The 57671-nt window shown below is 42.3% G+C and carries 42 protein-coding genes and 3 pseudogenes (1 of these 45 running past the window's edge); 25 read left to right on the top strand and 20 right to left on the bottom strand.

Annotated elements, in window-relative coordinates:
- Positions 1 to 333, bottom strand: the start of a protein-coding gene (locus V7L31_RS03365; protein WP_334694940.1) for an eCIS core domain-containing protein. It extends 483 nt beyond the left edge of the window; 333 of the gene's 816 nt are visible here — the first part of the coding sequence; it begins with the start codon at positions 331 to 333; its stop codon lies off the left edge, out of view.
- A gap of 342 nt (positions 334 to 675) precedes the next feature.
- Between V7L31_RS03365 and V7L31_RS03360 the strand changes: the two are divergent.
- Positions 676 to 1093: pseudogene (locus tag V7L31_RS03360) on the top strand (XisH family protein).
- The gene (locus tag V7L31_RS03355) at positions 1081 to 1416 is read left to right on the top strand and encodes a XisI protein (protein ID WP_334694939.1); all 336 of its coding nucleotides are present in this window, start codon (positions 1081 to 1083) and stop codon (positions 1414 to 1416) included. The pseudogene V7L31_RS03360 and the gene V7L31_RS03355 overlap by 13 nt, the downstream one beginning before the upstream one ends.
- 122 nt (positions 1417 to 1538) lie before the next feature.
- On the opposite strand, the gene V7L31_RS03350 is transcribed toward V7L31_RS03355, so the two are convergent.
- Complete coding sequence (locus V7L31_RS03350) at positions 1539 to 2798, bottom strand: hypothetical protein (protein WP_334694938.1); 1260 nt, start codon at positions 2796 to 2798, stop codon at positions 1539 to 1541.
- Between the two features lie 193 nt (positions 2799 to 2991).
- Between V7L31_RS03350 and V7L31_RS03345 the strand changes: the two genes are divergently transcribed.
- The 11 genes from V7L31_RS03345 (at position 2992) to V7L31_RS03295 (ending at position 17357) form a co-directional block, all read left to right on the top strand.
- Positions 2992 to 3222, top strand: a complete 231-nt coding sequence (locus tag V7L31_RS03345; protein ID WP_334694937.1) for a hypothetical protein — start codon at positions 2992 to 2994, stop codon at positions 3220 to 3222.
- Positions 3222 to 3746 carry a phage tail protein gene (locus V7L31_RS03340; RefSeq protein ID WP_179065051.1) on the top strand — a complete coding sequence of 175 codons (525 nt, stop codon included), beginning with the start codon at positions 3222 to 3224 and terminating at the stop codon, positions 3744 to 3746. Before V7L31_RS03345 ends, V7L31_RS03340 begins: the two co-directional genes overlap by 1 nt.
- Positions 3747 to 3769: 23 nt before the next feature.
- On the top strand, positions 3770 to 6928 hold the full coding sequence (locus V7L31_RS03335; RefSeq protein ID WP_334694936.1) for a hypothetical protein: 3159 nt from the start codon (positions 3770 to 3772) through the stop codon (positions 6926 to 6928).
- Positions 6929 to 6966: 38 nt separating this feature from the next.
- A complete protein-coding gene (locus V7L31_RS03330; RefSeq protein ID WP_334694935.1) occupies positions 6967 to 7521 on the top strand; it encodes a CIS tube protein in 555 nt (184 codons plus the stop codon).
- Positions 7522 to 7576: 55 nt separating this feature from the next.
- Positions 7577 to 9307 (top strand): VgrG-related protein, encoded by a 1731-nt coding sequence (locus V7L31_RS03325; RefSeq protein ID WP_334694934.1) that lies wholly within the window; start codon positions 7577 to 7579, stop codon positions 9305 to 9307.
- Between the two features lie 162 nt (positions 9308 to 9469).
- Complete coding sequence (locus V7L31_RS03320; protein ID WP_334694933.1) at positions 9470 to 9967, top strand: PAAR domain-containing protein; 498 nt, start codon at positions 9470 to 9472, stop codon at positions 9965 to 9967.
- Positions 9968 to 10280: 313 nt separating this feature from the next.
- Positions 10281 to 10694, top strand: coding sequence for a GPW/gp25 family protein (locus tag V7L31_RS03315; RefSeq protein WP_179069090.1), 414 nt, complete (start codon positions 10281 to 10283; stop codon positions 10692 to 10694).
- A gap of 100 nt (positions 10695 to 10794) precedes the next feature.
- The gene (locus tag V7L31_RS03310) at positions 10795 to 12990 is read left to right on the top strand and encodes a putative baseplate assembly protein (RefSeq protein ID WP_334694932.1); all 2196 of its coding nucleotides are present in this window, start codon (positions 10795 to 10797) and stop codon (positions 12988 to 12990) included.
- Between the two features lie 112 nt (positions 12991 to 13102).
- The gene (locus tag V7L31_RS03305; protein ID WP_334694931.1) at positions 13103 to 14134 is read left to right on the top strand and encodes a phage tail protein; all 1032 of its coding nucleotides are present in this window, start codon (positions 13103 to 13105) and stop codon (positions 14132 to 14134) included.
- A gap of 70 nt (positions 14135 to 14204) precedes the next feature.
- The gene (locus V7L31_RS03300) at positions 14205 to 15404 is read left to right on the top strand and encodes a DUF4159 domain-containing protein (RefSeq protein ID WP_334694930.1); all 1200 of its coding nucleotides are present in this window, start codon (positions 14205 to 14207) and stop codon (positions 15402 to 15404) included.
- 606 nt (positions 15405 to 16010) lie between these two features.
- Positions 16011 to 17357, top strand: coding sequence for an NAD(P)/FAD-dependent oxidoreductase (locus V7L31_RS03295; protein WP_334694929.1), 1347 nt, complete (start codon positions 16011 to 16013; stop codon positions 17355 to 17357).
- Between the two features lie 482 nt (positions 17358 to 17839).
- Here the strand turns inward: V7L31_RS03295 and V7L31_RS03290 are convergent, their stop codons facing one another.
- The 3 genes from V7L31_RS03290 to serA all read right to left on the bottom strand — a co-directional run bounded on the left by V7L31_RS03290 (position 17840) and on the right by serA (position 22018).
- Entirely contained in the window at positions 17840 to 19129 is a 1290-nt protein-coding gene (locus tag V7L31_RS03290) for a hypothetical protein (RefSeq protein ID WP_334694928.1), read from the bottom strand.
- Positions 19130 to 19259: 130 nt separating this feature from the next.
- Positions 19260 to 20180, bottom strand: coding sequence for a 50S ribosomal protein L11 methyltransferase (gene prmA / locus V7L31_RS03285; protein ID WP_334694927.1), 921 nt, complete (start codon positions 20178 to 20180; stop codon positions 19260 to 19262).
- A 257-nt stretch (positions 20181 to 20437) separates the two neighbouring features.
- Positions 20438 to 22018 (bottom strand): phosphoglycerate dehydrogenase, encoded by a 1581-nt coding sequence (gene serA, locus V7L31_RS03280; protein ID WP_334694926.1) that lies wholly within the window; start codon positions 22016 to 22018, stop codon positions 20438 to 20440.
- A gap of 282 nt (positions 22019 to 22300) precedes the next feature.
- On the opposite strand from serA, the gene V7L31_RS03275 reads away from it, so the two are divergent.
- A complete protein-coding gene (locus V7L31_RS03275) occupies positions 22301 to 23020 on the top strand; it encodes a Uma2 family endonuclease (RefSeq protein ID WP_334694925.1) in 720 nt (239 codons plus the stop codon).
- A 105-nt stretch (positions 23021 to 23125) separates the two neighbouring features.
- On the opposite strand, the gene V7L31_RS03270 is transcribed toward V7L31_RS03275, so the two are convergent.
- The 4 genes and pseudogenes from V7L31_RS03270 to V7L31_RS03255 form a co-directional block, all read right to left on the bottom strand.
- Positions 23126 to 23980: an HIT family protein gene (locus tag V7L31_RS03270; protein WP_334694924.1), complete on the bottom strand. Its 855-nt coding sequence runs from the start codon at positions 23978 to 23980 to the stop codon at positions 23126 to 23128.
- 149 nt (positions 23981 to 24129) lie between these two features.
- A pseudogene (locus V7L31_RS03265) lies at positions 24130 to 24425 on the bottom strand (BrnA antitoxin family protein).
- Positions 24426 to 24469: 44 nt separating this feature from the next.
- Positions 24470 to 24748: a LapA family protein gene (locus tag V7L31_RS03260; RefSeq protein ID WP_334694923.1), complete on the bottom strand. Its 279-nt coding sequence runs from the start codon at positions 24746 to 24748 to the stop codon at positions 24470 to 24472.
- Positions 24749 to 24820: 72 nt separating this feature from the next.
- A complete protein-coding gene (locus tag V7L31_RS03255) occupies positions 24821 to 26236 on the bottom strand; it encodes a phosphoglucomutase/phosphomannomutase family protein (RefSeq protein ID WP_334694922.1) in 1416 nt (471 codons plus the stop codon).
- A gap of 146 nt (positions 26237 to 26382) precedes the next feature.
- Between V7L31_RS03255 and V7L31_RS03250 the strand changes: the two genes are divergently transcribed.
- Both V7L31_RS03250 and V7L31_RS03245 read left to right on the top strand, forming a co-directional pair.
- Entirely contained in the window at positions 26383 to 27237 is an 855-nt protein-coding gene (locus V7L31_RS03250) for a PD-(D/E)XK nuclease family protein (protein ID WP_334694921.1), read from the top strand.
- 145 nt (positions 27238 to 27382) lie between these two features.
- Positions 27383 to 28048 carry a hypothetical protein gene (locus tag V7L31_RS03245; RefSeq protein ID WP_334694920.1) on the top strand — a complete coding sequence of 222 codons (666 nt, stop codon included), beginning with the start codon at positions 27383 to 27385 and terminating at the stop codon, positions 28046 to 28048.
- A 304-nt stretch (positions 28049 to 28352) separates the two neighbouring features.
- On the opposite strand, the gene V7L31_RS03240 is transcribed toward V7L31_RS03245, so the two are convergent.
- On the bottom strand, positions 28353 to 30023 hold the full coding sequence (locus V7L31_RS03240) for a transglutaminase family protein (protein ID WP_334694919.1): 1671 nt from the start codon (positions 30021 to 30023) through the stop codon (positions 28353 to 28355).
- A gap of 148 nt (positions 30024 to 30171) precedes the next feature.
- Complete coding sequence (locus tag V7L31_RS03235) at positions 30172 to 30300, bottom strand: hypothetical protein (protein ID WP_334694918.1); 129 nt, start codon at positions 30298 to 30300, stop codon at positions 30172 to 30174.
- Positions 30301 to 30317: 17 nt separating this feature from the next.
- On the opposite strand from V7L31_RS03235, the gene V7L31_RS03230 reads away from it, so the two are divergent.
- Both V7L31_RS03230 and recF read left to right on the top strand, forming a co-directional pair.
- A complete protein-coding gene (locus tag V7L31_RS03230) occupies positions 30318 to 33176 on the top strand; it encodes a cation-translocating P-type ATPase (protein WP_334694975.1) in 2859 nt (952 codons plus the stop codon).
- A 120-nt stretch (positions 33177 to 33296) separates the two neighbouring features.
- Entirely contained in the window at positions 33297 to 34424 is a 1128-nt protein-coding gene (recF, locus tag V7L31_RS03225; protein ID WP_334694917.1) for a DNA replication/repair protein RecF, read from the top strand.
- A 182-nt stretch (positions 34425 to 34606) separates the two neighbouring features.
- Here the strand turns inward: recF and V7L31_RS03220 are convergent, their stop codons facing one another.
- Positions 34607 to 35065 (bottom strand): MgtC/SapB family protein, encoded by a 459-nt coding sequence (locus V7L31_RS03220; RefSeq protein WP_334694916.1) that lies wholly within the window; start codon positions 35063 to 35065, stop codon positions 34607 to 34609.
- A gap of 478 nt (positions 35066 to 35543) precedes the next feature.
- Between V7L31_RS03220 and V7L31_RS03215 the strand changes: the two genes are divergently transcribed.
- On the top strand, positions 35544 to 37892 hold the full coding sequence (locus V7L31_RS03215; protein WP_334694915.1) for a putative PEP-binding protein: 2349 nt from the start codon (positions 35544 to 35546) through the stop codon (positions 37890 to 37892).
- 237 nt (positions 37893 to 38129) lie between these two features.
- Here the strand turns inward: V7L31_RS03215 and V7L31_RS03210 are convergent, their stop codons facing one another.
- From V7L31_RS03210 to V7L31_RS03200, 3 genes are all read right to left on the bottom strand, one after another.
- Positions 38130 to 38795, bottom strand: coding sequence for a DUF1361 domain-containing protein (locus V7L31_RS03210; RefSeq protein ID WP_334694914.1), 666 nt, complete (start codon positions 38793 to 38795; stop codon positions 38130 to 38132).
- A gap of 535 nt (positions 38796 to 39330) precedes the next feature.
- Positions 39331 to 40566, bottom strand: a complete 1236-nt coding sequence (locus V7L31_RS03205) for a hypothetical protein (protein ID WP_334694913.1) — start codon at positions 40564 to 40566, stop codon at positions 39331 to 39333.
- A gap of 148 nt (positions 40567 to 40714) precedes the next feature.
- On the bottom strand, positions 40715 to 42607 hold the full coding sequence (locus V7L31_RS03200; RefSeq protein WP_334694912.1) for an iron uptake porin: 1893 nt from the start codon (positions 42605 to 42607) through the stop codon (positions 40715 to 40717).
- Between the two features lie 629 nt (positions 42608 to 43236).
- Between V7L31_RS03200 and V7L31_RS03195 the strand changes: the two are divergent.
- Positions 43237 to 43467, top strand: a pseudogene (locus V7L31_RS03195) (Uma2 family endonuclease); the annotation flags it as partial.
- A gap of 148 nt (positions 43468 to 43615) precedes the next feature.
- On the opposite strand, the gene V7L31_RS03190 reads toward V7L31_RS03195, so the two are convergent.
- From V7L31_RS03190 to V7L31_RS03180, 3 genes are all read right to left on the bottom strand, one after another.
- Positions 43616 to 44968 (bottom strand): pentapeptide repeat-containing protein, encoded by a 1353-nt coding sequence (locus tag V7L31_RS03190; protein ID WP_334694911.1) that lies wholly within the window; start codon positions 44966 to 44968, stop codon positions 43616 to 43618.
- Positions 44969 to 45249: 281 nt separating this feature from the next.
- Positions 45250 to 45585 carry a hypothetical protein gene (locus tag V7L31_RS03185; RefSeq protein ID WP_334694910.1) on the bottom strand — a complete coding sequence of 112 codons (336 nt, stop codon included), beginning with the start codon at positions 45583 to 45585 and terminating at the stop codon, positions 45250 to 45252.
- 85 nt (positions 45586 to 45670) lie between these two features.
- Positions 45671 to 47032 carry a DUF3370 domain-containing protein gene (locus tag V7L31_RS03180; protein WP_334694909.1) on the bottom strand — a complete coding sequence of 454 codons (1362 nt, stop codon included), beginning with the start codon at positions 47030 to 47032 and terminating at the stop codon, positions 45671 to 45673.
- Positions 47033 to 47525: 493 nt separating this feature from the next.
- Here V7L31_RS03180 and efeU point away from each other — a divergent pair, with 493 nt between their 5' ends.
- The 4 genes from efeU (at position 47526) to V7L31_RS03160 (ending at position 52107) form a co-directional block, all read left to right on the top strand.
- On the top strand, positions 47526 to 48359 hold the full coding sequence (efeU, locus tag V7L31_RS03175; protein ID WP_334694908.1) for an iron uptake transporter permease EfeU: 834 nt from the start codon (positions 47526 to 47528) through the stop codon (positions 48357 to 48359).
- Between the two features lie 31 nt (positions 48360 to 48390).
- On the top strand, positions 48391 to 49581 hold the full coding sequence (gene efeO / locus V7L31_RS03170) for an iron uptake system protein EfeO (protein WP_334694907.1): 1191 nt from the start codon (positions 48391 to 48393) through the stop codon (positions 49579 to 49581).
- Positions 49582 to 49903: 322 nt separating this feature from the next.
- Positions 49904 to 51163: an iron uptake transporter deferrochelatase/peroxidase subunit gene (gene efeB / locus V7L31_RS03165; RefSeq protein WP_334694906.1), complete on the top strand. Its 1260-nt coding sequence runs from the start codon at positions 49904 to 49906 to the stop codon at positions 51161 to 51163.
- A 326-nt stretch (positions 51164 to 51489) separates the two neighbouring features.
- The gene (locus tag V7L31_RS03160; protein ID WP_334694905.1) at positions 51490 to 52107 is read left to right on the top strand and encodes a VOC family protein; all 618 of its coding nucleotides are present in this window, start codon (positions 51490 to 51492) and stop codon (positions 52105 to 52107) included.
- Positions 52108 to 52192: 85 nt separating this feature from the next.
- Here the strand turns inward: V7L31_RS03160 and recN are convergent, their stop codons facing one another.
- A complete protein-coding gene (recN, locus tag V7L31_RS03155; RefSeq protein WP_334694904.1) occupies positions 52193 to 53944 on the bottom strand; it encodes a DNA repair protein RecN in 1752 nt (583 codons plus the stop codon).
- Between the two features lie 260 nt (positions 53945 to 54204).
- On the opposite strand from recN, the gene V7L31_RS03150 reads away from it, so the two are divergent.
- The gene (locus tag V7L31_RS03150; RefSeq protein ID WP_334694903.1) at positions 54205 to 56217 is read left to right on the top strand and encodes an ABC1 kinase family protein; all 2013 of its coding nucleotides are present in this window, start codon (positions 54205 to 54207) and stop codon (positions 56215 to 56217) included.
- 402 nt (positions 56218 to 56619) lie between these two features.
- Here V7L31_RS03150 and cysC read toward each other — a convergent pair whose 3' ends face one another.
- Positions 56620 to 57162 (bottom strand): adenylyl-sulfate kinase, encoded by a 543-nt coding sequence (gene cysC, locus V7L31_RS03145; RefSeq protein WP_334694902.1) that lies wholly within the window; start codon positions 57160 to 57162, stop codon positions 56620 to 56622.
- Positions 57163 to 57671 lie beyond the last annotated feature (509 nt).

The following is a 57671-nucleotide window of genomic DNA, read 5'->3' as shown; positions in this document are numbered from 1 at the left end:
TTGTAATTCTTCTTCTTCCTCTGGCAATGCTTCTCGTTGCACAGACTGCTTACTTACAGACTCGCCCATCGTCTGCATTACCTGCTGTGCTACTCTATCAGCTTCCTGCTCGTAAACATCTCCTGGCTGGTTAATAGTGAGTTTTGTTTGGGGACGTAATGATATACGACTAATGTCGTGCATTAGTGGTTTGTTGAAGGGTTGCACCGATGGAACTGCTTGGGATGAAGCACCAGAGGAGTCTAAACCAAAACCACGCGTCGGTTGTTTGAGTGCAGGTATTGAGAAGGAAGCAGTGGTTGCTTTTTTGGGCTGACTTACGCGTTCTCTCATGTACTTCTCCTGATGCCCGATCAGTCGGTGGATAAATATCTATACTAGTTGATCATCTTTAACTAGAGTACAGCGATCGCACTTTTAATACAATTCATTGAAAGTCTAAATTTTCGGCAACCCAATTTTTATAGTATCGGGCGATGTCTACGACGGGCTACGCCTACGCACTTCAAGAGGTGTAGGGTGGGCAAATCTTGATAATTTGACAATTTCATGTCCATTTACTCAACTAAAAAAAAGAGATGCGATCGCACGTTTTCGCACTCTACAATAGTGGCGATGCCTGCGGTGGGCTGCGCCTACGCACTAAAATGTTAAGTAAATCAGAAAACGTTAACAATGGCAGCTAAAGATAAATTTCACACTGTAGTTAGAATTGCTTTAGAAAAGGAGCAGTGGAAGATAACCGATCGATCCTCTGCGACTAGAAGTTGGCGGAACTAAGTTTGAAATAGATTTAGGTGCAGAGCAACTGTTAGGAGCAGAGCGGGGTGAAGAAAAAATTGCAGTTGAAATTAAAACGTTCCTGAGTGATTCACCATTAACAGATTATCATGCTGCGTTAGGACAGTTTTTGAATTATCGGCTTGCCTTAGAAATCAGCGATCCAAATCGCATTCTCTATTTGGCAGTGCCCATAAGTGTTTATGGAGCTTTTTTCAAGCGGGAATTTGCCCAAATATCTGTAGAGAGATATCAGATTAAACAAATTATTTATGACCCAATTCAAGAGGTAATTGTACAATGGATACCCTAGAGTCTAATCGCCATATCATTCAGTCGTTGTTGACGACTTATGCTGCTATCCCAATAGCGAATGGTCAGATTGATTGTTACACTGTTTTTGATACAAAACAAGACCATTACATGGTTATGAATGTGGGATGGGATGGTCATCGGCGAGTCTATGGTTGTGTTTTACATTTGGATATTAAACAGGGAAAAATTTCGATTGAGCAGAATATGACGGAAATGAAAGTGGCTCAAGAACTTGTAGAGAGAGGGATTCCAAAAGATGATATTGTTTTAGGATTTCAATCTCCTGAAATGCGGGAATATACGGGTTATGGAGTTTTTTAACGACAACATCGCGATCGCACTTCACACTCTACAAGATCAGGCGATCGCACTTTTAATACAATTCATCGAAAGTCTAAATTTTCGGCAACCCAATTTTTATAGTATCGGGCGATCGCACATATTCAAGTTGAAGCTTCAGCAGGCGCATTATCTATCAGCCATGCCTCACCTGCTTTTTCACTGCTGCTATATCCCGTTGTATAGCCCCAAGGTACTGCCGATACGCCCATAGCAATTAAGATACTTGGTACCAGCTTTTCATCTAATTCAGCAACCTGGAATTCGTTCTTTAGTTTCTCCAAGATAAATTGTCGTGGATATTCTGGCATCATACTTAAGGTCTCCCGACTCTTCTGCATTTCTTTCCAAATCTTATTGAAAGCAAATTTTTGACCAAGCTCCTTCCATTGCTCTTTACGTTTTCCATACTCTGCCTGAGCAGCAGCCAATCTTGTTTTGAGATCCGCTTCGCTGATTCCGCCCTGATTGTCTTTATTTTGTTGCATGAAGGCTAAAGTGCCAAGATCAAGAGAAGGATAGGTAACTTCTGCAAAATTGCTAACTTTTAAAGACCAATTATCCTTCGTATAAATATGGTCAACACTATCTGAGGCTGTTAAATCTAGCCATGCAATATAGTTGCTTCCTTTTTTTAACCGCAAAACTAAATCAGGACGGGTTCCACCCACTGTTACCTGTGTATCCACTGAATACTCTCCAGATATGTTGGGGTGAAACTCCGAGTTTGAGTCACTCACCAAGGATTCGATTACATATCCAAAGGCTGCTGCCATCAACTTCGGGCGCTTTTGCGATAAATGTTCATTCCACTTTTGAACCCAAAGTTTGGTATAACCGTTCAATTCCCCATAAGCTCCTAAACTAGGTACGGTAATTGCATAGTTATATGCCTTTTGAACAGTTTCATTATAGGCTGTGAAGAAAGCCTTAGAAGCCTCGGCACTTGTTGGATCGGATTTGTCATAGGTAGCATTTTCGATATCTCGCTGGATTATAGGTTCACTTTTTTCGCTACCTATCATTAACATCGGCGATCGCTGCACCATCGGCTTCATCTGTAATTCTTCCTCATTCTCTGGCGCTTGTTGTCGTTGTATGTCCAGAGATTTCATCTGCTGTGCGACGCTATCAGCTTCCTGTTCGTAAATGTCTCCAGGCTGGCTAATTGAAAGTTTTGCTTGGGTACGCAGTGGTATACGACTGATATCGTGAGTAACTGGTTTATGGAGTGGTTGTATTTTTGGAACCGCTTGGCGTGAAATTGCCGACGACTCCAAACCAAAGCCGCGTGTTGGGTGTTTCAGGGATGGAATTGAGAAGCCTGTAGTAGTTTTTTTCTCTTGGCTGACGTGTTCTCTCATTTTCTTTTCCTGGTTGCCCAAGCAGTAGCTAGATGAATATTTTGCTGTTACTCACAATTTAGAGTACTGCGATCGCATTTCCAACACAATTCCTCAAAAATCTAAATCTAGGGAAAAACTAAGTTCGACTTTTGGCTACTTTTGATTCTGATGCAGTACCTTTAGCCTTGATTTAGGGAGAGTTTTTTTATTTATGGACTCAAATCAGCAACAGAGTTTTTTCACATTCGATGGAGATGTTGGCGGTACTGCTGGCTACGCAGGGGTTTCGGCGGCTAACAAGACGGCGAATGCTGCGAGTAAATACCTCAATGACTCGCGGCTCTTGAACCAACTTACAGAACACGTGTATAAACTGCTGCTAGAAGACTTGCGATCGCAGCGCGAAAGGGTAGGTAATTATGATTCTCAAAGGTGGTTGTGATGGCTACAGGCGCTAATAACGGCAACATTACTCACGAATTAAATTATGTCACTACTAATCGTTTCTACGTTGAGATAGACAGTTCTATTGCTGCATCTTTCGCCGAATGTTCAGGATTAAGTATTCAAATTAAGAAAAATGTTTTTCAAGAAGGTGGTGTCAACGATCAGCAAAGAATTTATTTAGGTCATACAGAATTTACAGACATAACTCTTAAACGTGGAGTTACCGATCATCCAGGTTTTTGGAACTGGATGAATGCAGTTTTTGATGAACAAAAGAAAACATCCCGGCGCAATGTCAATATTCTGATTTTCAATCAAGCCGGTGAAACAATGATGAGTTGGACTTTAATTGGTGCTATCCCGATAACCTGGAAAACACCGACACTTCAAGCAGATGGCAAAGCCGTTGCCATTGAAGAATTAACTTTAGCTTATGAAGGTTTACAAGTTGCCAGAGCTACAGGAGGAGGTAGTTCTGTACAACGAAATCAAAAAACCGGATATTTTGTTTCTAGTTAATCGGCTATTTTTCAACTATAACTATGCAAATTATTCAACCTACACTAGGAAACAATATTCACCCCTTGGGGATTAGAACATCTTTATCTAATTCTCACAGAATGTTATTGAGAAAAGAGTCTCACTCTCTACATTCACAAAGTAATTTTATTAGTTCCATCCAGAATAAACCACCATTAGTCGCATCCTCAAAGTTTTTATTATCTCGTGAATATGAGCCATCGATACAACCACTAATAGGCTGGGATAGTTGGGATACTCAGGATATAAATAATGACTTTCCATTACTTGAGTTCGATTCTGTTGATTTTATAAATCCACTAGAAGATAGTAATATTATTAATAGTAGCGAACCAGTAAAAGCTAGTATTCCAGAGAACATACAAACTCGCATTGAGGACAATACGAATAATAATACGTCATCAGAAATCAATATTAGTGCTAAAAGTAAATCTAAATCTAAATCAAAAAAAACAAATAAATCTCAACAGCCCCTAGAAAAAAAGTCAGCCACTAAATCTAAGACTAAAAAATCGGTCAAATCATCTACAACTAAGTTGATTGACCAAAGCAACATTCCTATTAATTCAAATGAAGATAGCTTATTAGCTTCAGATAAACCTCTACTTTTTGAGGCTAACTTAGAACTTCCCACTTTACAGCTTGATATTGCTTCAAATAATATTACAAATGATGATAATTCAATTGGTATTATAACAACACCAGATTTGCATAACGTTAATATTACTAACGACGAACTGCAAGTAAATACTGAATTATCATCTAATTTACCTAGTAAAGAATCGTCTGATATAGAAAGTCTTTTGCAATTGCAACAAGAAAATAAATTAGATGATAATACAAGTGATTTAGTAGAATCTTCACTTGTAGAACTTCCTTTTTATCAACAAAATGTAGATCAAACATTTGTTCCCCATAGTTTATTGGGTAATGATGAACAGCAGATAATCCCTAAAACATTAGAATTAGTTAATATTTCAGATATTCCAGTCAGTCCAACGCTACCACAACAGGATATTGAAACAGATCAACTTCCTTCCATAATTGATAATCAAACCATCGCTTCTCCAACAAATTTAATACAGAAGAATGAGGTGTTGCCAACCTTTATATCTCCATCATCCGAAGAGAAATCATCATATATAAATAGAAATAGTGATTTTGAGGCGATTACAGACATTGAAGCAGACTTAATTTTAGAAAATAATCCAAATAATTTTGTCGCTGATAATTTTGTGGCTGATAATTCTCTAGAAAATTCAGCTTTATCATCAACATTGACATCACCTGATATTAATGACACACTTCATGTTTTTGCGAATGATGAAAATATAGTAGGGACGCACAGCTATACACCACTACATGATGTTGGTGTACCTAATTCTCAGTCTTCATTTGCAAAAAGCCCGATTACAATACAGCCAGAGATTGTCTCTAGTTTTACGAGTCAGTCTCCAGCTAGTATACCTATTCAGTTAACACCAACCTCAGCCGATATTGAAGACACACCCAGTTTATTCACAAACTCTGATAATCATGAACAGTTAGTAACTTTAGAATCACAATCTGCTATTGCAGATAATCTTTTAGATGTCTCAACAAATGTAACTTCACTGGAAAATGACAGCAGTATTGAGAATACTATCAACGAGTATACAGAAAGTTATCCTATCTTAGCGCTACCTGAGATTGTGGAAACATCAGAAATTATTGCCACATCGCCTGAGATTGTGGAAACATCAGAAATTATTGCCACATCGCCTGAGATTGTGGAAACACCAGAAATTATCGCCACATCACCTGAGATTGTTGAAACACCAACAGTTATCGCCACACAGCCTGAAATTAGTGAAACACCAGCAGTTACCGCCATATCGCCTGAGATTGCTGAAGCACCAACAGCTACCGCCACATCACATGAGATTGGTGAAGCACCAGCAATTATTGCCACATCGCCTGAGATTGTTGAAACTGTGATGTCTCACGAGGACGTTAACACACCAACAATTCCCGCCACATTACCTGAAATCGTTATAACTGAGAGTATTTTCAGGAAAACTATTGACAATGAACAACCAATAGAATTAGAACTTCTTTTCGCGGTAACAAATCCTGAGATATCAACCTTTGTTGATATTTCAGATAATCCAGATAATCCAGATATAGATATCACAGAAGAAGCAACTTCCGCACAAAATGAGGTAACTATACCATCTGAAGTTGAGCAAAACGCGACGATTAAAAATTTGCCCGCACCTAAAGGTTATGCTACTGGTGGTCATGTAACAGACTCCCACGTTGAAAATCGTCAGCAAATAGCACCCTCGGATACAGTACCAGCAATGCTTACACCTGGAGAGTTTGTGATTAATACCAGGGATGCACAGAAGAATTTACCTCTACTACATCACATCAACACTGGTGGAACACCGCAAGATATTATCCTTCCAAGTTTACAGACACCCAATCCCACAGAACCAGAAGAAACAACTTTTCCAGAGACTCCGACTAAAGTCGATTCTTTTCCAGACACTTCATTACAGCTAAAAAGCACTGAAACTTACTCACCTCAGATATCCAATTCTGTAATTCCTTCTTCTTTGGGGTTGAATATTAGTAAACAGAAGCTTTCAATTCTCAATTCTCCACAGCTTAATCCTCTTCAAAACGAAACAATTGATGTGGATGAACCTTCACCTCAATACTCTTCACCTCCCCTAATTTTCCGAAAAGCAAATCCCAATCCCCGCACTAATACACCTTCCCAATGGTCAAATACACCTTCTCAATGGTCAAGTGTGGAAGATTTACTCAATGCAAATAATGATGAATTCACTAACTTTAATTTTAGTGATGTGGAATCTAATAGCCAAAATTATGATTTTTCTCATGTTTCAGAGTCGCCACAAGTTTTTGCTAAACACTTTCCTACACCTAGAGGCTTTGCTGATGGTGGAGAAGTGACTCCACCCGACATATCTAGAGAAATACAACCGATAACTGAGACAATAGAGAATACCTCTTTAGCTTCTCAAGAAGATGATAAAGATGATACGACTAATCTTGAAGCTCTAGCTCGTGAAATTTATCACAGATTACGACAACGGATAGAAATTGAACGAGAACGTCATGGCGGTTACTCTGGTCGATTACCTTGGTAATTTTCTATTCAATAATTAACTTTTGGAGAACTATTCAAATGGCAAGTCCGGCAATTATTGTTATTCAAAAGCGCCAACCGCAACTTGAGAAAGCCAAACTTGTAGCTTATAACGGTGAAGCACCAGATATTGAATTAATGTTTAATCCTACAGATATTAGTTTCGCTCGAACTGTGAAGTGGGAAAGTAAACAAGGTAACAGGGGAACTACTCTACTTCCAAAGGTCAACTTTTCTGGGGTTGAGCCTTATAAGTTTACACTGAAACAATTATTATATGATACTTATGAAACGAAAGAGTCGGTGATGAAAAAGCATATTGATAATATTAAGAAAGGTGTGGAAACTATCAATAGAGCAACTGATAAGCGTCCACCTGTTTATATATTTACATGGGGATCAGAGTATTTTTATTGTGTAATTACGAGTTTAACTTACTCTTTAAATATGTTTCTGAGTGATGGTACACCAGTTAGGGCACTGGTAGATATAGCCTTGCAAGAAGTAGATAAAAATAACCTTCCTGGAGGACGCGAATCTGATTCTAAAGGTGCTAGTCGCCAGCCAAATCCCAAACTGGGGAAAAATACTTAAAATTTAGGATTGTTGGAACATTTTAAATAGATTAGTATTAAATAGATTACTACTTATGCCTAAAAAAAGTCTTTATTTAAGCGAACCTAAAATTCAGATAGACGGAAAACCCGCTTCGCCTGAATTAATGAAGGATTTGTTGCAAATAACAATCGAAGAAAGCCTTCATTTGCCAGCAATGTTTACGTTAGTAATACATAATAGCTATATTCCTACATCTGACCGACCAGAAAATAAGGCTTGGCGACATGAGCCGTTGTTTAAAATTGGCAAGAAAGTAAAATTGGGTTTTACTTCGAGTACTACTCTAGATAATAATTTTCAAGATGAAGTAGAAAAAATCCTAATTGAAGGCGAAATTACTGGGATGGAAGTTCACTTCAATGAAAAATCTGAAGCTGATATCATTGTTCGTGGTTATGATATTTCTCATCGTCTTCACAGAGGTCGTTATAATCGTTCTTTTTTGAATGAAACTGATAGTGATATAGTCAAAAAAATAGTTCAAGAAGTAGGCATAAGACCTGGTAATATCGATTCAACAGGCGAAGTTAATAAGTATGTTTTCCAAGAAAACCAAACTAATATGGAGTTTCTGCGAGAAAGGGCAGCCCGTAACGGTTTTGAACTATTTATTACAGAAGATAAGCTCAATTTTTGCAAACCAAAAATCCAGGAATCTCTAGCATTAGAATGGCTAGATGATATTAGTAAATTTAGTACCCGCGTCACCAGTGCTGAACAGGTGAGTTCTGTAGAAGTACGTGCCTGGGACTATACTAAGAAAAAATTGATTAGCCAAATAGCTAATAAAGAAAAGCAAGTAACTGAGACAGGCAATCAGCTAGGAAGTAGTACCAGTAGTGCATTTTCTAATCTTAAGTCTCCCAAAATGATTGTTGTAGATAAGCCTGTCGCCAGTCAAAATCAAGCAAAAGCTATGGCTCAGGCTTTATGTGATGAATTGGGAGGAGAATTTGTTTATGCAGATGCGAAAGCAGCAGGGAATCCTGATATTCGTCCTGGACGAGTTGTTAAGCTTAAGGGTATGGGCGATCGCTATAGTGGTAAGTATTATGTTACAGAAACCCGCCATTTCTACAGTCAGCGCGTTTATGAAACTGATTTCAGCGTGCGGGGGCTACGTTCTGGTAACTTATTCACAACTCTATCTCCACAAAAACGTCTACAGCCATCTGAGACTCTATTAGTGGGAATTGTGACTGATAACAAAGACCCACAGTCATGGGGTAGAGTGAAGGTAATGTTTCCCACTCTCACAGAAGAACATACAAGTGACTGGGCGAGAGTTGTAGCTTTGGGAGCAGGCCCAAATCGAGGTTTTGACTGCTTACCAGAGGTCGGCGATGAAGTTTTAGTAGGTTTTGAACATGGCGATATCCACCGTCCCTACGTCATTGGCGGAGTATGGAACGGTCAGGATGCACCACCGGAAAAGGTGGATGACTCGGTTACAAGTGGTGTGAGATTACGCACCATTAAGACTCGTGTAGGTCATGTTCTACAGTTTGTTGAAGAAGATAAAGGAAGTAGTAAAAAAGGTATTCGTGTAGAAACCACAGGTGGTCACAAAATATATCTCAATGATAGCGATCGCTGTATAGAGATTGAAACCACAGGTGGTCATAAAATCAAAATGGACGACATGGCTAAATCTGTTTCAGTGAAATCAACAGGTAATATGTCATTAGATGCTGCTGGAAATATAGACATTTCAGCCAACGGCGTGATTACAGTTAAAGGTGCATTGATTCGCCTTAATTAATTTTCAGGAGGCAGGAGGTAGTGTTTCGACTACACTCAACAACCAGGCAGAAGGCAGAAGGCAGGAGAATGCTTGTTTGCCCTTGGGAGAAGACTCGCTGGTACTAACGTAATTTGTAATTTTCGGTGAAATAGTTAATGAAAAACACTATAGGAGGTTGTGATGGGTAAACCAGCAGCAAGAATTACCGACAATGTGGCGCACCCTTTACCCCCAGTCTTGACAGGAGGGCCGGGTAGTCCCAATGTGTTGATTGGGTCTTTACCTGCGTGGCGAGGTGTGCTTGCAGCAGCAGTACCAGCTTTGCAGTCCGCCAAAACCGCTTCTGATACAGCTATTCAAGTGGCTGAGGCTGCTACTTTAGCGGCGGCTGGTACACCAGGGGCACCTGCTGCCTTAGCTGCCGAACAAACTACAAAGGCAACATCTGCTGCTACTATGGGTAGTGCGATCGCTGCTGCTGCTGTCGGTGCTGATATTCATAATTGCGCCACACCTTTACCCTTGCCTCCTCATGGCCCTGGGGTTGTGATTGACGGTAGTCAGACTGTGCTGATTAACAATCTGCCAGCCTCTCGGATGGGCGACACCGTTTTAGAAGCATTGGGGCCACCGAATAAAATTGTCAAAGGTGATTTTACTGTTTTGATTGGTGGCTGATTGGAGAGGCGGAGGGGCGGAGGGGCAGAGGGGCAGAGGAATACTGCGCCTACGAGTATCAAAGACTCTTTCGCGAGTATTCAAAGACTTGTCCGCGAGTATCAAAGACTCGTCCACGAGTATCAAAGACTCGTCTATGAATCTTAATATATACCAAATTACAGTTACATATAATTCTCCCTCCGCCCCTCTGCCCCCTGCCCCCTGCCCCTCTGCCCCCGCCTCTTCATCCTCGACCTTTGGCGAATAGGCTTAAAGCCCTTGTGCCGATATCTTTGAAGATATCCATGTAACAGCTGTCTAAGTGCCAGATATGGTTTATGGTCGCGATCGAGCCTATTTGGGAACAGGTTGGGCTTATCCACTGCATTTAAATGTGCAAGGTGGGATACAACTTAGCCGTGAAGATCAAAAAGTTAAAGAATCTATTTGGATTATCCTCCGCACGGGAGTAGGTGAACGGGTTTATCGACCTACATTTGGTTCGCGCTTGTCGGAACTGGCGTTTGCACCTTTGAATAGCGATACCCTACTGCGAATCCGTCTTTATGTTTTGGAAGCTTTAGAAGTTTGGGAACCACGCATTACTATCGATGAAGTTGTCACCGATCCTGACCCTATGCGTGGCAGAGTGGACATTATCATCAATTATCGACTTAAAGACAGTCCCGATATTTATAGTTTTGTTTATCCTTATTATTTGGTTTCAGCTGGGGAGGAATCGTGATACGAATTAAAAATTAAAAATTGAAAATTAAAAATCAAGAAAGCTAAATTTTATCTGGGTTTCTAGGCTTGTATCTGTCACATTCTTTTTTTAAATTGGTATGAACTTTGACTTTTTACCGAAATTACCTTCTTCCAATTTAGACGATCGCGCCTTCGATGATTTGGTGGAAGAATGTATTATGCGTATTCCTCGCTACTGTCCAGAATGGACTGACCACAATCTCAGTGACCCAGGAATTACGCTAATTGAGTTATTTGCTTGGTTAACTGACCAAATGTTGCTCAGATTTAACCAAGTACCCCGAAAAAATTATGTTGCGTTCCTAGAATTACTGGGTATTCGTCTTCAGCCTCCCGCCCCAGCCCGCACAGAATTAACTTTTTATTTAAGCGCTGCACTACCTGAAGCCTACACGATTCCCGCCGGATTAGAAGCCTCAACTATCCGCACTGAAACTACAGAAGCGATTACCTTCAGTACAGATTCGCCTCTAATTATCGGCAAACCCCGCATCCAACATTTCTTAACTGCCCAAACTACCGAAGATATTCCCCAATCTCTGCGCGAAAGAGTCACAACTTCCTGGACTCGTCAATCTAACGGTTACTGGACAGGTAATGAACAACCGATTTTTGAAGAGGAACCCCAGCCTGGTAACTGCTTTTATTTAGCAATTAATTCTGACGATCCTTTAGACGCTAATGTTTTAGAAATTATTTTCCAAGGGGCTGCGGCTACCCCGGCTGGGATTAACCCCAATCAACCACCCCGGAGGTGGGAAGCCTGGGACGGGGAAAATTGGCAACCCGTTTTATTGCAAGAGTCAGATGATAAAACTCGCGGTTTCAGTTTTTATGAAATGGCCCAACAGGGTGGAAACCCATCTCAAGGTGCAGAGGTACGTTTGCATCTACCGCAGATTTGGCCTGTGGCTAATTTTACCTCATACCGAGGTCGCTGGTTGCGCTGTAGCTTTGTTTCTACAGAAGCAAATGAAACTGGTTACAATCGCCCACCACGAATTATTGGTTTAGCAGTGCAGTCAATTGGCGGTACTGTTAGGGCTAGTCACAGTACGCTAATTCAAGATGAGCGATTGGGAATTAGTGATGGTACACCTGGTCAGAGTTTCCAATTACAAACAGCACCAATTTTAGAACGTCGAGAAAATGAATATATTTTAGTTACTCCTGCTGGTGGTTTGCCGCAAAAGTGGACTGAGGTGAGAGATTTTGCTGATTCTGGACCGCATAACTTTCATTACACCATCGATTCCATCACTGGTACAATCCAATTCGGGCCGCTGATTCGAGAACCTAGCCAACTGAAACAGCAAACCCAGGTACGAACGCGAATTCAGCAACCATCACTAGATGACACATCTGTACAAGTTCTGGAAAATAACCAATCCGAACACCAGTATGGGGCGATTCCTCCCCGTGGATCAGAAATTAGGATGGTTACTTATCGTACAGGCGGTGGCAGAGAAGGCAATGTGCAAACTGGGGCAATCCAGTTTTTGAAGTCTGCGTATCCATATATTGCTAGTGTGGTCAATCGTGTACCTGCAATCAATGGGGCTAATGCCGAATCACTGGAACAGGCTGTAATAAAGGCTCCCCGCATCCTCCGCACGCGCGATCGCGCCGTCACTGCTGAAGATTTTGAAGTTTTAACTCAACAGGCGGGTGCAGGTGCGATCGCGCGTGTCCGGTGTTTGCCAGCAAATTCTCGTAGACAAGCTGGTATAGTTAGTTTACTGGTAGTTCCTTATGCAAACACAGATGCGATCGCACAAGGCAATGGCATGACACCAGAAGAGTTTACTCTTAGTAATGCCCTGCAAGAGCAAATTTTGAGTTACTTAGATGAAAGACGCTTATTAGGGGTACAAATAGAATTACAAGAGCCGAATTACGTAGGTGTTTCGGTACAGACAGAAGTTGCTTTAGAGCCAGCATACAACAACACCTTTGCCAGCGAAGAAATTCGCCGGAATTTAAGGCGATCGCTATATAAATATCTAAATCCCTTAACTGGAGGAATCGACGGCAAAGGTTGGCCATTTGGGCGACCAGTTTATACATCAGATATTGTCGCATTACTGCAACAAACCCCAGGCGTGCGTCATTTAGGCCCCGTCTTGCTGTTTCCCATCCGCAAGCAAGGAGAAAATTGGCGACGACAACCATCCCCAGAACAATTGATCGATCCAGGATCGGAAGGTTTGATATGTTCTTGGGCTGATACAAATCTGCGTTCAAATCACGACATCCAAATAATTAATCGCTGATTTGTCATTTGTCATTGGTCATTGGTCATTAATTAATTATCTATCCTCCTCTGCTCCCCTGCTCCACTGCTCCCCTGCCTCTTCTTATCCCCAATCCCCAATCCCCAATCCTATGGTTCAAAGTCGCTCTAGTCCAGCTGTAAGCATTCAATTAACGCCAATGCAAATTCCCGAAGCTTTACCTGTGGCAGGTTTAGCATTTGCAAATGCAGAAAACATCGATGTTGCTGGGCGTAGTTTACTCTTGCATCCTGGACATCCCAGCGAGATGATTGTCCAAGTACAAAACTTAGAACAACGTCCTTTGCGGGTAAGCTTAAGTATTGAGGGTAACTTCCCATCCCAGTGGTGTCAAATTGGCACAGAAGGCAGTGAAATACCGCCTCATGGACAAATGGATGCTGTTCTCTACTTCTCAATTCCCGACACATTTTTTGAAGACCAAGAAGCAATTTCACCTGGTAAAAAAGATAAACTAACGCTCAATTTTCGCAGCTTAATTACCCTACATATAGACCCAGGCACGGACAACGAACAAATCGAGAGAAGCGAGTATTTCGATTTATACATCCGCCCCTACACTGCCTACATGGAATTCTTGCCAATTTTGTATCGAGAAGTGGACTTTATTGGTCGCTTCATGAAGATATTTGAGCAAGCTTTTCAACCAATAGTTAATAGCTACAATGTCATGTGGGCAAACCTCGATCCCTTGACAGCGCCGCAGGCACTATTACCCTTTATGGCTCATTGGGTTGCTTGGCAAGTAGATTCTATTTGGGATCTCCAGCAACAGCGGCGTTTAATTCGCCGTGCCGTAGAACTTTATCGCTGGCGAGGAACTCGTAAAGGATTGCGTCTTTACTTGCATCTTTATACTGGTTTACCACTAGACGAACATTTAACTAATGAAGCTGATAAACATATTAGTATTACCGAACCTTTTGGCCCAAGTTTTATTATTGGAGATGCACAACTAGGAAATGCAGTTTTAGCAGGTGGACAACCATATCATTTTATAGTATGTTTGCGTTCAAATATTTCAAGTGGCATCATCAACGAAGAACTTATCCAAAGAATCATAGAACAAGAAAAACCTGCTTTTTGCACTTATGAATTATCTATCGAGAATCCCACTAATTAAATAATTCGTAATTAAGTAAAATTAAACAGACTTTTAATCTAAAATCTAAAATCCAAAATCTAAAATTCCTATGTCCCATCCTTTCCCACCCCCACCAATAAAATCTTTTGAGCGCCTGCAAGCCGCAGATGGCTTACTAATTAATGCCGAACGTTGGCGCACAGCCCATGAATATCACCGGAATCGGCAAAATGCTCAATATCAAAGCTTGAACCAACCAGGAATTGTCTGCGGTTTAGGCGTTCGAGATATAACTGCCCCAAGCCAAGTTGAAGCTAGATACCGAGATGGACGTTGGGTACAAATTCAACCTGGTATTGCCATTGATTTAGCCGGCAATCTAATTGTTGTACCGACTTCTTATGATTTTCCTATTGATATAGAAGTAGTAAGTTCTGAACCACTCATGATCTACTTAGTAGTTAGCTATGTAGACCCCGATGAATTGCGGCGCGGACAGCAAAGAGATATTGTTCAAGAAACTTATCGAATTGACCAAAGAAACTCTACACCAGCCAGTTCAGAAATAGAAATATGTCGGATACTTCTGCAACCAGGACATACTGAAATTATCCAACCTGCGGATGCTTTCTTTCCTGGATATAACAATATTGATTTGCGTTATCGCCGTCAAGCACAAATGCGTCCCCAAGCACTTGTCTGTATGGCGCAGGCGACTCATAGCGATCCAGAATGTGCGCGTAATTTTTTCAGCCTTTCATATTTATTACAAGCAGTAGAACCCCTATACCCAAGCTTGCGAGGGGCTGATGAACTAGGTCAGGTTTCTTTAGCAGAAAATATCCAAGACTATGACATTCTTTATCTTACAGGTGGACAAGCAATTTCTTTAAATAGCCTCGAATTTGAATCCCTCAGAAATTATTTAAATTTAGGTGGTGTGCTTCTAGTTGATGCACCAATAAATGCTAATCCTCTAATTGAGAGTACTCAAGCTTTGGCACAACAATTAGAAAGTCCTTTAAGACCTTTAGAAGAATTGCAACGGAGTCATCCTTTAAGGACAAAACCTTTCTTATTTGCTGCCTTGCCAATGGTTAACCAACAGCAGATTAAACTATTAATCGGTGGAGGAATTATTTTAGCTATTGGAGATTTGGCAACTGCTTGGGGACTGGATAGAGATTTGAGTTTACCCAGATTGACTATTCGGACAGCTCAGGAATTAGGGATTAATATTCTTCACTATGCTTGGAAGCGGCGACAGTTAATTGGTTTGCAACAGGAAGATAATTCTGGGCAGTGGTGAAAGTCAAAAAGAGGCAGGGGGCAGGGGGACAGAAAAAGAATTCGGGTATTATGGAAAGGGCGAAAGTACCGATTGGTTTCAACTTAACGGGAAACGGGCGGTTAGAAACCGCGTCTATACAAACAAAACCCACTTCCGTGGGTTTCAAACCCTCAAGGGAACTCCAAGAAATAAATTATTCAAAGTTGTGGAGTGGACATCTTGCCATTGGTGTCAACTTAACGTGAAACCGCTCGTCCGCCGGGAATTGAAATTCCCGTATAATAGCTAAAGTCATCTAAAGATGACTAAATATCGCCAAATATCTCCAGTCTACTTCAGTAGACTTAAGCTATTAGCCCGAAAATTTATTTTTGAAGTAATGGGTATTACTTATTACTCATTACTTATTACTCATTACTCATTTATTTATTTCCGGGCGGGCATGGCAGCCAACAGATATGCCAAATTCTTGCTGAGGAAAACCCCAAACTAAGGGGTAATAAATAACTTTAGCTACTTTTACTATTTTTTCAATTGTTCTAAATAAACAGCAACCTGCATCATAAAGCTGTTACATCTTTGTTAAGAATAGTTACAAGTTCTTAACACAAGGAAATATTTATTATGGTTATCTCACTTGAGAAAAATGCACCACATCAGGTTGTTATCGTTGGTGGCGGCTTTGGTGGACTGTATACAGCAAAGGCTTTGAAGAAAGCAAATGTAAATGTTACTCTCATTGATAAACGTAACTTTCATCTATTTCAGCCGCTTTTATATCAAGTTGCCACAGGTACGCTATCACCTGCTGATATTTCTGCACCATTGCGATCTGTATTCAGCAAAAGCAAGAATACAAAAGTGCTGTTGGGAGAGGTAAATGATATCGATCCAAAAGCGCAACAAGTTATTCTAGGTGATGAAGTAGTACCCTATGACACATTGATTGTCGCCACAGGTGTTAACCATTCCTATTTTGGTAAGGATAACTGGAAAGAATTTGCTCCTGGCTTAAAAACTGTTGAAGATGCCATAGAAATGCGTCGCCAGATATTTTCGGCATTTGAAGCAGCAGAAAAAGAAACCGATCCCGAAAAACGCCGTGCTTTGTTGACTTTTGTGATTGTCGGGGGTGGACCCACGGGTGTAGAATTATCCGGGGCGATCGCAGAATTAGCATACCAAACTCTCACAGAAGATTTCCGCAGCATCAACACTTCAGAAGCGAGAATTGTACTATTGCAAGGTGGCGATCGCATCCTCCCACACATTTCACCAGAGTTATCAAAAGTAGCAGCAGAATCTTTGCAAAAGTTGGGTGTGGCTGTTTACACCAATACTAGAGTGACAAATATTGAAGGTAACACCGTTACCTTCAAGCAAGGCGATGAATTGACAGAAATTACCTCAAAAACTATCTTGTGGGCAGCAGGTGTTCAAGGTTCGCCTATGGGGAAAGCCCTAGCAAAAAGTACAGGTGTAGAGTGCGATCGCTCTGGACGTGTGATTGTAGAACCAGACTTGTCTATCAAGGGTTATAACAACATTTTTGTAGTGGGAGATTTAGGCAACTTTTCCCATCAAAATGGTAAACCCTTACCTGGTGTTGCACCCGTAGCTAAACAACAAGGAGAGTATGTAGCTAAACTCATTAAACGCAGGTTGCAAGGTGAGACTTTGCCACAATTTCGTTACAATGACGTAGGTACTTTGGCGATGATTGGGCAAAATTTAGCTGTTGTAGATTTAGGCTTAGTCAAACTCCAAGGTTTCATTGCTTGGCTCTTTTGGCTAGTAATTCACATCTACTTCTTAATCGAGTTTGACACTAAAGTAGTAGTAGCAATTCAGTGGGGATGGAATTATATCACTCGTAACCGTCGCTCTAGATTGATTACAGGTAGAGATGGTTTTGTAGAAGGAAAAACTGTTAAGAATAGCGTACAAAGACCTTCTGTGACACCTCTGTAACTTCAGCAATTACAGAATCACTCAATGATGCTACAAGAGCTTGTTAGAGTGATGACTGTACCTTCTCTTATTTTGAGATGGCAAGAGAAATTAACGGCTTGAGGGGGAAGGAATTAACGTGAGTTTGATAAACCTCTCCCTACCTGGAACTAAAGTTCAAGTCTGTCTCTCTCCAAGTCGGAGAGGGACGGTTTTGCATGATTATAGAATCTTCATTAGAGGATGTTTGAAAAAGTTTGAATTATTGAGTGCATTAGACGTAGGTTGGGTGGAACAGAGCGCAATCCAGCATATATCAAAATGTCGAGCAGGGTGTTGGGTTACGCAAAGCCTTCACCCAACCTACAATTTTTTTGTTTCATTACTAAAATGTCTTTAATTTTGAATTTTGTTAGCGCAGCGTTAGCGAGTCCGCGTACTCTTACAGAGAAGCAAGCTACGCGCAGCGTCTCGTAGAGAGCGTCATTTTGAATTTTGAATTGTTAATGAGTTTGATTGTTTGAAATTGCAGCATTATTTTTATCGTGTTCAAGTTCTCTCATTAGAGAATCAAAACCACTGGTGTTGTTTCCGCCTTGGGCAAATAAAGACCGAATTTTATTGACGATCGCACTCATGCTGCTGGAGAGAAACCGACCAAGATTATTAACAAAATTTTTCAGTTTCTCAAATATCGCAACCTCTACAGTTGAGTATTTATTGACAATGGGATACACAATTTTTCCTTTTTCTGTTTCATAGTACTCTTCTTCAGGCATCAACATTGATTTGAGTGGTTGTACCTGTTTTGCCATATCGGCTTCAGTTCGTTTATTGCTGAGGAATAAAACATCATAAATTTTGCCATTCCAGCTAGCCCAATAATGGTTTTGAAAAAACCATCGTTTACCATCATCACAATTGGGCTTTTTCCCTTGGTGTGGCGTAGCTCCAGCTTCACTCAAAAAAGGTTTAGCAATACTTTCAACTGTTATTTTTTCAATACCAAAATATTCTTCTGCAACTTTTTTAAAAGCACGAGCTAATGTCTGACAATCCCCTTCTGGAGAGCCTTTCAATAGAGTATCTTGACTCTTACTCACCATTGTGTATTGAAATTGGATATTTCCAAAATTTTTGAAAAGCTGTTCCAGAATTTTATCTTCTGGTAATGTGTCATCTATGCCATTTACTAGTGTTTTGGCTAGCGAGTATTCTTGTAAAAATTTTTGCTTTTTATCTGCTGAGTTATTTGCTGCTAATATTTCTTCAGACTTTGCTTGTTCGTTCTTAATACCTGGTAAGGTTGTCTGCTGTGCATCCTGGTTTTGTGAAACAACTCGATTAATTTGGTTAACTACAGAAGTAGCAACTCTATCCGCTTCTTGCTCATATTGATCTCCTGATTGACCAATAGTGAGTTTTGGCTGTATTTGTCCCATTGACACAATCTCAGCACGTTTGATCGCCATTTTGCTCAGGTGATGACCAAATTGGGAAGAGTGTTCTTTTCCTTGCTGCAACGACTCATTCATCTTTGTTTGCAATACAGTGAGTCGCTCTTGTCCCTCTGCTGTGATCGTGCCGTGCTTGGCTTGTATCTGGAGTTTTGTTGCCTCAAATTGATACTGTTGAAATTTCTGATTTTCTATCTTCGCCTGGACTATAGGCTGGTTGGAGCGAGTAGTTAATAAATGCGTAGGCGTAGCCCGTCGTAGACATCGCAACTGACTTTGCTCTGACGAATAAGCGGATGAGTCAGCTTTTTTGTGGATTTGTAGCCGTTCTTTCATCGCTAGTTTCAAAAGTCAATAGTGGGTAATCTATATATTATGTCACTTACTTAAAGATCCCCGACTTATTTAAGAAGTCGGGGATCTGATTGTTTACAAACGATTTAGGATTGCGATAATTTCTATTGGCTTAAGAACGCCGTACATTTAAGCAACACCATTCTTTTCGTTTCCACAGGGTAGCGACAACCCAACCATTTTGTTCTAAGGCGTCAGCAACAGCTTTAGATTGTTCCAGCAAAATACCACTGAAGATCGCCCAAGTTTCAGGTTTAGCGATCGCATTCATTTCTGGTATCAATTCAATAATTACATGAGCCAAAATATTGCAGACGATACCATCCACTGGACTTGCAATTAATTTTGTCAAAACGTCTACACTTCCCAATGCTGGTAGTAAACGTTCTGAGCTAATGTCATTCAGGGCACCATTACTAAAGGTTGATTGCACCGCTAAAGGGTCATTATCTACTGCATAGACTTTCTCTGCACCCAGTAACAGCGCTCCAATGGAAAGGATACCAGAACCACAGCCAATATCCGCAATTATCAGATGTTCATGTTTGCCACTATTACCCACAAAAGACTGAGGAACGCCACTTAGCCGCATTTCCAGAGATTCCAAACATAGCTGAGTCGTGGCATGGTTGCCCGTACCAAATGCTACACCAGGGTCGAGACGAATCACTAACCGTTCTGTTTTTTCTGGTAATGGTAGCCAAGCGGGGTTAATTAAGAAGCGATCGCCTATTTCTTGCGGATGCCAATATTGTTTCCAGCTAGTCGCCCAATCTTCCTCATCAATCAACTGCCATTGTAGTGAGGGAGATGAAACTCCTACACAGAGGGCATCTTGACGCAGCCACAGCGATAGTGCTGCCAAATCTAGTAGCTCTGTTTGAATTGTCGGCAGATAAGCCCTGACTAAAGATGAGTTTCCTTTGTTTTCGCTAGCTGTACCACGACAGCCAAAATCTTCCAGTCGCCAAAAGATTGATTCTTCTAGGTCTGGCTCACATAAAATCTGTAGTTCCCACCAGGTGTTTGCCATACAATTTTAGATTTTAGATTTTAGATTTTAGATTGGGGAGTAGGTAATGGTTAATGACCAATGGAAAAAACAATGAGCAATTAGCCATTACCAATCCAAAATCCCTTCGGGTTCGGCAGTCCCCCAGACGCTCGATAACTCGCTAACGCTGCGCTATCGACGGGAACCGCCATCGCGCTTCTCTTCGAGACGCTCCGCGAACGCGTCTCCCCTTGGGAGAAGACGGGGGCTACCTCACCAAAATCCAAAATCCAAAATTAGAGAGTTACCGTATACGCGTCCCGAATACCAGGGACTTTGATAATTTCATCCAAAATGCCCTCTGGTAAAGGGTCATCTATGCTCAGAGCCATTACCGCATCGCCACGGACGATTTTACGACCTACCTGCATACTGGCAATATTCACATTAAAACTGCCGAGTAGGGAACCAAGTTTGCCGATGATCCCCGGCATATCGCGGTGCAGGGTAAACAACATATATTTACTGGGTGGGACGTTAATCGGGAAACCGTCAACGTCGGTGAGGTGGATTTCTCGCTCACCCAACAAAGCGCCTGTTACCGAATGAGTACCTAAAGTACCTGTGGCTTCAAGATGCAGTGTGCCGGCATAGTCTCGAATGGAAGCATCACGGGTTTCAATTACCCGAATGCCGCGTTCTTTGGCTTCTATACTGGCATTTACGTAATTTACTCGTTCCCGCAAAGCTTGGTAAAGTAGTCCTTTCAGGGCAGCGACGATTAAAGGCTGACTTTTGTTAGTTGCGAGTTCGCCTTGCAGTCGAATATTCAGTACTTCCACCCGTCCGCCAGCTAGCTGTCCTACCAGATTACCGAGGGTTTCTGCTAGCTGCATGTAGGGTTTGAGTTCTTCCAAAACGTCGGGGCCGAGTCCGGGGATGTTGACGGCTGAACGCGCTGGTAGTCCTAAAAGTACATCGCGAATTTGTTCGGCAACATCAATGGCCACATTCACTTGAGCTTCTGCGGTAGAGGCTCCCAAGTGGGGGGTGAGGATAACTTCTTTGCCTAGCGATCGCAACTCAGATTCACCCAGCGGTTCTGACTCGAACACATCCAAGGCTGCACCACCGATTTTACCAGCTTTCAGAGCTGCTGCTAAAGCTACTTCATCAATGATCCCACCACGAGCGCAGTTGATAATTCGGGCTGTAGGTTTCATCTTTGCCAAGGTTGTGGCATTGATTAAGTGCGTGGTTTCTGGGGTTTTGGGGATGTGAAGGGTGATATAGTCTGCTTGCTGGAAGAGTAAATCTAGTTCCACCAACTGACAGCCAATTTGTTCGGCTCGTTCTGTAGAAATAAAAGGGTCGTAAGCTAGGAGTTTCATTCCCATTGTCTTAGCTACAGCCGCAACATGGGAGCCAATTTTGCCCAAACCGACAACGCCAAGAGTTTTTTTGTAGACTTCCGCGCCGACAAAACTATTACGATCCCAAGCACCGCGTTTCACCGAAGCGTTAGCATCGGGGATGTGGCGAGATAAAGCTAAAATCATTGCTAGTGCGTGTTCGGCAGCGGCAATTGTATTTCCCTCTGGAGAATTGACTACCACAATTCCCCGACGTGTGGCAGCGGGAACATCTACATTATCCACCCCCACGCCAGCACGACCGATGATTTTTAACTGGGTGCCGGCATCAATGATTTCTTGAGTAACGCGTGTACTAGAGCGAATCATCAGCGCGTCATACTCACCAATAATTTCGATCAGTTCTGCTGGTTTTAGACCTAGTTTGACATCAACAGTTGCAACTTGCGAAAGAATATCAATTCCAGCTTGGTCAATAGAATCGGAGACAAGAACCTTAGACATGATTATTTCATTTAAAGCTACAGGTTTTGCTGCACAAGACTTTTTAGTTTAGTCTTTATCTGTCGCAATTCAGCAAAAATTATTCATTTGAATATCGACTTAACTTTAACTTACACTATATGGTCGTGGTCTCAAAGCATCAGTTGCTTCCGGTGGCTAATGCCTGCTAAGTATTTTTATTGCTGACTACAAACTCTCAAAACTAGCTTGACCAAGTACTAGCTTAGAAATCGCTATAATTCTGGTGAGCCAAATATCCTATGAGTTTTGGGGAAACCACCCATGTTAGAGTACAACTTGCCAAGGTACTTGCCCTCAGCCGAAGAACTACCGGACTCTGATGAAACACCTGTGGATAACGAACTGCAAGAATTGATCCCAGGCTTGCTTAAAGCTATCCTGCTGATACTTTGGGCAGAACGCCTAGACTGGTTGTTTGCCATAGATATGGGTATTTATTATCACCCAGATAAACCGCCAATTGTGCCAGATGGGTTTTTGAGCTTAGGGGTAGAGCGTTTTTATGATGAGGAACTGCGTCCTAGTTATGTGCTGTGGGATGAAAATGTTGTACCGATTTTTGTCCTAGAAGTAGTATCCCAAAATTATCGTAAGGAATACACTACTAAATTGGCTGAATATGAGGCTTTAGGTGTACTTTATTACGTAATTTACTCCTCTCGTCGCCGCCGTAAACCACATCTGGAAGTACATAAATTAGTTAATGGTAAGTATGAATTGCAAGAGGGAAACCCAGTTTGGCTACCAGAAATTGGCTTAGGAATTGGTTGCGAAAGGGGAAATTATTGCGGTGTAACACGGGAATGGATGTATTGGTATGATGAGCAAGGACAACGATATCTCACGCCCGCGGAACAAGTAAAACAAGCAGCACAACTTGCTCAACAAGAGACACAACGCGCTCAACAAGCAGAACAACGGGTGCAAAAATTGACTGAACAATTAAGAGCGCTGGGAATAGATCCAGACAATTTGGGTTAACTGAAATATTTTGCAATATTTTCAACAAGACTCAAAAACTGAGTTTTTTAGATTTATGGCAAATGCCTAAATCAAGCCTCGCTACTGGAAACTGTTAGTAAAAAACTATTGCTTTTTAGGAATAACATTCCTGATTCCACTTTTGCTAGAAACAGTATCAGTTTTATAACGAGGGATAATATGAATACTAGTGTGCATAATATTTTGACCTGCGGCTCGATTGATGTTCATTCCTATATTAAAACCATCAGGTTCAAATTCTGTTTGGAGAATTTCTTGCACTTTGTTCACCATAAACCAGCAAGCAGATTGCTCCTTTAATGGCAGTTCAAAATAATTGCTAACATGACGTTTGGGAATAATCAAAACATGACCTTTACTTATGGGATAGCCATCAAAAATAGCATAAGCGGTTGCTGATTCAGTTAATAGTTTGAGAGTTTTATGGGGATTACAAAATATACAATAATTAGATGAATTTCGCTGATAATTATAATGGATATATTCATATAATTCCCGACGTTCATCTAAACAAACGGAGGGGAAGGGAAGTTTGACAATACACTGATAGGTAGGTTTCTTGTGAACATAATGTTCTCGAAAACCTTCTTTTTTGAGATCCCGCCTTACAGCGTAATAAGCTTTACCTCCTGGTTTTAATAGATGTGATACTTCCATAAGAACATTAGCTTGTTCTTCAGTAAATAAAACATTTAAAACATAAAAGCAAATTATTGTATCGAACTTATTATCAGGATATTCTGGAAAATAATAAGGGTCGTAACCTGTAATATCATAACCTTTTTGACGCAATATTTTAACATCATTCCCAAAGCCACAACCAAAGTCTAGTATTTTGCCTTGTAACAGGTTTTGATTTAATAAAAACTGTGCAGGAAATGACAGATAACTTCTTTCGATCGCAGTCAAATGACTGAATTGATTTTTTTGCTGTTTCATGGAATGAATTTTGGTGCAGATATCCCAAATTTATTATTCCCAGCATCCGTTGAGGTTATGCGATCGCATCTAATAATTTTTAAGGTGAAAACAGGTATCACTGTCGAGTAAATAGTTCGCAAGCTGTAATCGCGTAGGCGTAGCCAGCCTTAGGCATCACTTACAGTACGACTGGAATATATTTCATCAACAATTTGTTCTACGGTGCGTGTATCTTCCCACGTTCCAAATGTCTCTTCTAACGGTTCACGGCATTGCTGAATGTACTCACGTAAGGCATCCGTTAATCAAAGTTTGGTAATTTCCTCCCACCTGCTGTCTGAACTTGGTCACGAAACCATGCTAATACTTCATCATCTAGGCGAATTGTAATTCGAGTTTTGCCTGTTGGTCTTGATTCAATCGCTCCCCGCTTGCCCTGTCTAAAATCATACTCAGCTTCCATAATTTCCAAATTTAATACAGTGCTACTGCACAGCTATTCAAGCCTCAAAAATCTTCATCATCGACAAAAAATTCCGCATCGTCTTCCAATCGAGAATTACGCTGCCCAACACCAGCAAGTCCCCACAGAGGTTGCAGCACTGCCATACCAATTAACCCGACAACGGCGCTAAAAGCCAGCACTAAACCCATTGGTATCTGAATCGATTGGAATGTTAAGAATTTTAACGATACGGGTGTGGCATTTTGGACTGAAATAATTGCGATCGCGATTACCCAAACCGCTACAACTAGAGATGTCAAAAAAGGAGCGAGAGTTTTCATACTTTGATTGAAGTTAGGAGTTAGGAGTTAAGAATTGTTAATTTATAACTCTTAACTCCTCACTTTTAATTTTTATGCCTCTAGTTTAGCAATGACATTCTCTAACTCTTGGGCGATTTGGGTGAGTTTTTCGGGAGTGTTGGTTTCGAGGTAGACGCGCACCAGTGGTTCTGTACCGGAAGGACGCAGTAAAATCCAGCTACCTTCTTCTAAATAGAGCTTAATACCGTCTTTACGCCCCACTTCCTTGACTTTAATGCCAGCTACTTCTGTAGGTGGATTTTTGGTAAAAGAGTCGATGACGGCTGTTTTATGCGCCTCTGTGAGGTGCAAGTCTAGGCGGTTGTTATAAAGTGGCCCATCGGCTTCGGCGATCGCTTCTGCCACCAACTGACTCAAAGGTTTGCCTTCATAGGCGATCGCTTCTGCCACCAGCATATCGGCTAATATCCCGTCTTTTTCGGGAATATGCCCAATAATACTCAAACCGCCTGATTCTTCTCCACCAATTAATACAGCAGTTTCACGCATTTTTTCGCCGATGTACTTAAAACCAACTGGTGTTTCGTAAATTTGTAGCCCATTTTTAGCCGCGAAATTATCCAGCAGGTGGGTTGTAGCCACAGTGCGGACGATCGCGCCAGTTTTACCTTTGTTTCTGATTAAATGACGTGCTAGAACTAACAGCACAGTATTCGGAGTGAGGACAGTTCCTTGTTCATCAACAATACCAAAGCGATCGCTATCTCCATCCGTCGCCAAACCTAAATCAGCGCGATCGCGAACTACTGCTTCTGCTAACTCAACTAATTGTTCTCCTTTGGGTTCTGGCATTCCACCGCCAAATAAAACATCCCTCCAATCGTGAAAACTTTCTAACTGAACGCCACTACGTTGCAAAACTTCATCTAAATAGCCGCGAGAGGTAGAATACAAAGCATCATACTTTACCTTTAAATTAGCGCTTTTAATCTTTTCTATATCAAGTAAGGTGTAGATAAATTGTAGATAATTAAGTTTCGGATCGAAAATTGAAATTGAACCTGATGGTTTACTCCCAGGCAACTCATCCGATGCACTTTTTATATTTGCCACAATAGTATCAGTAATCTCTGGAGTGGCAGGCCCAGCATAATCGGGTATATATTTAATTCCACAGTAGCGTGCTGGATTATGGCTAGCAGTAAACATTAATGCCCCTGCGGAATTTAAGTGACGGGCGTTGTAAGCAATTACTGGTGTGGGGCAATCTCGATCGGTAATTTTTACAGTCCAACCCAAGTCTGCTAGGACTTGGGCCGCTGTTTGGGCAAACTGATCAGCTAAAAAGCGAGTATCGTAGGCAATAAGTACTGGTCTATCTTTTGTGTAGGCTGTTACTAAATAAATGGCAATTGCCCTTGTTACTTTCCGTACATTGGGAAATGTAAAGTCATCGGCAATAATCCCTCGCCATCCATCAGTACCAAATTTTATCTTGCTGGACATTTTTGCCACTTGCTCTTGTACATTATCAGTACTATAAAAGCTTCCCGCAAAGCGTGGGTAGCAGCAAGTATCCACCGAAGTTCTTTTCTAAGCAAGCCTTAGCTTAAACTTCTCCCCACCGTATTTTCTCTCACTGTTTCTGAGCAATGTCAACCCCCGATCGACCTTTTGCCAGTTATCACCTTTGGTCTCTAGTTGCCCCAGCGACCGGGCAAGAACGCTGGCATTGCCAGATGAGACGGGGGTTTATCAAAGCACGGCAACACGAACCACAAGTCAAAGCGCTATTAGCACAAGCCACCGCACCCCAGCGGATAGGCATACTCGCCCAAAAAGGCATTTATGAGTTTCATCATCACAGGCATCTGTTGAAGCAAGCAGATGGTGTAGAAAGAGTTGCACAGCTACTAAAATTAGCTCACTCAAGCGTTCAAGTCCAGCAACGCGTGCTGCAAATTTTGCAAAAATATCACGATGCGCCGTTGCTTTTGGATAAACATATTATCCAATTAACTCCAGGTGATGAAGGCTTTCCCAAACCGATAGTAGTTGAACAAGAAGATTATTGCTTTCGTTTATACGCGGCTATGGACTGCGTTTTTATTGAGTCTGACAGCACTTTACATATTTTGGATTTCAAAACTGGTAAGTCGGCTTTTGACAAACGACAGGCATTAGTTTACTTGCTAGCGGCTCGTTATCTTTATCCTGGACGAGAAGCTGTTGCATCATTTTATAATTTGGAAGTATGTAAAAAGTCGGAGTTAATTAGCATTAATAATAGTGAATTAGAATCATTAAAATTTGAGTTAGCTAATATTGCCCATAAACACCAACACGACCTGCATAAATATCAAGAAGAAACTAGTAATTTCAGTAAAATTTTCCCTCCTAATCCTGGTTCTCACTGCCGTTTTTGCCCATTTAACTCCATCTGTGAATTTGCCGATTTTAAGCAGCATCAATCATATCCAATGCCCAGTTTAAGAGTTAATAGCTAATTAATTTACCTATTTCTCTTGGTTAAATTTTCAAAATAACTTACTAAATACTCGTATTTTTACTGACCTAATTTTCTTCTTATATCAGACAACCTAGATATCAGATACACCGATTTTTATCTTTGGTTGTAAGGAGTTAAGACTAGTGCGATTAACCGCCAATCAATCTGTATTTAGATTAGTAGGAATTTGGACGTTTCTTTTACTTCTCATGTTTAAAGGGATTTTGCCTCAACCAGTTTATGCATTGCTGTTGTCTCTAGATGCTTGTGCTGTTAAAGCTGAATGTGCTGTTGTTATAGGCTTAGAATTAGCTCTTACTACGAAGGTTGCAATTAGCAAAGCTCAAAATGAGGAGGTTCCAAATAAAGCTAAGGAGGGATATTGTTCTTTTTATCCACTTAATTTGGTTTGTGGGCCACAAGGTCAATCTTTAGTTCTTTATAATTACAAATTTCACCAAGCAGTACATTACAAGAGGTCTGGACATCCCGACAGATTTGTAACCCATCATTATCGAAGTTGGCGACCTGTGCCAGGGGCAATTAGAAGTTTAGCTCAATATCCAAATATTGAATTTGGTGGTGGTTATCCTCCATCTGGTGATTATGTAACCTGGATTCGTTTAAATGATGGAGATGGTAATAATCAAACTCGTGGAGTCATTTATGAATACTCAACTGGCGATACTATGACATGGGATGATTATGCAAATTATTCTAACAATAATATTGAGGGAGAATGGATTAGTGATGTGGTTCGTGCTGATATACTGCCAGATAATTCATCTCCTCATGATAGGAAAGATTGATTTCAAGAAAAGCGCGAGGTTAACAGAGAGTCTTAAGGTACGTTAGCTTACGGCATAATACACTCTACTAGCATGTCAAGGCTAAAATGTTGCGAAAAAATTGTAAGTTGGGGAGCCACAGCGCCCTTGCGGGTTCCCCGCGTTGTAGCAAGTTGGAGGCTTTGCGTAACCCAACCTACGTCTAATGCACAATTTTTTGCTTGCCATGCCACTACAAATTTTTTTTGCTGGGGAGTAGAGAAGTTGCAGTAAATTTTTCCCCTCTGCCCCTCTGCCTTTTGTGCGCGATGCCCAATGCCCAAATTCAAAAGTCCGGTAATTCTTTAAGAATTGTGAACCGAATATGATTTATCGCTAAATCACCGATGGGGATATCTTCTTTGGTTAGCCGCGCACCTTGACTTGTCACGGTTTCAAAGGTGATACCTTTGCCAATTTCAATGTGATACCAGCACAAGCCCATAAAAAAGCGCGTCGGATAAGGCCCACCTTCAGCAACATCGTCAGGATTTGATTCCATTGGCAACCAGCCAAAACTTGGGATGTAGAATTCTAGCCAAACATGATTAAAGTCGGGTTGTAGTGGAACTCCTAGTAAGTCACTATGAGGAGGACATTTGTATCTACCTACGGTGCGACAGGGGATGCCATTTAAACGAGATAGGGCAAGTAAAACACCGACATATTCGCCACAAGAACCAACCCCCCGTTCTAAAACTGTATCTGGCGCGTCAATATAAGGTTTAATACCGTAAGATAACTGGTCGTAGACGTAGTTGCGGATGCTGTGCATTTTCCGCAGCACATTGGTTTCAGAACCAATCGCCTCTCTGGCGGCACGGCGAACAATGGTGGTATCCATTGCTAAATCGTCGTCATCCACTAGGTAGCGTGTCTGTAATTCTGGGGAAAGTTCAGGAACGTCTTCTACATCTCTGGGTGTGATGCGATATTTAATTCCTCGAACTTCCAAAAGTGCTTTCCAGCCAAATATATGCCGTTCGCCTGGGGCAAGAGAATCAAATTTAAAGACTGCTACCCGTTGCCCCTCTATCACTTCTTCGGTGAAAGGTATACCAATGGGTTCAACGTGTTTCACCTTTTGACGCTCAGTTTCCGATGGTAGGGCGATGCGCCATTCCACATCAGGGATATAAACCTCGTCTAAGGGTGCAATTTCCTCAGCATAAGACATTTCAATGAGATAGCCATTGGAGAGGGCGTAGCGCTTATCTGGCTGGTAATGATAATACAGAGGATGAATAAAAGTGCGATCGCGGAATGTTAATTCATGACTAGGATCGGCATTGGGGTTATCCCGAATATAAGGCTCCTCTGAGGCATAGGCGACGTAAATACTTTCTTTGCCTGTTTCGTAATTTTTATGGATTGCGATGCCTGTGGGACATTCAAAAGGTGTTAGGACACTGAATTGCAGTTCTCCTGTGGCCCTGTCCATCGCGTAAACTGATTGTTCGATGCGATCGCAAATCCACAGCATTTCTTGGTTGACTGCCAAATTCTCGATCCCAACTCCAGGAGCATAAAATCTGGTAATCTCTTTTCGGGTTTCGCGGTCAAAAACCAGAATGTAACCTAGTCTTTGGCAACTGACATAAACTGTTGTTTCCCAAACAGCAACACCGTCAGCCGCATAAGGCAATGTCACAAAATGTTCGAGATCCAAAGCATTTAGCTTGCACAAATAAACACTATTTTCTCGGCTCACCCACAGAGTATCTTCCCACGCCGCTAGACCAGTGACATCGGTAAATTCTTCAACTTGATGGGGATTGAGAATTTTACTGTTGTCAGAGGCGGGATCGATTTCCAGTAGATGCCCTTTAATACTGTCAATGGCAATCAGTTTATCTTTGATGAAAGTAATGCCACATAGGGCAGCAGCAGTAAGCGGTCGAATTGTTTTTTGCCCAAACATCTGGCTAACGGTCAAAGTGGGGAGTGCAAAACTCATAAAACCTTATGGTAAGTGTAAAAGTGACTGGGGACTGGGGACTGGGGATTAGGTGCCAAACCCTTAAAACGCCACGTTTACGGCGGGGTACTAACAATTATCGGTACAATGTGTTCCGAAAAACTCTTTCGTGAGAAATAATACTATGTCAAAATCGGAAGAATTTACAAATGTTAAGAATTACAGATACATTCATCTGACTGGGCGATCGCCTTAATGTAACTTTAGGAGATGGAATTCCTGCCATCACTAAATTATGATCGAATTTTGTAACCATTTGCTGTGACCTACACGATGTCTGCTAATTCTCTGCCTGAAGGTGCCGCCGTTTGGCATAGTTTAGAAGTTGATAAAGCGCTAGACCTGCTTGATAGTAATGCAGACAGCGGCTTAACACCCCAAGAAATTCAACAGAGATTGCAAAAATACGGCCCCAACGAACTTGAAGAAACTGCTGGCCGTAGTACTTGGGAAATTCTCCTAGATCAGTTCAAGAACATTATGTTGTTGATGCTGATTGGCGTTGCTCTAATTTCTGGCTTGATAGATTTATGGAGTTGGCAGTCGGGCACTTTGAAGCCTGGTGAAGTGCCATTTAAAGATACCATCGCTATTTTAGCAATTGTCATCCTTAATGGCATACTCGGCTACGTCCAAGAAAGCCGGGCCGAAAAAGCCTTGGCAGCCTTGAAAAAAATGACCTCTCCCTTAGTGCGCGTAATCCGCAACACCAGATTTGTGGAGATAGCAGCTAAGGAACTAGTTCCAGGGGATGTAATGCTGCTAGAAGCTGGGATGCAGATAGCCGCAGATGGCCGTTTGATCGAACAGTCGAATTTACAAATACGCGAGTCGGCCTTAACTGGTGAAGCCGAAGCGGTGAATAAACAGGCATCACTCAAATTGCCGGAGGAAACATCATTAGGCGATCGCCTCAATGTCGTCTTTCAAGGTACTGAAGTAGTCCAAGGACGCGGCAAGGTTCTGGTGACTAACACCGGCATGACTACAGAATTGGGTAAAATTGCTGCAATGTTGCAGGCGGTAGAAAGTGAACCTACGCCTTTACAGCAGCGGATGACTCAACTGGGTAATGTCCTGGTTACGGGTTCTTTAATTCTCGTGGCGATCGTTGTCGTCGGCGGTGTCATCAAGGACGGAGGTTTTAAAAACATCCAAGAACTCTTGGAAGTTTCCTTGAGTATGGCCGTTGCTGTAGTACCAGAAGGTTTACCAGCTGTAATTACCGTCACCTTGGCACTGGGAACCCAGCGAATGGTGCGCCAAAATGCCTTGATTCGCAAATTGCCAGCAGTGGAAACATTGGGTTCTGTAACTACTATCTGTTCTGATAAAACTGGTACACTGACTCAAAATAAAATGGTGGTGCAATCAGTTTCCACCAATAACAAAACTTTTCGCGTCACTGGCGAAGGTTATGCACCAACAGGGGACTTTCAGTTAGATGGTCAAAAAATTTCCTTAGAGGAGTCTCCAGAAATCCCAGCGTTATCAGTTGCCTGTACTATTTGTAATGACTCAGTGTTGCAAAAAGAACAAGGTGAATGGGCGATTTTGGGAGATCCTACAGAGGGTGCATTGTTAACACTGGCGGGAAAAGCCGGAATTGAAAAAGACCAGTGGAACAGTATGTTACCTCGGGTTGCGGAGTTCCCCTTTTCTTCGGAACGGAAGCGGATGAGTGTCATTACTCAGGTGGAGGGAGTCGCCACAGGTGAAGCATTTTCGAGAGGAATTGACCCGGCGATCGCCGGCTTTCTGGAATCTGAACCCTACTTAATGTTTACCAAAGGTTCTCCAGAGCTAACCTTGGCACGTTCCACTCAGATTCATTTGGGTAATTACACAGGCCCATTGACCGAAGAACACCGCCAGAAAATTTTGGCAGAAAATGACCTGATGGCGAGTAAAGGTTTGCGGGTGCTAGGTTTTGCCTACAAACCTTTAGTAGAAATTCCACCGTCAGGTTCAGACGAAACATCTGAGCAAGATTTAGTCTGGCTGGGATTGGTGGGAATGCTAGATGCACCACGCCCAGAAGTCAGGGCAGCAGTTCAAGAGTGTCGGGATGCAGGTATTCGCCCAATCATGATTACAGGCGACCACCAATTAACAGCACGAGCGATCGCCACCAATTTAGGAATTGCTCAAGAAGGCGATCGCGTCCTCACAGGTCAAGAATTACAACGGATGACTGACCAAGAATTAGAGCAAAACGTTGACCTGGTAAGCATCTATGCCAGAGTTTCTCCAGAACACAAACTGCGAATTGTCCAAGCACTGCAACGCCGGGGTAGATTTGTGGCGATGACAGGCGATGGTGTCAACGATGCCCCAGCCCTCAAACAAGCCGACATCGGGATTGCAATGGGCATTACTGGCACTGATGTCAGTAAAGAAGCCAGTGACATGGTGTTACTTGATGACAACTTCGCCACCATTGTTAGCGCCACTAAGGAAGGTAGAGTTGTTTACACTAATATCCGCCGCTTTATTAAATACATCCTGGGCAGTAACATTGGTGAAGTTCTCACAATTGCAGCCGCACCCTTAATCGGCTTGGGAGGCGTTCCGCTTACTCCCTTACAAATTTTGTGGATGAATTTGGTGACAGACGGTTTACCAGCCTTGGCATTAGCTGTGGAACCTCCAGAACCAGATGTCATGCAACGTCCGCCTTTTAGTCCTCGTGAAAGCATTTTCGCCAGGGGATTAGGTTCTTACATGATTCGCATTGGGATAATATTTGCCATTATTACCATTACGTTGATGTGGTGGGCTTATCAACATACCCATGCTGCTGGGTATCAGGGCGATCCTGAAACTTGGAAAACAATGGTATTTACAACTTTGTGTATTGCCCAAATGGGACATGCGATCGCCATTCGCTCCAACAACCGACTAACCATTGAGATGAATCCCTTCTCCAATATCTTTGTACTAGCGGCTGTTGTCGTCACCACGATTTTGCAGTTGATGCTAGTTTATGTCCCACCCCTGCGAGATTTCTTTGGTACTCACTACCTAAACATACAAGAATTAGGGATTTGTATTGGCTTCAGCGCCTTAATGTTTGTCTGGATTGAAGCAGAGAAGATATTTTTGCGGATTATGGGCAAGAAGGCTGTGTAAAAAACGGGGCATGGGGCATGGGGTATGGGTTATTAATTATTCTCCTCTACCCCTCTGTTCCCCTGCTTCTTCTTTGTCTCCTCCTCTCCAATCCCCAATGCTCCATGCCAAATCCCCACCATGTACCTAAAAACTCTAAACCTCCGACAATTTCGCAATTATCAAGACCAGCAGGTTGAGTTTACTGCTGCCAAAACAATTTTGGTAGGTAATAACGCTCAGGGAAAGTCGAATTTGTTGGAGGCGGTGGAGTTGCTGGCAACATTGCGATCGCACCGCATGACCCGCGATCGCGATTTGGTTCAAGAAGGGGAAGCTATAGCCCAAATTTATGCCACCCTTGAGCGACAAACAGGTGTTAGCGATCTGACCTTAACCCTGCGCCGCAATGGTCGCCGTAGCGTTGCTCTCAATGGTGAATCGATCCGTCGTCAAATGGATTTTCTCGGTGTTCTCAATGCCGTCCAATTTTCGAGCCTGGATTTAGAACTAGTACGCGGCGGCCCGGAAGGTCGCCGCAACTGGTTAGATACACTTTTAATTCAACTCGAACCAGTTTATGCTCATATTTTGCAGCAGTATAATCATGTGTTACGTCAGCGCAATGCCTTTTTAAAAAAAACTCAAGACTCAGAACTCAGCACTCAGCACTCAGAACTAGCAGTATGGGATGCACAGTTAGCGACTACAGGAACCAGAGTAATTAGACGGCGCGATCGCGCCATCCAAAGATTAGCTCCCATTGCGAGTACTTGGCACGCCAGTATCAGCGGCAGTACAGAAGTTCTGCAAATCAAGTACGTACCGAATATTCCTTTAGAGGATAATCAGCCAGAAGAAGTACAGCAAGCTTTTTTAGCCAAAATTCAGCAGAGAGCGATCGCTGAAATGCACCAAGGTACTACCCTGGTTGGGCCCCATCGCGACGAAATAGAATTAACTATTAACCAGACACCCGCTCGTCAATACGGTTCTCAAGGTCAACAACGAACGCTGGTTCTAGCCTTAAAATTAGCCGAATTACAATTAATTGAAGAAGTCGTCAAAGAGCCACCATTACTATTACTTGATGATGTTCTTGCCGAATTAGATTTATCCCGCCAAAATCAACTGCTTGATGCTATTCAAGACCGCTTTCAAACCCTGATTACTACCACTCACTTGGGTTCTTTTGATTCCCAGTGGTTGAAATCCTCCCAAATTCTTTTTGTGAAAGCAGGACAATTAACAATTCAAAATTCAAAATGACGCTCGATGATTCGCTCTAAGCGTTGGCGTCTTCCAAAGGAGAAGAGAAGCCATGCCGTTGGCACAGCCTCTCGTAGAGAAGGCTTTACGCTGCGCTAACAAAATTCAAAATTAAAGACATTTCAGACGGGTATTTAAACTCCGATTTTCCAGTCCCCAGTCCCTAATCCCCAGTCCCTTTTTCAATGATGTTTTTCTAACCTTTTAAAAACGTTGAGAACTAAAAAAGTCAAGAGAGCGCCAATCAATCCTAACTGCCATAAACCACAGCCGGCAGCAATTCCCAATGCAGCTGAAACCCAAATAGCTGCTGCTGAGGTGAGTCCGTGAATTTCAAGTTGCTGTGATTCTTGGGATGATTGGCGGACAATTTCTCCCGCTCCGAGAAATCCTACACCAGCTGCAATCCCCTGAATGACGCGGCTAAGTGCATCAGGACTACCTTGCAATCCTCCTGTTTGCATGATTGTCAAGGTAAACATGGCTGAACCTAAACTCACCAGTGTATGAGTTCTTAAACCAGCTGGTTTGTGCCTAATTTGGCGTTCTAGGCCGATTATTGCTCCAATAAGCAATGCAACGCATAGCCTGAAGCTGATATTCAGCCAATCATTAGTTGCAAGGTAGTAAGTGTTTGGCAATGCTTAAGTTTGATATAGATAATCTTATATACTAGGTTAAATGGTAATGCTTTTATACAAATAGTACAAAAGACTCTAATCTTTTTTTAATGGAGTTTAATCCAAATAAGTTGGATTTTATCAATTCAGGAATACTTTTTAAACTGCGAACTAACATCTTACATTATTAGAATTATTTCCTAATAACGTTTTGTTTTATTCAACCAATGGAGGTTTGCATTGCTCAATTATCACCAATATCATAATCTGGGCAAACTACATAAGTTTTAAGTTTATTAAATGGTTTTTCGGTTATTTAAAATAACTAAACTATAAAATACCGCCTGAAATTGCTAGATTTAACCTATACACTCAATAATTAAATATGAACCCGTACAGCACTCAGCACTGATTCAAGAGTCAATGGATTGACGGCTGATAACATACCAGGAAGAAATGGCTGTGCCTACAAATAGACAACTGACAACTAACAAATTGAGTGGATAAACTCTACTGGCTAGACCAAATTAAACTACAAGACCGCTCCAAAGTAGGTGACAAAGCGTTTTACTTGAGCAAAATTATCCAGCGTGGCTATCCGGTGGTGCCTGGTTTTGTCGTTTCGGCAGAAACTTTACGGCAATTTCTCGAAAATCTCAATAGTTCAGAGTCATTAGTGGCTGACTTACCCCATTCTTCGTTACACCTGGATGTCACTAATTGGCGGCAACTTCAGCAGGTGGCTAGTCGCTTGCGCCAAGAAATTCTGACTGCGACTGTGCCACAGCAATGGGTAAGCACAATTTTCCAAGCAGCTACAGAATGGCAAACTGGCTGTTTGATTCTTCGTCCGACTTTAGCAGTATCAACTACTACCCCAGGAATGAAGAATATATCTGGTTTGCTGGAGTCGGTATTTTGCCAGTGCGAACCCGAAGCGATCGCCTTAGCTTTAAAGCGTACTTGGAGCCAGATATTTCGGGCCCGGAGTCTTTTATATTGGCAGCACTCAGGAATTAATCTGCAACAAATTAATCTTGCAGTTTTGGTGCAACCTGTTGAGAATGCGATCGCCAGTGGCTTGCTCACAGCCGACCCCTCTGGGTGGGAAATTGAAGCTACTTGGGGATTAGGAATTGCGATCACTCTTGGCGAAGTACAGCCAGATATCTACTACATTCAACCGGAAACTAGGGTCGTACTTGAGCAACAACTGGGTAATAAAATGCTCGCTTATAGTGTTGATGATGCCGCGCCTGGAGCTTTTTCGCAACCCGTGGCGAATTCAGTGCTAACAACAAATCACACTTGTCTGACTACCTATTTACTTCAAGAAGCCCAACAAAAACAGTACGCTTTACAAGAAGAATACTTACAACAAATAATTGCTCTGGGAATTCAACTGGTGAGTGAACTAGGTAAAACCTTCACCATTAAATGGACTCTTGCTCAACAACCTACATCTAGCAAGCTCTACATCACACAAGTTAGTCCTTCCCAATCTGTAATTCCCCACTTACACTTCATTCGGGGACTGGGAGCAGCTGGGGGACGTATTGTAGCCACAGCGCTGGTAATTATTAATCCCCAACAGAAACCCGAACAACTACCCAAAGGAGTAATTTTAGTAGTACCAACAGTTACACCTGATTGGTTGCCATTACTGCAACAAGTTGCTGGTATTATCACAGAACAAGGGGGATTAACCAGCCATGCGGCAATTCTGGCTAGAGAATTAGGTATCACCGCCGTAGTAAACGCCACATCTGCCACAACTTTAATTCAAACTGGTGAACGACTGTTGCTTGATGGCGACAGAGGAGAAGTTTATCGCATCAAAGGAGACTCAAAGGAGGAGATGGACAAAGGAAGAGAAGAAAATCTTCTTTCCTCCCGTCACCCCAGCCCAAAAGTATCTCATCCTGCTGTTACGTCTCATCTACCTATGATTGCTACCCAATTACTGGTTAACTTGAGTCAATCCACTTTAATCGAACAAGTGCAAAGCTTACCTGTGGATGGGGTGGGATTGTTGCGCTCAGAATTGATGGTATTAAATATATTGTCTGGGCAACATCCTAATAGTTGGATTTTAAGCGGGCGTCAGGCAGAATTGTTAGAGCTATGGTCAGACCAGATTATGCAGTTTGCCCAGGCATTTGCACCAAGACCAGTTTTTTATCGTTCTTTAGATTGGCGATCGCAAGATTTGCCATCATTGAGTGATAGTTTAGAATCTTCGCCCCAGTCGATGTTAGGGGAACGCGGCACTTTTAGCTATTTACAAAATCCCGCAGTATTTGAGCTTGAACTGAAAGCTTTGGCGAGTGTACAGCAAGCTGGCTACAGCAATGTCAACCTACTATTACCCTTTGTGCGGACTGTGGAAGAATTTATCTTTTGCCGTCGCAAAGTTGAACAAGCTTTTTTAACTGAGGTAGCGCAGTTTCAACTGTGGATGATGGCAGAAGTGCCAAGCGTACTGTTTTTATTGCCAGAATATGTTAAAGCAGGTGTTGCCGGAATTTCTATTGGTAGTAATGACCTGACCCAATTATTACTAGGAGTAGATCGAGAACAAGGACAGCTAGCAAGAGTATTTAATGAACGCCATCCGGCTGTGATGAAGGCGATCGCACAACTAATCAAAATGGCTGAAAGTGCTGGTATACCTTGTTCAATCTGCGGTCAAGCACCAGCCCTCTATCCAGAAATTATCGACAAGCTAGTGGAATGGGGTATTACTTCCATTTCCGTGGAACCGGAAGCAGTCGAGCGAACATATCAAGCGATCGCTCGTGCCGAACAACGCCTAATTTTAACAGCGGCACGACGAAAACTGCATTAGTTAAGAGTGATTCAATTTTGGATTTTAGATTTTGGATTGAAGGAAAAATCTAAAATTAGCAGAGTTATGCAAAATTTTAAAGTGTCTTTGATTCTAATACCAATTTCAAAAAAGAATGTGACAAATAGACCATTTGTAGATACGTGATTCATCGCGTCTTTACCCAATGATTTGTTGCAACGCCTTATTCGCCTTATTATTTAATTATTCTGACTCCTGAATTCTGACGAAAAACCTTTACTCATCCAGCATTGGGGTGTTAGTATCGGCTGATTGTGTATTGAGAGGATATGCATCTTTTGGTTGCCTGATAAAACCCAAAGTGACTCGTTTCATAATCCAGTACAGTCCAACAAGGATCATAAAACTGATAGCAATAATCACCAATGGCTGTTTACCAAGAATTTCCTCAACACCTTCAGCTAGTACGGCATCGGGTTTAGTAATAAAATCCCAACTGTTGAAACGCAGAAATCTTCCCCAATAGACGCCAATAGCACAAAGAAAATGGGTAATCAACTCAACGCGCCAAATCCATTGACTTTTACCGATACGATGTAAGTAGTGGCCCCAATTAATTAACGATATTACATAAGCTTCAAATCCACCTAAAATTACTACGAGATACACAGGAATAAGTACTAAAGTAATTATCCACACCGATTGAATCATGCGGATATCATTTATCAAGTGAATTACATCAGTCAACAAATATGGTGCATTTGGTAAGAAAGCATAGAAAACTAAGAATCCGAGCCACCACAGCCAAGTACCACCCCGCCTCATGCGAAATAGCCACACACTTAAAGCCAAAGGTATAAAAGCCAGAAACAAATTCCAAGTCATCCAACTCATATTAATTCGCAATACATGTACAACTCTGGCTATCAATTCTTCTTTCATAGGTGCTTACTCGGAATATGTTTAATTAATGTAGATTTACTTTGTAGTGTTAGTGTTAAGCTTAGTGATTGATTGATCGAGTTTTTATAGACACAAAAAAATTAACCCCCTCCAATATTCAGACAGGATTTTTGTCTCAGTTAAAAGTAAATGTACACTTAAGATATATCCAAAACTGCGAGTTTTTTGTATGTTTCATAGTGGGAGATGAAATTTATCAATCAGCTTAAGCCCTAGTATAGCCAGAAAAACGAAGAGGAAAGGGAGCAGGGAGCAGGGAGGGGAACCCCATAAATAAATTTATTGGCTCTGAAACCCGGATGGCAGGGGAATTCCAGAATCTTTCTCTCCGGTCCCTTGGTCAAGTCAGCTTTTGCTTAAGAGACTTCCAAGAAATAAATGATCCAAAACATGACATTGCGAGCGAAGCGAAGCAATGACAATTGGGCATTTTTTTATGTAGAGTACTCTAAGGGCGGGCAAGATGCCCACCCCACAAGAAGTAGTTGGATATTTTTTATTTGAAAGTCCTTAACTAACGCAGTAGCACTCGACTACGCGGGCCGATCGCTTGTTTAGGTAAAGTGGATATTGCACAACTCTTGACAGAATCCTGTGAACAAGCGGCTTGAGCAAGGGTTGCAGGGTTGACGACTACTTGATTGACTTCTAAGGAATTACCGTTACTCAATTCCATATTAGGTGTAGTAGAGAGCGATGGAGAATTAGTCCCAGATGTGTAGGTTGCAGGTGTCGAGGTAGCGATCGCACTACCATCACTAACTACAGGTGTAGAACTCGGTGTGCTACCACCACCAACTGCGGGTACAGAAGTCGGTGTGCTGCCACTCTCAATTACTAATGGAGAAATGGGTATGCTTCCACCACTAGTTATCGGCGGGGAGGTAGGTGTGCTGCCACCGTTAGTTACTGGTGAGGGAGTTATAAGAGTTGCAGTTGCAGGTACTTTGATTTGTATTCTGGCCAGAGGTGAGTTAGTCATTTCCAAAGATGTCACTTTTGGCGAACCTGGGATATCTGACTTGAAATCAAAGACTGTGGGGGTTGCCCCACCATTGCGATCGCTATATCGGACTCCATATCCACTCACTTCAAAGGTTCCCTGATATTGATTTCCAGTACTAGGATCGGTGACAATTCCAGTGTATAAGGCTTTTGTGAGATTAAATTCATCCTGAACTACTCCTTGAAATGTGGTTCCGGCCAATCTTCCCTGATATTTATAAGGTGTCAACTCACCGCCAGAGAGAATCGGCGAAGTTAGAACGCCATTAAAGGAGACAATCGGAATGCCTTTAAAGTCAACAAAATAATGCAGACTACCATCAGAGCGTGTTTGTACCTTCACATAGTCTGACTTGTATACAGGAACGTAATTAGGATTATTATTAGTACCTAAGTTTCGGGAGTAAGTCCCCGTGTTGTCTGTATCAACACGAGTAGTGCTGCCATTGAAATTAGGATTTATGCTGGGAAGTTGGATAGTGCCTGATAATGTGCCAGTGCTTTGAATTGTGATTTGAGCAGAAGCACTTGTTCCACCTAAACCGATGAAGACTGCGGCTAAACAGCTTTTAGTAACAACTGCACAACCCAACTGATGCAATTTTGGATTTTGGGCTGCATCTTTGGTGCGCTTCCAGCACAACTTAGATTTGGGATTGGGAATTACCTTCTGCGCCTGAGTTGTGTAAATCCATCTGTCGCCGACATTTTTCCCAGTGCGATGAGTTAATGAATCTAATTTCATGAAACATTTGCTCCTTTAATCATGTACAAAAAATACGTATATCTCTACACACGAGTTCTTCTTGCTTTCACTGAAGAATGAAAGCATCTAATACTGAATTAGTCAGTATGTAAATAGCGCATTTTATTACATTTACATCAGTACAAAATTAGAACCGGAAAGTTGCTCTTAATGCCCCAACTACCAATGCATCGTTAGCAGTATTGTGATCGGGATTGAAAATGACAAATAAACCTGGAGTCAAGGCAATGTTGTCGCTGAGTTGGGCGCGGTAAAAAACTTCTATGTGAATTGATGTGTCACTACGTCCGCCTGCTGTTCCACCATCTGAAAAGTTAGGAAAATTAAAGCCTTCGGGTAAACTACTTGAAGTAATTTTGGGCGGTTGTCCGACGAGAACGCCTCCTAAATTCCCAGAGCGCAGCAAATTGGGAAAAGCCGCAAATACCATCCAGTTGGTGGTTTCCACACTTCCAGGAAGGTTTAATGGTTTGGAAGAAGTAAAGCCACCCCAACCACCCAATTGCAAGTTAGGGTTTATTCGCCAAGCAACGGTAGCACCAATTGCTTGGGTATTGAAAGCTGTAGGATCTGCAAAAGGCGAAATCAGTTGAGAATCACCGATACCACTTGCTAATAAACCATCTGGGGAGTGAGAATAAAGATAATGTACGCCGATATTGAGGTTATTAGTGGGTGCTAAACTTAACTGAGCGCCAGCAGTAAATCTACCGCCGAAGAGTCCACCTTGGTTGATATTGCCCGGAAAATTGGGTATTTCTGCACTATAAACGCCTTGTAAACTGATGCGATCGCTAATCTGCCAATCAAAGCCTATACCAGCACTACCGTTACCAATACTTAAAATCGGGTTTCGCTGACCAAATAGAGAAATTGCACCGTCGCTAGAACCTTCTAAAGGGCTAATACCGCGAAAGGTGTTAATGGGGTTGACTCCCGCCGTACCTACGACAATTCCCAAGTTATCTGAGAGAAGAAATCGATAAGATAAATCGCTAATAACTAGATTGTTGTTGGTATTTGACTCAAAACCCAGCCGCCCCATATTGTTAGATAGCAACGATGCATTAGAACCCAAATTACCAGCAGATAGCCCAGTTAACAGCAAGTCTCGCCCTGTAAATGAAGTTGCTAAGGTGAGTTGGGCGCTACTTGTAAAAGTCAGATTAGTTTTTCCCTGACGTTCAGGTACTCCATCTCTAGGAAACAAATCCACATTGGGGCTATTGGTTCCCTGAACGCTAAAAATAGCTTGACCAAATAATCTAGTGGTTGTGGAAAACTGATTACGTTGTAATTCACTATTGTGATTTTCCACAGCCTTGATACGCTGCTGTAATTGCTGCAACTCGGCTTTGAATTCGCCTTGCAACCTTTGCAGCAAGACTAAATCTTCGTTATTAACAGTATTAACTTTATTGTTAGCATAGGCGTAGCCCGCCGCAGGCATCGCATCGTTAATCTTCTCTAAGCAAGCATCTAAACCAGCCGCAAATTCATAACGGCTGATGCTACGATTCCCCAGATAAATCCCATCTGGGTATCCAGCAATGCAGCCATAGCGTTCTACTAGAGACTGTAAAGCAGCAAAAGCCCAGTCAGAAGGTTGCACATCTTGGAGTTGCGATACTGAAGTGACTTGAGACATTCGATTGTCTGAGTCTGAGGGATGGGGAGATAGAAAGAATTCTTCTGTGTTTTTCTGGTTCTGTGCAACTTCTGTTACAGGTTGAGTATTTTTTAATTCAGGTAAATTAGGGGAACTGATAAATTGAATTTTTTCTCTGCTTTTTTTAAGTATATTTTCGTACTTACTCTTTATAGCTGGTGAAGTGGTTATATCTGGTTGCACGAATTCAGGCGGTGTAATTTCAGCAGGTGAGACAACTTCAGAAAAATTTTCCTGTATTGACTGCTGCACGGAATTTTCTGACGTATTTATAGGCTGTTGTGGTAAATTGAGCGCAGATATTGGCGCTGTTACTAGCACACCCGCCATCAGTAGACTAATATCACTCATGGTATTTCATTTGACTTGCACCAATATCTCTTTTGACAGATAAAGTTAGTGTATATCAGGAAAGTTATGAAAAAAAATAGTGATAAAAGTTACTAAGTCTGGAGACTAGCGCTCTTTTATCTCTCTGGTGAGATAAAAATGCTGTGATTTGCTGAGATTCTTGAAATTCCTTGAAGGTTGTGAATAAGCTAATCAGCATTCAAGTTGCATAATCAGGGCGGGCAAGATGCCCACCCCACAAGATATTAATAAAGTTTTAATATGCAAATTAAATGTGTTTTAGCTTAATACAGGCGCTACTATGTCGGAAATATTGGCAAGTAAGCTGTTACGTATACAACTTGCATTATCAGGGCGGGCAAGATGCCCACCCCACAATTATATTGGAAAAATATTAGTGCAAATTAAAGGCGTAACAGCTTAATCAAATTATCGCTAATAAATAATGTTTTTCGTACTTGGATAACACAGCAATAATTGTTGGACTTTCTCCATAAAGACTATCCGCTAAAACCAAATTAAAATTAAATCCAATTTTGAGTGTCTCAGATATTGCACCTAGTCCTGGCGATTAGAAATCGCGGCTATACAAACGAAGTCCACCTCCGTGGACTAAGATAAAAGCTAGGAAAGTGGAAGACTACGAAGCTTTAGGTATTGGGGAGTATTGGATCGTAGATTATCTAGGGCTAGGAGGAAAACGCTACATTGGCTTATCCAAACAACCTGTAATCACGATTTATCGGTTAATTGATGGAACTTATCAAGGATAACAGTTTAGGGGAACAGAACGTCTCATCTCCCAAACATTTCCAGACCTGAATTTGACCGCAGAACAGATATTTGTTGCGGGCCGCTAGAGTTAGAGATTGGGGAATATATAACGCTCTCTGGGGAAATGTATAGCTGGGGACTGAGGACTGGGTTAAAAGTCTGTTTGTATATAAGTTTTATCATCAGTTAATGTCCTAACCTCCTGGTCGGTTGCTGTATTTAAACTTGGTATAACTATCTTCCCAACTTATTGGGAATACCTTCACAACCACCAGGAATCGTACCTCTGGTTTTTTCGCCACCCCAAGTACAACAATAGCAACGCGCAGACTCAGACATTCGCTGCACATTCGTAAAATCGGCATTTTCCACCACAGCGCCAGTGTGTTCGCCGGTTTCATAATCTGGTCGTTCAGTCCGACTGCGGGGTGATGCTTTTTCCAGTACACCGTAGAATAGGCGAATCCCGTTCAGGTCAGCACCACTGAGATTAGCATTATATAAAATTGTACGAGAAAGGTTAGCTTTTACTAAGTCACAACCGACCAGATTAGCGCGGACAAGATTAGCTTCGCTCAAATCAGTCCAACGCAAATCAGTGCCTTGAAGGTCTGCGGCGGCTAGCATTACGCCTAAATCGATGACGCGAACACCTTCAAGGCGGTCTTCTGCATATCCACCACTCCCGTCAAGAATGGCTCGACCTAATCGGCCATCGCGTTGTAGGGGTGAGAGCAACTTGGAACGTGACAAAAAACGGAGAATTTTCGCTTTCCCACTACCATCGACACTACTTAAAATTGCTGCTGTACGTCCTTCTGCGATCGCTCTTTCTTGAGGCCAATCTTCTAATAATCCTTCTTCATCTAATACTAAGTCGGAAACGCCTTGGAAATAGGAATCAATGGTCTGTTGTTGGGTGATAATATTTTGCTGAACTGTCAGCAGGTTTTGCTGAATTGTCAAGTCTTTAGAAATAACATATTGTCGCCATGCTACGTAAACGGCAATGATGGCGATGAGAATTTGCCCCAATGCGCCAAACCAATCTGCTAGGGTTCCAGCAATATCCCAATTAATTTGGCGTCCTAAAACCAGCAAGCGATCGCCTACACTTGTGAATCTGATCGTACCGATGATGGCTACTAATAGTCCAAAAAAGGCTACAAATAGGGTACGTTCTTGGGGTGAAAACCACTCGTCTAAAACTTCTTGGAACCAAGGTAATAATATCGCCAGCGATAACAGCAAAGCCATCAGCGTTCCAATAATGCCGACGATCCAGTTATTAAGGATAATTCCAATAAAGGTGGTGGCGATCGCGATTAGAGTAATCAGCAATGCCCTGGGCTTAACTGTGAATTGTTTGGTAGTGGGTTGCTTGACTTCAGAACGAGCTTGTTGTAAAGCAGTTGTATATTGGGGAGATTTTAAAGACGCGATCGCCGCTAGTGCTTGTTGTGACGCTAGTACTTCTGAATTAAGGTTTTTCTCAGTTGCACTACCGTCAAAGTCATTTGGTTGCGAATCGTTTTCGGGGCCTGGTTCTGGGGTTGGTAGATTAGAGGAATTGGATTCAATCGTCATGTTTTCTATTTTGCCCCAGTAGATTAAGAACAACATCTGTTTTATCAGAAATTGCACTAAACTAAAGACCTGTATTCCATAAGACTAAGAACGCAAAGCTATAGCAATTCGATAGCGAAGCGGTAGCGAGTCAGACGCTCCTGCGTCGCTAACGCTGCGCTATCGAGCGTCTTTGATTTCTGAATCACTCATAGAGGTAAGAGACTGGGGACTGGGGACTGAGAAGAAGGAATAAAGGTGTACTGAATTTTGTTCAAAAATCAAATATAAGTCCTATATATTTAGTACAGCATTTGATTAATTCGTAGCAAATTAAATTTAGCAATACCCGACAATGTGAATGCATCGGCTTGCATCGTGAATGCATCGGCTTGCATCGTGAATGCCTCGGCTTGCATTGTGAATGCATCAGCTTGCATCGTGAATGCATCAGCTTGCATCGTGAATGCCTCGGCTTGCATTGTGAATGCATCGGCTTGCATTGTGAATGCATCGGCTTGCATTGTGAATGCATCGGCTTGCAGTAAGGGAACTCCAAGAAATAAATTATCCAATATTGTGGGGTGGGCATCCTGCCCGCCCAGTCCATAATATGGCTCTTGTGTTGCCCACCCCACAAGAGTTAATTGGACATTTTTTATTTGGAAGTCCCTAAGCTACGCACAGCGTCTCTTAAAGATCATCATTTGGAATTTTAAATTGTTAAATTTGGTCTACAGTTTGAATTGTCAACATTTGAGGGGGCGTAGCATCAGGTGGGTAGAGAAAATCCACTTCTACCAGTCGCCGCTGGCCAGGAGATATTTTTAATTGTGCAAGTGGTTCTCCCATCTGTCCCCGTTGTTGAACTAAATGCCAATATTGAGTTCTGGGTAAGCCACGATCGTCATTGTAGCGAATACGAACAGTGCCACGGAAAAAGACAGATGGCTCAGGTGGTGAAAAAAAGCGCAGCCCTGGTTTACTTAGCTCATCTTCTTTAATAGGCGTTTGGAAAAGTACATTTATAGTTTGCAGCTTATCCGTATTATTGAATAATGGTAGAGAGATATTGTATTCAATGCCGTAGTTGCCGTGAGCTTCGTAAGCAGTACCAGGATAACGCGCCACTAATTTAGCAGTTTGGTTTTGTCCAGTACCCATTTTGCCTGCTAAAAGCGTACTTAAACTGTAAGAAAAAGCTTGTCCTGATTTGGGAATTGTCAGGTATGAACTATTAGAGTCGGTAACTTGTGCTTGCCAACGAGAGCCAACACCTACCCCCGCTACCCGTCCGTAAATTTCTGTTGCTCCTTCAAGCTTATCTGGAGGACTGGGAGCCGATTCGCGGGGCCCTGCAAAATCACCATTTTCTAACAAGTTCTCCCATTCTTCTAAAGTTGGCGCTCGTTCACTACCATCGGGATTGGGTTTAGCAAACATGGCCAGGTTCGCCAGATAAACAGGACGATCGCTATACAAACGTAACAAAGTAGAACGTCCATTTAATGGCGGCGTTAAAGGCCGCACAGGAATTGGATGATTCATTAACATCCGGCTTTGTTTTGGTGGAATTACCAACTGGGCTGGCCATCCTTGCCGTCTGACTCGTAGCACATCGTTCATCACGCGATCGCCTGGCCCAGCATAAATGTCTCCCGAATTATTGTCCTGCATGGGAGGAAGCTTGACAAAAGGTGCATCAGGTTGACTCACATAACTAGCTGCTTGCAAGATATTGACAATTGCAGGGCGATCGCTGGGATTGTAAACAATCACTCCTAAATAAAGAGTCCGCAAATCATTTGGCGTCTCAATCGCTCTAGCAATATGGTGAGAAAATAAATCAAACCGTCCCTGAAATGGAAAGTTCAGGTGGGCGCTGGGTACTTTTTTACCTTGAGGAGGAAATGTAGACAGCAGAATTCCTTCACTCTGAACTACTTCCGGGTTATTACTGTTAAAAACTGGTACTTCGTCAAGATGTCCTGTTAAAGGTCTTGTTTGTTGGGGAACAAAAATTTCCTGCGGTGCAGGAGAAGGCGATGCTTGAGCCAAAAACAAACAGGAAATAAAATTAAGCATTTATTCAAAAAGCAATTTATCACTGAAGTTTAGAATACAGCATCCTAATATATACCTCCTGCGACCTTAAATATTAACCTGTCGATTGGATATAGAAAATTCTACCTAACGAAAAAATAGCTGGAAAGAACTCCTAGCAATGCGTTATGGGAGTTTTTTATCGAGGAAGGCAGAAGGAAAACTGCTCGACGCTCGTTCCCCCTTCTCTCAAAGGGAGAAGACTTGAAGAGAGCTACGCTATCTCTCAAGTACCGCGAGCCATTCGGGTCTAGGGTTTAAGATCCCTACTGAATAAGAATTCAGTGGCTTCAATTCAGCAGGGGTCGAATCCCATAAGTGGATTGCTCCAACAGAGCCTCCTGCCTCCTTCAAAGGAAAATTTATTCTTTTAAGATGTTAAAGATTTTTTAACTTGCACTTATATACAAAGGTTCTCAAGTAAGTTATTATTCTCATGATGATTTGATAGTAATTATAGTTAATAAGGTTATCCATGCTTTTTCCCTTCTTGATTATGTTCAGAGAGGGCGTTGAAGCTGCGCTTGTCGTGGGGATAATTGCCAGTTATCTAAAGCAAACTGGACGTACCCATTTGATGAAGTCAGTCTGGATTGGCATCGCTCTAGCGACTTTTTTCTGTCTAGTTGCTGCAATTATATTGCAAATAACCAGCCAGGATTTCCCCCAACAAGAACAGGAATTATTTGCAGCATTAATTTCTATTGTTGCAGTTGGGGTTCTCACCTGGATGGTTTTCTGGATGCGCCGCGCAGCTCGTTCTCTTAAAGGTGAGTTACAGTCTCAAATTGAAACTGCCATTCAATCGGGCGATAAATGGGGACTAGCGCTGGTGGGGATGGCATTTTTTGCTGTGCTGCGGGAAGGTTTGGAAACAGTAGTGTTTCTACTGGCAACATTCCAGCAAAATTTAGGAATTAAAGCTCCCGTGGGGGCATTGTTTGGATATGCAGCCGCAGTAGCCGTTGGTGTAGGCATCTATCAGGGTGGTATCCGCATCAACTTAAAGCGATTTTTTAAATGGACAGGAGCCTTCATTATCCTGGTTGCTGCGGGACTCTTAGCAAGTGGGGTGAGAGCTTTCCATGAAGCGGGAGTGTGGAATTTACTGCAAACAGTGGTATTTGATGCTAGCGGGATACTTCCCAATAATGGATTTTTAGGTTCACTTTTGGCGGGATTTTTTGGATATAACGATGCTCCTACTGTCAGCGAGGCGATCGCCTATTTTGGCTATCTAATTCCTACCATGTTGCTGTTCTTCTTGGGAGAGAAGGCTGGACAGAAGAATACAGCAAGGCATTTTTAGCTACTTGAATAATTTTTAGGAAAATACAACAATGAAAAATTTTTTAAAGCACTCAACAATTATCTGTCTAATTGCCTTGACAGTAGCCGCCTGTGAATCTAACAAATCGAGCGATACTTTAGGGAGTAATTCTCCTGAAGCTAAGGTAGCTAGTGATACTTCTAGCACCAACACTGCCGAAACGGCTTTGACTGTGACAGATAAAGGTTGCGAACCCAATCAGCTAACACTGACATCTGGACAAAACAGCTTTGTAATTACCAATAAAAGCAGCCAACCTTTGGAATGGGAAATTTTGTCTGGGGTAAAAGTTATCGAAGAACGGGAAAATATTGCTCCTGGATTCGTTCAGAAACTTAAAACCAATCTAGAACCAGGTGAGTATGACATGGCTTGCGGTTTACGCAGCAATCCCAAAGGGAAACTCACAGTGAAAACAGGAGTTGGAGATTCGCAAGCCAAAGGGACTGTAGATCAGGGTAAATTAGTGGGGGCGATCGCAGAATACAAAGTCTACGTCACTAAAGAAACTGACCAACTAGTAGCAGACAACAAGACTTTCACCGATGCCGTGATTGCTGGCGATCTTGCTAAGGCTCAGAAACTCTATGCCTCTACCCATGTTCACTGGGAACGTGCAGAACCGATAGCTGAACTATTCTCCGATCTCGATAAAACGATGGATTCGCGTGCTGATGACTTTGCGAAAAAAGAGGCCGATCCACAATTCACTGGATATCATCGCATAGAGAAAGCTTTATTTCAGGACAAAACTACAAAAGGCATGAAACCTTTTGCCCAAAAGCTACAGAAAGATGGACTAGAACTACAAAAACGCATTGCTACTTTGACTATTGAACCAAAAAATATGGTAGGCGGTGCTGCTGGCTTGATTGAAGAAGTGGCTGCTACCAAAATTTCTGGAGAAGAAGACCGTTACAGCCATACTGACCTCTGGGACTTCAGCGCTAATGTCGAAGGTTCCCAAAAGATTGTAGAGTTATTGCGCCCCGTCATCCAAAAAGCCAACCCCGATTTACTAGCGCGTGTGGATGCAAATTTCACCAAAGTTAACCAAGGACTTGCTAAATACAAAACTCCTGATGGTGGTTTTGCCACCTACGACAAAGTGAGTGAAACAGACAAGAAAGAGATGAAAACTGCGATCGCAGCTCTTTCTGAAGACCTCTCTCAGCTACGTGGCACTCTAGGCGTTAACTAATTTATCGAAACAGAATTCAGGAGTCAGAAGTCAGAAGTCAGAATTCAGAATTCAGAATTCAGAATTCAGAATCAATTCTGTACAAAGCCTTCTCTTTCAGAGACGCTAACCCGAATGGTATAGCAACTCTTAGAGAGGCTGCGCCAACACTTAGAGCGAGTCCGCAATAGCGAGTATTCGTACTCTTACAGACAAGCAAACTACGCTTTTAGCGTCTGTCTGCGACACGCTGCGCGAACGTAGAAAGCGTCATGTCTTTATTCTGACTCCTGAATTCTGACTTCTGAATTCTTCTCCATCAATAATTCCAGAGGAGTAAACTATGTCTAGTTCAGAGCAACCAAGGTTACGCATTACTCCCCGAATCAGCCGTCGTGACTTGCTCCTTGGTATGGCCGCAGCAGGTGGAGTCGCAGCTTTGACCAGTTTGGGTTATCGCACTCTTTCAGAAACTACTGAAGACCCATCTGAAGAGGCTGTACCGTTTTTTGGTATTCACCAAGCAGGTATTCTCACCCCTGCCCCGGCTTCTGCTCTGATGGTGGCATTTGATACAACTGCTAAAACCAAAGCGGATTTAGTGCGGTTATTTCAAACTTTGAGCGATCGCATTCAGTTTCTCATGGCAGGGGGAACACCCAAGCTACGCGATCCCAAATTTCCGCCCAATGATTCGGGAATTCTGGGATCTGTAGTGGTTCCCGATAACCTCACAATCACCCTAGCAGTGGGTGACTCGTTGTTCGATAACCGTTTTGGACTTGGTAACTTGAAACCCAAACGGTTAAATACCATGCCAGGTTTTCCCAATGACCAACTTGACCCAGATTTGTGTCATGGGGATATACTGCTACAATTTTGTGCCAACACAGAGGAAGCGAACATCCACGCTTTACGGGATATTATCAAGAATTTGCCTGACTTGATAACTCTGCGCTGGCAAATAGAAGGTTTTCTACCGCCGAATACTCATAAAAAGCTCGGCAAAACCACAGTGCGGAACCTACTTGGTTTCAAAGATGGTACAGCAAATCTAGATGCTAGCAATGAAAAGTTGATTAACCGGATTGTCTGGGTACAGCCAAACAGCTACGAACCAGCTTGGACAGTAGGGGGAAGCTATCAAGTGGTGCGCGTGATCCGTAACTTAGTTGAACGCTGGGATCGTACACCACTACAGGAGCAAGAGACAATTATTGGGCGCAGTAAAGACTCTGGGGCACCCTTGGGGATGAAGCACGAGAAAGATATTCCCAATTATGCTCAAGATCCTAAAGGTAAACAAATCCCCCTAGATGCTCATATCCGCCTTGCTAATCCACGCAAATCAGAATTGGGTTTGATTCTGCGGCGTGGTTTCAACTATTCACGTGGGTTTGATAAAGCTGGACAATTAGATATGGGTTTGTTGTTTGTCTGTTTTCAAGCTGATTTAGAAAGAGGCTTTGTGACAGTGCAAAATCGCTTAATTGGGGAACCTTTGGAGGAATATATTCGCCCCATTGGTGGTGGATATTTCTTTGCTTTGCCTGGCGTTAAAGATAAAGGCAGTTATTTAGGTCAGTCATTACTAGAAGCATAAGCATCATCGCATCCCAAAGCTTGTAGAAGGCGCTAATTTACTCAACCAATCAATAATCGTTTTCTGTATTAATTGGGAATTACTTTGAAGATTGGGCAATAAGGTTAACAGCTTGCAATCAGATGGATTCTGCAAATGCGATCGCGTCATTTACAGATTTACCACCAATGCTTGAGATTGGCTGAAAGTAATCTTAGTTATGATTGTTGATACAAGCCCAGTTGGTAAGCCACAATATTAAATACCAAGATCGTTTTTATAGGTGAGCATTATGAGCAATAACCTTTCATTAAACGCTGTAGAAGGTTTCAACTTAGGAGACTTCGATGAGTAAGGAGTCGCCTTTTGTAGAAACTGACGGATTGCTCTTGTATAAACAAGAATGCAAAACTCCAGAATTTTTAAACTCATCTTTTTGCATACATCTATTTGGGGAACTAGTTGTTGTAGATCATTATGTACTGTTGTTTCCTGATTCAGGAACTCTCACAGACTATGCTAAAACTCTGGTCAGTTATGATGCCAAAATCACGGAAGGGCCAGGAAAATGGCCTGATGATTTTTGTCCAGAGCAAAACCTATTGCCTGAAGATGCTGGTATGTACTTTCTCTCAGCCTTAATGCCGTCAGGTATGATTTTGGTACTGCTTGCACCTAACGCACCAGATGAACAGATCGCTAGCTTATGCCAGCAGCAAGGTTTTAATACTGTCCATCATGTTGCCATTCTTGTTGATGATATCTATAAAGCAGCAGAGGTATGGCAGAACAAAGGCTTTATTCCTCTATCTATGACTCCTCAAGAAGATGGCTCTTTATGCCAATGGTTTTTCCGCAACTGGGCAGGCCAAATTATTGAGCTAATCTGCCGCAAATGGACGGGTAAAGAAACTTTTTCCTGCGAGAATATTGCTGGTTTACGCCTTTCCGAATTGGCAGCGTGAAGGGGGCAGACAAGGGAAAGGGGGAGACAAGGGAGAAATATTGCTTACCTTGTCCTCCTTGTCCCCCTGCCCCCTGCCTCTTCGCTCAAGTATGTTCTCCACGACGGTGGTTAGCAGCTTGTAATAACAGAGATTCGGCAAAAGCGATCGCATCACTTGCAGATTTACCACCAGCTAACTGTGCTAGTTCTTCCCGGCGAGTGGTTAAATTATCCAAAGTAGTAACTCTGACAACGGTACGCTGTTCATCAGCATTGACATTGTTAGCTTTTTTACCCTTGCCCTGATTAATAGTTTGCTTATCTACGCGGAAATGCCGATCCGCCATTGCCGCAACTAAGGGTTGGTGAGTAACACATAATACTTGGTTGCGTTGACTTAGCTGGTGTAATTTTTCTGCGATCGCTTGGGCTACCCTTCCCGAAACCCCGACATCAATTTCATCAAAAACCATTGTCCCAGCCGCATCAACCTGAGAAAAACAAGCTTTCAGCGCCAATAAAAAGCGACTCATTTCCCCACCAGAGGCAATTTCGGTTAACGGTTGCAGTGGTTCTCCAGGGTTGGAACTAAATGTAAAGGTAATTTTATCTGCTCCCATCGCAGTTGGCGCAGCTGGTAATATTTCAACCAGAAACTTCACTTTTTCCATCGCTAGGGGCTTGAGTTCAGCGATCAAACGTGATTCTAAATTAGCAGCCGCTTTACTCCGCAATTGAGTTAACTGATTAGTTGCTTGGGTGAGTTTTTCAAAACACGCTTTTTCTTGCTGTTCCAATTTTTCAATAGATTGTTCGCTGTCGTTCAGTTGGGCTAATTCTCCTTGGATACGTTGGTAATATGCGATCGCTTCTGTCAGTGTTGGCCCATATTTGCGGCAAATTTGCTTTAATTCCTGAATCCGTTCTTCCACCTCTTCCAAGCGCTGCGGATCGGCTTCCAAACCGTCCCCATAAGCATTAATCTGCCTTCCCACTTCCATTACCGCAGCTTGCGCGTCTCGCACCAATTCCAACAGGTGTTGTAGTTGGGTATCATATTCCACCATGTCATTTAATATCGCCTCACTGTCTCCCAATAAATCTCCGGCGGCGGGAGTTTCATGATCGTTTTGATACAAAGCCTGATAAACCTTGTAACTCATTTGCTGCAAATCGACGACATGATTCAGGCGTTCCCGTTCTTGTCCCAACTGTTCCAATTCATTAGGTTCGCTCAGGTTGGCTGCTCCCAATTCTTGCACTTGATAAGCGAGCAAATCTAGCTGTTGCAACCTTTCCCGTTCTGATGTTCGGCGTTTTTCTAGTGCTAAATGCGCTTGTTGATAAGTACTAAAACTCGTAGCAACTTTATGACGCTGCTGCATCAAGGAGTCACCGCCATATAAATCTAACCAGTCCCGGACTTGGGCAGATTGTCCCACTTGTACAGTTTGACCTTGGGCTGTGATTTCCACTAAGCGATCGCGCATTCCTCCCATAATCTGCCGATTTACCAACACCCCATTTACCCGCGATCGACTACGGATATTACTAGCAGTCACCGTGATTTCTCGGCTAATAACTACAGAATTTTCATCAAGCAAATCTATTTCTTGTTCAGTCAACCAAGCCGCTAGGGGTGCATTTGAGGTGAAAGTCGCTTCTACCATCGCCCGACTTGTCCCCGTGCGAATAACTCGACTAGAGACTTTACCGCCTAAAGCAGCATCAATGGCATCCAAGATAATCGATTTTCCCGCGCCAGTTTCACCTGTTAACACATTTAGTCCCGCGCCAAATTCTAATTCCAGTTGGTCAATCAGGGCAAAGTTTTCAATTCTTAGGCAGAGCAACATCAAGCCAAATTCTCCATGAAGGCAGATGCCGGATAATTCCAATTTACAGGACAATAAGTATAATCTTTCAGCAACTAGCAATACCTACTACTATTGGACTAGTATGCTCATTTCAGTGTAACAAACTACTGGGGACTGGGGACAGGGTAATGGGTACTGGGGGCTAGAAAAAAATTAGTTGAACCCTAATCCCCAATCCCCAATCCTCAAACATATTGTTACAATACTTAATGTGATCGTTCTGACTGGTGGCCTTTTTCATGATTGTTAAGACACTTCCCCCTAGTTCCCGACCAATTCAGGAGGACAGTCACAACGGCACAAATCGCCGAGGTGAACTGGACGTTATTGATATAGTGCCAGAAAAAAATGCTAGACAAAGCTTGGTTGTACCGCAGATAGGCTCGTCGCAGACATCGCCAAGACTCCTAGCCGCTCAACAGTTGAGGACAACAGCGCAACCTGAGATACTTTACGATCCCGTGGGTATAGCGGCGCATTACCGAAATAGAAAAGTGCAAGTTTTACGGCGGATTTTCGCCGTGTTGGGGCCAGTTCTATCTTTTGTTTTTGGGTTGTGGTCGGATAGTAAACGGGGAATTGTCGTCAAAAATGACCGCCGCCGAGCCACTCAGCTACGGGTATTGCTGACTCAATTGGGGCCTGCTTACATCAAAATTGGCCAAGCTTTGTCCACTAGACCGGATCTAGTTCCTCCCGTCTTCTTAGAAGAATTAACTAAGCTACAAGACCAATTACCACCCTTTCCCAACGAAATTGCTTACCAGTTTATCAGAGAAGAATTAGGCGCACCTCCAGAAGATGTTTACGCCGAACTCTCGGCCCAGCCTATTGCTGCGGCTTCATTGGGGCAAGTCTATAAAGGTAAGCTAAAAACTGGTGAAGAAGTCGCTGTTAAAGTTCAACGCCCCGACTTAAGAGAGGGGATTACCATTGATTTGTATATCTTGCGTAACCTCGCGGCTTGGGTGCAGAAAAAGGTCAAAAAGGTAAGAAGTGATTTAGTTGGGATTCTTGATGAATTAGGCGATCGCATTTTTGAAGAGATGGACTACATCCACGAAGGCGAAAATGCTGAACGATTCTTCCAGCTATACGGTCATATAAAAGACATATACGTACCGAAAATTTACTGGGAATATACTAATCGTCGCGTCTTGACGATGGAGTGGATTAACGGTACAAAATTAACCCAGACAGCAGAAATTAGTGCCCAAGGCATAAATGCTCGTTACCTCATTGAAGTGGGAGTGCAGTGTTCTCTGCGTCAGTTGCTAGAACACGGATTTTTCCACGCCGATCCCCACCCTGGTAATTTGTTAGCAACACCAGATGGTAAGCTAGCTTATCTCGACTTTGGGATGATGAGCGAGATTAAGCCACCACAGCGTTATGGTTTAATTGAAGCGATCGTCCACGTTGTCAACCGCGACTTTGAAGGATTAGCAAAAGACTACGTTAAATTAGATTTCTTATCACCAGAAACCGATTTAACACCAATTATCCCAGCTTTTGCGAGAGTTTTTGCTGATGCCGAAGGAGCCAGTGTTGCCGATCTTAATATTAAAAGCATCACCGATGAACTATCGGCTTTGATGTACGAATATCCTTTCCGCGTACCACCCTACTACGCCTTAATTATTCGTTCCCTCGTGACGCTGGAAGGCATTGCAATATTCATAGATCCTAACTTTAAAGTCCTCAGTGAAGCTTATCCCTACGTTTCTAAACGCCTATTAACAGATCCAGCACCACAATTAAGAGCATCATTGCAAGATTTGCTATTTAAAGATGGCAGATTTCGCTGGAATCGCTTAGAAAACTTGTTAAAAAATGCGCGTAATAGTCAAGATTACGACTTTAACTTAGTGCTGAATCAGGGCATAGAATTTCTGTCATCTGAACGCGGCGCTTTCATTCGTGACAAACTAGTGGATGAATCTGTTAACGGACTCGATGCTTTAAGTAAAAATGTTTTGCATAACTTTACCTCCCTATTGCGGGAACGGGTAGGATTGACAGCAGTTAATGAAACTCCAGCAGCAACAGTTGAGCAACAACAAACCTTAGAGCATATCAAACGTATATTAGGCATTCTCCGAGAAACACAAGGCTTTGATCCAATTCAACTAGCATCACAAATTGCTCAGTTATTGGTAAATTCAGATGTACAACGTTTAGGTCAACAAATTGCCAACCGCTTCACTCAAAAGGCTGTAGCTAGATTAATTCGGCAATTATTAGCATCGTAGTAAAAGTTATGAATCAAAAACTTTCTTTACAGCTATTTTCAAGTAAATAGATCACGCGGTAGGGGCACAGCAATGCTCATAGGTGTCAACTTAAGCTGGAAATAGCTTATCTGTTGGCTTCCATGCCCGCCCGGAAATAAATGAGTAATGAGTAATAAGTAACAAGTAATGGGTATTACTCATTACTTATTACTTCAAAAATAAATTTTCGGGCTAATAGCTTAAGTCTACTGAAGTAGACTGGAGATTTTTGGCGATATTTAGTCATCTTCAGATGACTTTAGCTATTAGACGGGAATTTCAATTCCCGGCGGACAAGCGGTTTCGCGTTAAGTTGACACCAATAAGCAATGCTGTGCCCTTACGACAGATGTAGTTCAAATACATGAAAACTGCTGTAATTCATTGAGCAGCTACATAACCCAACTCTTCCAGCTTTTCCAAAACCTTAGTTGCACTTTCAGCAACACTTTCTTGGTTAGTTTGACATTCAACTTCAGGATAGAGCGGTATTTCATAAGGATCATCAATACCAGTGAAGTGCTTAATTTCCCCGGCTCTTGCTTTTTTATATAACCCTTTTACGTCTCGCTGTTCACAAACCTCTAACGATGCATTGACGTAAACTTCAACGAAAGATGGAATACTTTGGCGCACTTCTTGCCGAATTTCGCGGTACGGTGAAATTGCCGAAACCAAAACAATTACATTATTTCTGGTAAGAAGGTGAGCGACAAAGCCAATGCGCCGAATATTCTCCTCTCGATCCTCTTTACTGAAACCCAACCCCTTGCATAGGTTTTGACGTACCGCATCGCCATCCAGAACTTCAACTCTGTATCCCTGTATCCGCAATTCCTTTTCCACGAATTTACAGATAGTAGTTTTACCTGCACCACTCAGACCAGTGAACCATACCGTCACACCCCAATCTTTTTGTATCATCTTACTCCGCCTTATACTTCAAATAGCACACCCAAAAAAGCTTTTTTAGGTAATTTTTCAGATTCAGATAGCAATTTTATTTTTATAATCTTTTTTTAGCAGTAATTTTAAGCGTTGCTTTACAGATGGTATCAACTTAAGTTGAAACTCCTTTAAAACCTCGTTTCTAGCCAGAATCGGGAAATGCAACTCAAAAGCGGCTCTGCCGCCAGCAAGGGAAGCGGAGCCTTTAGGACGGCATTCCCAGTAGGAGACTGGGAACTAGACAAACTCAGCACTCTTTATACCAATGGCTTTGCTCGCAATCACGGGAGCATCCCAAATGTTCTAAAAACATACTTTGTCATTGCGTACTCCTTTCCTACGGAACGCTACGCGAACGGAGAACCCGTAGGGTACGGAACGCACTGAAGCAAAGCGATCGCTCTCTTTAACTCCTGGTACACTAGTCTTATTCAATGGTGACAAACTTTACCACAGAGTTACTCCTTTGGGTGACAATGAACAGC

Source organism: Nostoc sp., from assembly GCF_036916655.1.
GTDB lineage: Bacteria > Cyanobacteriota > Cyanobacteriia > Cyanobacteriales > Nostocaceae > Nostoc.
This window is presented reverse-complemented; position numbering and strand designations above follow the sequence as displayed.

What these genes read in the sequence shown, in the direction of transcription:
- V7L31_RS03355 (WP_334694939.1), top strand. Translation starts at nt 1,081, where the DNA reads ATGGATACCCTAGAGTCTAATCGCCATATCATTCAGTCGTTGTTGACG.
- V7L31_RS03350 (WP_334694938.1), bottom strand. Translation starts at nt 2,798, where the DNA reads ATGAGAGAACACGTCAGCCAAGAGAAAAAAACTACTACAGGCTTCTCA.
- V7L31_RS03345 (WP_334694937.1), top strand. Translation starts at nt 2,992, where the DNA reads ATGGACTCAAATCAGCAACAGAGTTTTTTCACATTCGATGGAGATGTT.
- V7L31_RS03340 (WP_179065051.1), top strand. Translation starts at nt 3,222, where the DNA reads ATGGCTACAGGCGCTAATAACGGCAACATTACTCACGAATTAAATTAT.
- V7L31_RS03335 (WP_334694936.1), top strand. Translation starts at nt 3,770, where the DNA reads ATGCAAATTATTCAACCTACACTAGGAAACAATATTCACCCCTTGGGG.
- V7L31_RS03330 (WP_334694935.1), top strand. Translation starts at nt 6,967, where the DNA reads ATGGCAAGTCCGGCAATTATTGTTATTCAAAAGCGCCAACCGCAACTT.
- V7L31_RS03325 (WP_334694934.1), top strand. Translation starts at nt 7,577, where the DNA reads ATGCCTAAAAAAAGTCTTTATTTAAGCGAACCTAAAATTCAGATAGAC.
- V7L31_RS03320 (WP_334694933.1), top strand. Translation starts at nt 9,470, where the DNA reads ATGGGTAAACCAGCAGCAAGAATTACCGACAATGTGGCGCACCCTTTA.
- V7L31_RS03315 (WP_179069090.1), top strand. Translation starts at nt 10,281, where the DNA reads ATGGTTTATGGTCGCGATCGAGCCTATTTGGGAACAGGTTGGGCTTAT.
- V7L31_RS03310 (WP_334694932.1), top strand. Translation starts at nt 10,795, where the DNA reads ATGAACTTTGACTTTTTACCGAAATTACCTTCTTCCAATTTAGACGAT.
- V7L31_RS03305 (WP_334694931.1), top strand. Translation starts at nt 13,103, where the DNA reads ATGGTTCAAAGTCGCTCTAGTCCAGCTGTAAGCATTCAATTAACGCCA.
- V7L31_RS03300 (WP_334694930.1), top strand. Translation starts at nt 14,205, where the DNA reads ATGTCCCATCCTTTCCCACCCCCACCAATAAAATCTTTTGAGCGCCTG.
- V7L31_RS03295 (WP_334694929.1), top strand. Translation starts at nt 16,011, where the DNA reads ATGGTTATCTCACTTGAGAAAAATGCACCACATCAGGTTGTTATCGTT.
- V7L31_RS03290 (WP_334694928.1), bottom strand. Translation starts at nt 19,129, where the DNA reads ATGAAAGAACGGCTACAAATCCACAAAAAAGCTGACTCATCCGCTTAT.
- prmA (WP_334694927.1), bottom strand. Translation starts at nt 20,180, where the DNA reads ATGGCAAACACCTGGTGGGAACTACAGATTTTATGTGAGCCAGACCTA.
- serA (WP_334694926.1), bottom strand. Translation starts at nt 22,018, where the DNA reads ATGTCTAAGGTTCTTGTCTCCGATTCTATTGACCAAGCTGGAATTGAT.
- V7L31_RS03275 (WP_334694925.1), top strand. Translation starts at nt 22,301, where the DNA reads ATGTTAGAGTACAACTTGCCAAGGTACTTGCCCTCAGCCGAAGAACTA.
- V7L31_RS03270 (WP_334694924.1), bottom strand. Translation starts at nt 23,980, where the DNA reads ATGAAACAGCAAAAAAATCAATTCAGTCATTTGACTGCGATCGAAAGA.
- V7L31_RS03260 (WP_334694923.1), bottom strand. Translation starts at nt 24,748, where the DNA reads ATGAAAACTCTCGCTCCTTTTTTGACATCTCTAGTTGTAGCGGTTTGG.
- V7L31_RS03255 (WP_334694922.1), bottom strand. Translation starts at nt 26,236, where the DNA reads ATGTCCAGCAAGATAAAATTTGGTACTGATGGATGGCGAGGGATTATT.
- V7L31_RS03250 (WP_334694921.1), top strand. Translation starts at nt 26,383, where the DNA reads ATGTCAACCCCCGATCGACCTTTTGCCAGTTATCACCTTTGGTCTCTA.
- V7L31_RS03240 (WP_334694919.1), bottom strand. Translation starts at nt 30,023, where the DNA reads ATGAGTTTTGCACTCCCCACTTTGACCGTTAGCCAGATGTTTGGGCAA.
- V7L31_RS03235 (WP_334694918.1), bottom strand. Translation starts at nt 30,300, where the DNA reads ATGGTTACAAAATTCGATCATAATTTAGTGATGGCAGGAATTCCATCT.
- V7L31_RS03230 (WP_334694975.1), top strand. Translation starts at nt 30,318, where the DNA reads ATGTCTGCTAATTCTCTGCCTGAAGGTGCCGCCGTTTGGCATAGTTTA.
- recF (WP_334694917.1), top strand. Translation starts at nt 33,297, where the DNA reads ATGTACCTAAAAACTCTAAACCTCCGACAATTTCGCAATTATCAAGAC.
- V7L31_RS03210 (WP_334694914.1), bottom strand. Translation starts at nt 38,795, where the DNA reads ATGAAAGAAGAATTGATAGCCAGAGTTGTACATGTATTGCGAATTAAT.
- V7L31_RS03205 (WP_334694913.1), bottom strand. Translation starts at nt 40,566, where the DNA reads ATGAAATTAGATTCATTAACTCATCGCACTGGGAAAAATGTCGGCGAC.
- V7L31_RS03200 (WP_334694912.1), bottom strand. Translation starts at nt 42,607, where the DNA reads ATGAGTGATATTAGTCTACTGATGGCGGGTGTGCTAGTAACAGCGCCA.
- V7L31_RS03190 (WP_334694911.1), bottom strand. Translation starts at nt 44,968, where the DNA reads ATGACGATTGAATCCAATTCCTCTAATCTACCAACCCCAGAACCAGGC.
- V7L31_RS03180 (WP_334694909.1), bottom strand. Translation starts at nt 47,032, where the DNA reads ATGCTTAATTTTATTTCCTGTTTGTTTTTGGCTCAAGCATCGCCTTCT.
- efeU (WP_334694908.1), top strand. Translation starts at nt 47,526, where the DNA reads ATGCTTTTTCCCTTCTTGATTATGTTCAGAGAGGGCGTTGAAGCTGCG.
- efeO (WP_334694907.1), top strand. Translation starts at nt 48,391, where the DNA reads ATGAAAAATTTTTTAAAGCACTCAACAATTATCTGTCTAATTGCCTTG.
- efeB (WP_334694906.1), top strand. Translation starts at nt 49,904, where the DNA reads ATGTCTAGTTCAGAGCAACCAAGGTTACGCATTACTCCCCGAATCAGC.
- V7L31_RS03160 (WP_334694905.1), top strand. Translation starts at nt 51,490, where the DNA reads ATGAGTAAGGAGTCGCCTTTTGTAGAAACTGACGGATTGCTCTTGTAT.
- recN (WP_334694904.1), bottom strand. Translation starts at nt 53,944, where the DNA reads ATGTTGCTCTGCCTAAGAATTGAAAACTTTGCCCTGATTGACCAACTG.
- V7L31_RS03150 (WP_334694903.1), top strand. Translation starts at nt 54,205, where the DNA reads ATGATTGTTAAGACACTTCCCCCTAGTTCCCGACCAATTCAGGAGGAC.
- cysC (WP_334694902.1), bottom strand. Translation starts at nt 57,162, where the DNA reads ATGATACAAAAAGATTGGGGTGTGACGGTATGGTTCACTGGTCTGAGT.